Origin of the sequence: Gelidibacter salicanalis (assembly GCF_016469035.1) — a bacterium.
Taxonomy (GTDB): Bacteria; Bacteroidota; Bacteroidia; order Flavobacteriales; family Flavobacteriaceae; genus Gelidibacter; species Gelidibacter salicanalis_A.
Genome location: NZ_JAEHJZ010000033.1, coordinates 1 through 57671, shown reverse-complemented (window position 1 = coordinate 57671; position 57671 = coordinate 1). Strand labels below are relative to the sequence as shown.

General features: G+C 37.9%; 40 protein-coding genes and 1 pseudogene (1 of these 41 running past the window's edge). 19 read left to right on the top strand and 22 right to left on the bottom strand.

The window, feature by feature from the left end:
• Positions 1-820 carry the 5' portion of a mechanosensitive ion channel family protein gene (locus tag JEM65_RS13630; protein ID WP_199600525.1) on the bottom strand. Its footprint begins 104 nt before the window's first position, so only the first 820 of its 924 coding nucleotides appear in the window; it begins with the start codon at positions 818-820; its stop codon lies off the left edge, out of view.
• A gap of 231 nt (positions 821-1051) precedes the next feature.
• On the opposite strand from JEM65_RS13630, the gene JEM65_RS13625 reads away from it, so the two are divergent.
• The 9 genes from JEM65_RS13625 (at position 1052) to JEM65_RS13585 (ending at position 9412) form a co-directional block, all read left to right on the top strand.
• A complete protein-coding gene (locus JEM65_RS13625) occupies positions 1052-2104 on the top strand; it encodes a flavin monoamine oxidase family protein (protein WP_199600517.1) in 1053 nt (350 codons plus the stop codon).
• Positions 2105-2222: 118 nt separating this feature from the next.
• Positions 2223-3788, top strand: coding sequence for a sulfatase (locus tag JEM65_RS13620; protein WP_262895246.1), 1566 nt, complete (start codon positions 2223-2225; stop codon positions 3786-3788).
• Between the two features lie 91 nt (positions 3789-3879).
• Positions 3880-4440, top strand: a complete 561-nt coding sequence (locus tag JEM65_RS13615) for a GNAT family N-acetyltransferase (RefSeq protein WP_199600510.1) — start codon at positions 3880-3882, stop codon at positions 4438-4440.
• A gap of 198 nt (positions 4441-4638) precedes the next feature.
• Positions 4639-5430, top strand: a complete 792-nt coding sequence (locus JEM65_RS13610; protein ID WP_199600508.1) for a YoaK family protein — start codon at positions 4639-4641, stop codon at positions 5428-5430.
• A 158-nt stretch (positions 5431-5588) separates the two neighbouring features.
• Positions 5589-5921, top strand: coding sequence for an ArsR/SmtB family transcription factor (locus JEM65_RS13605; protein ID WP_199600506.1), 333 nt, complete (start codon positions 5589-5591; stop codon positions 5919-5921).
• A gap of 115 nt (positions 5922-6036) precedes the next feature.
• On the top strand, positions 6037-6924 hold the full coding sequence (locus JEM65_RS13600) for an arsenite methyltransferase (protein ID WP_199600504.1): 888 nt from the start codon (positions 6037-6039) through the stop codon (positions 6922-6924).
• A gap of 98 nt (positions 6925-7022) precedes the next feature.
• Positions 7023-7802, top strand: a complete 780-nt coding sequence (locus JEM65_RS13595) for a HipA family kinase (protein ID WP_199600502.1) — start codon at positions 7023-7025, stop codon at positions 7800-7802.
• Positions 7792-8175: a DUF3037 domain-containing protein gene (locus JEM65_RS13590; protein ID WP_199600500.1), complete on the top strand. Its 384-nt coding sequence runs from the start codon at positions 7792-7794 to the stop codon at positions 8173-8175. Before JEM65_RS13595 ends, JEM65_RS13590 begins: the two co-directional genes overlap by 11 nt.
• A 127-nt stretch (positions 8176-8302) precedes the next feature.
• Entirely contained in the window at positions 8303-9412 is a 1110-nt protein-coding gene (locus tag JEM65_RS13585) for a formylglycine-generating enzyme family protein (protein ID WP_199600498.1), read from the top strand.
• A 129-nt stretch (positions 9413-9541) separates the two neighbouring features.
• Here JEM65_RS13585 and JEM65_RS13580 read toward each other — a convergent pair whose 3' ends face one another.
• Genes JEM65_RS13580 through JEM65_RS13570 form a run of 3 tightly spaced genes read right to left on the bottom strand, consistent with a single transcriptional unit; the run spans position 9542 to position 13819 of the window.
• Positions 9542-11152 carry a beta-N-acetylhexosaminidase gene (locus JEM65_RS13580; RefSeq protein ID WP_199600496.1) on the bottom strand — a complete coding sequence of 537 codons (1611 nt, stop codon included), beginning with the start codon at positions 11150-11152 and terminating at the stop codon, positions 9542-9544.
• A gap of 33 nt (positions 11153-11185) precedes the next feature.
• Positions 11186-12337 carry an N-acetylglucosamine-6-phosphate deacetylase gene (locus tag JEM65_RS13575; RefSeq protein ID WP_199600494.1) on the bottom strand — a complete coding sequence of 384 codons (1152 nt, stop codon included), beginning with the start codon at positions 12335-12337 and terminating at the stop codon, positions 11186-11188.
• Between the two features lie 3 nt (positions 12338-12340).
• Entirely contained in the window at positions 12341-13819 is a 1479-nt protein-coding gene (locus tag JEM65_RS13570) for a sodium:solute symporter family protein (RefSeq protein WP_199600485.1), read from the bottom strand.
• Between the two features lie 399 nt (positions 13820-14218).
• Here JEM65_RS13570 and JEM65_RS13565 point away from each other — a divergent pair, with 399 nt between their 5' ends.
• The gene (locus JEM65_RS13565; protein ID WP_199600483.1) at positions 14219-15244 is read left to right on the top strand and encodes a LacI family DNA-binding transcriptional regulator; all 1026 of its coding nucleotides are present in this window, start codon (positions 14219-14221) and stop codon (positions 15242-15244) included.
• Between the two features lie 23 nt (positions 15245-15267).
• On the opposite strand, the gene JEM65_RS13560 is transcribed toward JEM65_RS13565, so the two are convergent.
• From JEM65_RS13560 to JEM65_RS22870, 13 genes are all read right to left on the bottom strand, one after another.
• Positions 15268-16830, bottom strand: a complete 1563-nt coding sequence (locus JEM65_RS13560) for a family 20 glycosylhydrolase (protein ID WP_199600481.1) — start codon at positions 16828-16830, stop codon at positions 15268-15270.
• Between the two features lie 86 nt (positions 16831-16916).
• Positions 16917-17681 (bottom strand): 6-phosphogluconolactonase, encoded by a 765-nt coding sequence (locus JEM65_RS13555; RefSeq protein ID WP_199600479.1) that lies wholly within the window; start codon positions 17679-17681, stop codon positions 16917-16919.
• 112 nt (positions 17682-17793) lie between these two features.
• Positions 17794-18549, bottom strand: a complete 756-nt coding sequence (locus tag JEM65_RS13550) for a glycoside hydrolase family 16 protein (protein ID WP_199600477.1) — start codon at positions 18547-18549, stop codon at positions 17794-17796.
• A gap of 10 nt (positions 18550-18559) precedes the next feature.
• The gene (locus tag JEM65_RS13545; protein ID WP_199600475.1) at positions 18560-20008 is read right to left on the bottom strand and encodes a CBM96 family carbohydrate-binding protein; all 1449 of its coding nucleotides are present in this window, start codon (positions 20006-20008) and stop codon (positions 18560-18562) included.
• A 31-nt stretch (positions 20009-20039) separates the two neighbouring features.
• Positions 20040-21416 carry a RagB/SusD family nutrient uptake outer membrane protein gene (locus JEM65_RS13540; protein WP_199600470.1) on the bottom strand — a complete coding sequence of 459 codons (1377 nt, stop codon included), beginning with the start codon at positions 21414-21416 and terminating at the stop codon, positions 20040-20042.
• Between the two features lie 11 nt (positions 21417-21427).
• Positions 21428-24463, bottom strand: coding sequence for a SusC/RagA family TonB-linked outer membrane protein (locus JEM65_RS13535; RefSeq protein WP_199600468.1), 3036 nt, complete (start codon positions 24461-24463; stop codon positions 21428-21430).
• Between the two features lie 719 nt (positions 24464-25182).
• The gene (locus tag JEM65_RS13530) at positions 25183-26784 is read right to left on the bottom strand and encodes an aryl-sulfate sulfotransferase (protein WP_199600466.1); all 1602 of its coding nucleotides are present in this window, start codon (positions 26782-26784) and stop codon (positions 25183-25185) included.
• A gap of 33 nt (positions 26785-26817) precedes the next feature.
• Positions 26818-28002 (bottom strand): mannonate dehydratase, encoded by a 1185-nt coding sequence (gene uxuA / locus JEM65_RS13525; RefSeq protein ID WP_199600464.1) that lies wholly within the window; start codon positions 28000-28002, stop codon positions 26818-26820.
• A 5-nt stretch (positions 28003-28007) separates the two neighbouring features.
• Positions 28008-28820, bottom strand: a complete 813-nt coding sequence (locus tag JEM65_RS13520) for an SDR family oxidoreductase (RefSeq protein WP_199600456.1) — start codon at positions 28818-28820, stop codon at positions 28008-28010.
• A 267-nt stretch (positions 28821-29087) separates the two neighbouring features.
• A complete protein-coding gene (locus JEM65_RS13515; RefSeq protein ID WP_199600454.1) occupies positions 29088-31031 on the bottom strand; it encodes an OmpA family protein in 1944 nt (647 codons plus the stop codon).
• 19 nt (positions 31032-31050) lie between these two features.
• Positions 31051-31980, bottom strand: a complete 930-nt coding sequence (locus JEM65_RS13510; protein WP_233530658.1) for a PorP/SprF family type IX secretion system membrane protein — start codon at positions 31978-31980, stop codon at positions 31051-31053.
• A gap of 16 nt (positions 31981-31996) precedes the next feature.
• Positions 31997-33241 (bottom strand): gliding motility-associated C-terminal domain-containing protein, encoded by a 1245-nt coding sequence (locus tag JEM65_RS13505; protein ID WP_199600450.1) that lies wholly within the window; start codon positions 33239-33241, stop codon positions 31997-31999.
• 219 nt (positions 33242-33460) lie between these two features.
• Positions 33461-35002 (bottom strand): collagen-like protein, encoded by a 1542-nt coding sequence (locus JEM65_RS22870; RefSeq protein ID WP_199600448.1) that lies wholly within the window; start codon positions 35000-35002, stop codon positions 33461-33463.
• Positions 35003-35476: 474 nt separating this feature from the next.
• Here JEM65_RS22870 and JEM65_RS13495 point away from each other — a divergent pair, with 474 nt between their 5' ends.
• Positions 35477-37333: a monovalent cation:proton antiporter-2 (CPA2) family protein gene (locus JEM65_RS13495; RefSeq protein WP_199600446.1), complete on the top strand. Its 1857-nt coding sequence runs from the start codon at positions 35477-35479 to the stop codon at positions 37331-37333.
• 141 nt (positions 37334-37474) lie between these two features.
• Here JEM65_RS13495 and JEM65_RS13490 read toward each other — a convergent pair whose 3' ends face one another.
• Together JEM65_RS13490 and JEM65_RS13485 are read right to left on the bottom strand one after the other, a co-directional pair.
• Entirely contained in the window at positions 37475-38890 is a 1416-nt protein-coding gene (locus tag JEM65_RS13490; RefSeq protein ID WP_199600436.1) for a Gfo/Idh/MocA family oxidoreductase, read from the bottom strand.
• A gap of 542 nt (positions 38891-39432) precedes the next feature.
• Positions 39433-41367: a M1 family metallopeptidase gene (locus JEM65_RS13485; protein WP_199600434.1), complete on the bottom strand. Its 1935-nt coding sequence runs from the start codon at positions 41365-41367 to the stop codon at positions 39433-39435.
• Positions 41368-42169: 802 nt separating this feature from the next.
• Between JEM65_RS13485 and JEM65_RS13480 the strand changes: the two genes are divergently transcribed.
• From JEM65_RS13480 to JEM65_RS13460, 5 genes and pseudogenes are all read left to right on the top strand, one after another.
• A complete protein-coding gene (locus tag JEM65_RS13480; protein WP_199600546.1) occupies positions 42170-42349 on the top strand; it encodes a hypothetical protein in 180 nt (59 codons plus the stop codon).
• 56 nt (positions 42350-42405) lie between these two features.
• Complete coding sequence (locus tag JEM65_RS13475) at positions 42406-42996, top strand: DUF3347 domain-containing protein (protein ID WP_199600432.1); 591 nt, start codon at positions 42406-42408, stop codon at positions 42994-42996.
• A pseudogene (locus tag JEM65_RS13470) lies at positions 42997-43274 on the top strand (heme-binding domain-containing protein); the annotation flags it as partial.
• A gap of 58 nt (positions 43275-43332) precedes the next feature.
• Entirely contained in the window at positions 43333-44334 is a 1002-nt protein-coding gene (locus JEM65_RS13465; RefSeq protein WP_199600430.1) for a potassium channel family protein, read from the top strand.
• A 48-nt stretch (positions 44335-44382) separates the two neighbouring features.
• Entirely contained in the window at positions 44383-47109 is a 2727-nt protein-coding gene (locus JEM65_RS13460; RefSeq protein ID WP_199600428.1) for a heavy metal translocating P-type ATPase, read from the top strand.
• 161 nt (positions 47110-47270) lie between these two features.
• Here the strand turns inward: JEM65_RS13460 and JEM65_RS13455 are convergent, their stop codons facing one another.
• Positions 47271-49370, bottom strand: coding sequence for an amino acid carrier protein (locus tag JEM65_RS13455; protein ID WP_199600426.1), 2100 nt, complete (start codon positions 49368-49370; stop codon positions 47271-47273).
• Between the two features lie 504 nt (positions 49371-49874).
• On the opposite strand from JEM65_RS13455, the gene JEM65_RS13450 reads away from it, so the two are divergent.
• A complete protein-coding gene (locus tag JEM65_RS13450; protein WP_199600424.1) occupies positions 49875-51323 on the top strand; it encodes an FAD-dependent oxidoreductase in 1449 nt (482 codons plus the stop codon).
• A gap of 481 nt (positions 51324-51804) precedes the next feature.
• Positions 51805-53070 carry a site-specific integrase gene (locus JEM65_RS13445; protein WP_199600421.1) on the top strand — a complete coding sequence of 422 codons (1266 nt, stop codon included), beginning with the start codon at positions 51805-51807 and terminating at the stop codon, positions 53068-53070.
• Positions 53071-53228: 158 nt separating this feature from the next.
• Here JEM65_RS13445 and JEM65_RS13440 read toward each other — a convergent pair whose 3' ends face one another.
• Together JEM65_RS13440 and JEM65_RS13435 are read right to left on the bottom strand one after the other, a co-directional pair.
• Positions 53229-54323, bottom strand: coding sequence for a Fic family protein (locus JEM65_RS13440; RefSeq protein ID WP_199600418.1), 1095 nt, complete (start codon positions 54321-54323; stop codon positions 53229-53231).
• A 1068-nt stretch (positions 54324-55391) separates the two neighbouring features.
• On the bottom strand, positions 55392-56009 hold the full coding sequence (locus tag JEM65_RS13435; RefSeq protein WP_199600416.1) for a TetR/AcrR family transcriptional regulator: 618 nt from the start codon (positions 56007-56009) through the stop codon (positions 55392-55394).
• A gap of 180 nt (positions 56010-56189) precedes the next feature.
• Between JEM65_RS13435 and JEM65_RS13430 the strand changes: the two genes are divergently transcribed.
• Positions 56190-57146 carry a hypothetical protein gene (locus JEM65_RS13430; protein WP_199600414.1) on the top strand — a complete coding sequence of 319 codons (957 nt, stop codon included), beginning with the start codon at positions 56190-56192 and terminating at the stop codon, positions 57144-57146.
• Positions 57147-57671 lie beyond the last annotated feature (525 nt).

The following is a 57671-nucleotide window of genomic DNA, read 5'->3' as shown; positions in this document are numbered from 1 at the left end:
GTTCTACGGGATAGGAAATAACCGCTTCCATCCAGGCAAATTCATTATTTCTAAAATATACGGCGGGTTTCCAATGTTCATAATTACGCTCTGCAATTTGGGGGTAACGTTTGTTGAAGTCTTCCTTAGACGCTTCTAATAAACAGGTTTCCACATACTGTAAATCAGAAGTATATGCCACTTGAATCGCAGTTTCATTCCATATAAAAGGAATTTGCGGACCAGAATAATTAATGACTTCCTCCCTTAAAATCATACTGTTGGGAAATCGGATGACGCGTCCACTCGACCTGTCATTCCCCAAATAATCACCACTACACTCCAAAATTGAGGTATCCAAATAACTAATTTCCACCACATCGCCACGAAAACCTTTAATTTGAATTCGATCGCCCACCAAATAAGAACGTCTCAAAATCAAATACATCCAAGCAATAAAAGAAGCTATAGGGGCTTGCAAGGCGAAACCTATAACTAAGGAAATCAATCCAAAACTTACCGCCGCCGCATATAAATTTTGAAACACGAATGAGGTGACCACGATTAAACTGAATACAATGGATAGAAATCTGATGATGCGCAGAAGATTGTAGCGGTCACCTTCAAGATAGTCTTGAGTGCTCACAAACTTGGCAATGATGCGACTCATCAAGAATATTAAAGCGATTAAGAACAAGCTCAAACTCAATTTTTTTATAATAGGGACGTATTCATCCCATCGGTCGAAAAATGTCAAATCCATCACATAATGTAGGGCAACCAACAAGGCCACTATAATTCCGTAAATCGCGATCCAACGATTGTTCTTTTGGCTTTTCATATAAAACTTCTACTTTGACTTGTGAAAATAACACTTCTGACGAACATAATGAAACACTTAGTATCTTTAAGATCTTTTAATACAGCAACTCGCCTTTTATTAAAACAATTGGAAATTATTCAGGCTATTTCTATAAAGCAGATTACCTTTACTTGTATATTTTTAAACACCTTATTTTACTCACTGAAGTGCCGTTTTTTTTCCAAATAACACTTCATTATTCTTTAATAAATGATCATTATAATTGGAGCAGGCCTATCGGGTCTTTTAACTGCTTATCGCTTAAAAATTGCTGGCATTCCGTTCAAAATACTCGAAGCAAGAGAACGCATCGGTGGCCGAATCCATACCGTTTTTGGAACAAAAAACACACCTGTTGAAATGGGCGCTACCTGGTTTGGCGCTTACCACACACATTTAATGGCACTATTGCAAGAATTAGATGTACACTATTACGAGCAATATATGGAAGGAACCGTTTTTTTTCAGCCTTTCTCCACCTCCCCTGCTCAATCGATGCAACTACCAAGTCAACAAGCGAGCTACAGAATCTCTAGTGGCACCTCCCACCTGATTGATATATTATACAAAAAGTTAGATCCGGAAGATGTCTTGTGCCATCAGTCGGTAAAAGCCATCACATTCCAAAACAATGCTGTCATAGTTAAAGCAACTGATGTTTTTGAACCCAGCCATGTAGTCCTAGCCATTCCTCCCAAATTGTGGTCAAAAAAGATTGTTTTTACGCCCACTTTACCAGATCAATTAAAGCATATCGCACAACATACGCATACCTGGATGGAAGATTCCATAAAAGTGGCAGTTACCTATGCTGAACCCTTTTGGCGACAAAAACAGATTTCAGGCACCTTATTCAGCAATACCGGACCTATAACAGAGTTTTATGACCATTGCAACCGGGGCGTTTCTACCTTTGCGCTTTGTGGATTTATCAATTCATCGTTTAAACATCTCAGCACTGTAGAACGGCGCGCCAAAGTTGTGACGCAGATCACGACTGTTTTCGGCAGGCAGGCAGAAGAATTCATGGATTATAAAGAATGTATTTGGAGTGAGGAAGCGGACACTTTTGAGGTGTCGGAGACTCCACTCTTTCCGCATCAGAACAATGGGCATCCAATATTTGGCAACTCGTTTTATGATGACCGATTATTTATTTCTAGCGCTGAAGCCTCTTCTGAATTTCCAGGCTATATGGATGGTGCGGTACATAGCGGGAATACGACCGCCAAAAAACTAATTGACCTTGTACAATCAGTTTAGTGGCGTCGGTAAACATGCAGCTCTCAAAAATCTTAATTAACCACTTGGCTATCAGAATAATTCTTATTTTAGCGTTTAATCAAATACATCTACGATTATTAGCGACATTCTCTTGAATATGACATTAAATTTTCCAAATCTAGCATCGAAAAATACACATCAAATCCCACTGAAAATTTTAATTATTGCAGTGTTCACGATATGTTGTGCAAACCCTTTACTATCTCAAGACAAAGATCATAGCGAGCCGAACATCATTGTCTTTCTAGTTGATGATATGGGATTAATGGATACTTCCGTTCCATTTTTGACGGATTATAATGGGAATTTGATAAAATATCCTCTAAATGATTATTACCAAACACCCAACATGGAGAAATTGGCCGCACAAGGCTCACGTTTCACTAATTTTTATGCACATTCCGTTTGTTCTCCTTCTCGAACTTCTATACTCACGGGGCAAAATTCCGCACGACATGGGGTTACCAATTGGGTCAATCCGGAAAGCAATAATCGTACGGCGCTTGGACCAACCAATTGGAATTGGAAAGGACTTGACAAATCATCGGTCACACTGCCACGGCTACTTCAGGAAAAAGGCTACAAAACAATACATGTGGGGAAGGCACATTTTGGACCTTTAAACAGTGATGGCCAGGATCCTACTAATATAGGATTTGATGTAAATATTGGCGGTAGCGCTATTGGTCAACCAGGAAGTTATCTTGGTACTGAGGCTTACGGACATACTGGTGGTGATAAACACAGAGCGGTACCAGGATTAGAAAAATATCATGGTAAAGAAGTTTTTTTAACTGAAGCCTTAACCCTAGAGGCTAATATGGCCATAACTCAGGCAACGGAAGAAGGCAAACCTTTTTATTTAAACATGTGGCATTATGCTGTACATGCCCCATTTTATTCAGATCCGCGTTTTAAAGATCATTATATAAATTCTGGGAAATCTGAAAGTGCCCAAGCTTATGCCACCCTAATTGAAGGAATAGATAAATCCTTGGGAGACATTATACAGCATGTAAAAGAGTTGGGCTTAGGAGAAAACACCTTAATCTTATTTTTGGGCGATAATGGTAGTGATGCACCTTTACCTATTATTGACAATTATAGCAGTGCTGCCCCTTTAAAAGGAAAAAAGGGAAATCATTGGGAAGGTGGAATGCGAGTGCCTTTTATCGCCTCGTGGATTACACCTAATGCCCATCAAAACTCACAAATGGCGCTTCCCATAGCTCAAAATGCAATTCAAGAACAACTAGGTTCAATTCTTGATATCTTTCCAACCTTAAGTAAAATTACCGGTATTAAGTCTCCGAAAGACCACATTCTAGACGGTTTTGATCTTCATGATCAGTTAAATGGCAAACCTAATCTAGAACGTGATGAACTATTTCTAAATCATTTTCCCCATGACCACCGCAGCAGCTATTTTACGAGTTTGGTAAAGTCAGATTGGAAAATCATCTACCATTATCAATCTGAAGAACAACCACTTTATGAACTCTTCAACTTAAAAAATGATCCGTTTGAAACGACAAATGTGGCTCGTGAGCATCCAGAACAACTCAAGTTAATGATGACCAGTTTGTCCAACGAATTGGCACAAAAGAATGCGCTTTACCCTGAAAAAGATAAAATACCGCTGAAACTGATCATGCCAAAATAATGATCGACATCATAGAGGCTGTGATTTTAATTGCTGGTTAATATTTGGTCATTGAATTAGTAGTTATCAATTCAGTCTAAAATGCTCAGTAATGATTATAAGAAAAGCCAATATCACCGATACTGTTTGCATAGCCAATTATCTCTTATTGGCCATGGAAGATATAATTTTTGAATTTATTGGTCAACATAATTCTGAAACCGCAAGACGTTTTTTACTGCATTTTGTTCAAACGGAAGACAATCAATATTCCTACAAAAACTGTTTTTTAGCCGAAGAGAATAATCAGGTAATTGCTGCCATCAATATCTATGACGGCGCAAAACTCAAACAGTTGAGAGCGCCTATTGTCCAATACATCAACATCCATTTTTCAAAAAATTTCAATCCAGAAGATGAAACTCAAGCTGGAGAGTATTATATAGACTCTTTTGGCGTGAACCCAGCACATCAAGGCAATGGTATTGGCACTATCATGTTAAAGCACGTTATTAATATCTACGTGCGTCAACGCAAACAGACTATTGGCCTATTGGTAGATGAAGACAACCCTAATGCTAGACGGTTGTATTTAAAACTAGGATTCCAACCCGTTGGGGTTAAAACATTGGTTGGCAAAAAGATGGTTCACCTGCAAATAAACCCAGACTAAATAGCATTTAATAAGAGAATGATTCCGTATAAAACATCCAAAATTTTTATTATTCCTTAAATTAGGAAACCTCTAACATATGTCCAAGATGAACATTGAAAGTGCTTTTAAAGTGACGCCAGAAAACCACTTCCTTAATCACACCACCCATTATAGAAACTTAAGTAATTAACTAATTCTTAACCAAAGAACACTTTCATGTTTAGACACCAAGGCAAAAGCAGAACCCTAAAACACAATTTACGCATTGCTACCATTTTATCGTTTGTTGCCGGCATTGTAAATGTTACAGGTTTCTTAGCATTCCAAGAATTGACTACGCATGTCACCGGGCATTTTGCCTTATTTATTAGAGATGTTGCGGACTTCAAACTGTGGCAAGGCACCATCTATTTTTTGTATATCTTCTCCTTCCTCTTCGGGTCTTTTTTTTCAAGTATCTTAATCGAACAGTATAAAGAGAATAAAAAATTAAATGTGTTTGTATTACCTACACTTGTGGAGTGTGCGATTTTAATTGGTGTGGCGGTCTTCAGTAATTTTGATCAAATGTTAGCGCCTCGTCTCACCGTATGCCTATTACTTTTTGCTATGGGATTGCAAAACTCCTTTGTCACTAAAATCTCCAATGCAGTGGTCAGAACCACCCACCTCACAGGATTATTTACAGATTTAGGCATTGAATTGTCCCAACTATTCTTTCCTAAATCCCATCCTAACAGGAAAAAATTAAAGGCTACCATAAAACTTCGGTTATTTATAATTTGCTTCTTTTTCATGGGTGGTATCATAGGAGGATTCATGTATTCAACACTTCATTTAAAACTGAATACCCTTCTTTTTGGAGCGTTAATTTTAATTGTGAGTCTCTTTTTTGACGATTTTAGACTCAAATTAATTACCATCAAAAGACGCTACAGACGTGAAAACAAATTGGCCACCGCCCCAAAAAGGAAGGTCAAACAACGGTTTTATAATAAAAAGTCATAACAATTTTCATCTGCGTCATACACCCATAATGACCGTACCCAATTAGATATCAATAATTAATCATCATTTGATGGCTTAACTTATGAGAATTAATAGAAAGATTATTTTGATATGTTTTTAATTCATCGTAATATTGCAATGAAACAATCAAACAGACTATGGGCATCTCTAAAACAGAAATCTTTACGGACCAACAAAACGAAATTTCAGTATTCGCTAAAGTTTTTGGTCATCCTGCCAGAGTGGCAATCTTGCAGCACTTATTCAAAATTGACACCTGTGTTTGTGGAGATTTAGTAAACGAAATTGGGCTAGCGCAACCTACCATTTCCCAGCACTTGAAAGAGTTAAAACATTTGGGACTAATTAAAGGAAGCATTGAAGGCACCCGTGTGTGTTACTGTATAGATGCCGACAATTGGACTAAGATGAAACACATCATGCAGGAATTCTTAGACCAAGATGTCTCTGCTAAAGCAGATTGCTGTTAAACGAAAGGTTAATGAACAACCTCGACCCAAGGGTACGAGGTATCAAGTAGAGGTTCCTTTTTTATTTCGACGCAGAGCGTNNGAGTTTCACTAATTTAATCAACATAAAATTAAAATGAAAAAAGCACAAGAATTAAAAGACATCGTCAAGGAACGTTACGCCAAAATTGCAGAACAAGGGAAAGCTGAAAATGCTGCATCTTGTTGTGGCGCGACTACGCCCTCAAATAAAATTTACAATATTATGATGGATGACTATTCTGAAACCAAAGGCTATAATGAAGATGCCGATTTGGGATTGGGATGCGGACTTCCAACGCAGTTTGCGAAAATTAAAAAAGGAGATACTGTTATCGACCTTGGTTCAGGGGCAGGTAATGACTGCTTTGTTGCACGTCATGAAACTGGTGTGGAAGGGAAAGTTATCGGTATAGATTTTACGCCGATAATGATTGAAAAGGCACGCATTAACGCAGAAAAATTGGGTTATAATAATATCGAATTTAGAGAGGGTGATATTGATGCCATGCCAGTAAGTGATGCTATTGCAGACGTGATTGTCAGTAATTGCGTCCTGAATCTTGTTCCTGATAAGGCCCTCGTAATTAAAGAAATTCACCGTGTATTAAAACCGGGTGGTCACTTTAGCATCTCTGATATTGTATTGGTGGGCGATCTTCCTGAAGCACTGAAAAATGATGCCGAAATGTATGCAGGTTGTGTAGCAGGCGCCATTCAGAGATCAGCTTATCTTAAAATGATCACAGATCAAGGTTTTCAAAATGTCACTATACAAAAAGAGAAACCTATTACGATTCCTGAGGATATTCTTAATAAATATCTTTCGGAAGACGGCATAAAGACCTTCAACACCGCAGCCACCGGCATTTTTAGCATTACAGTGTATGCCGAAAAAGAAGGTACGGCATTACATAAACCAAAACTGAAATTTTCTGAGCTTTCAGAAGGCTCAGCTTGCAAGCCAGAGACTGGTTGTTGCTAAAATAAAAAAATGATTGCTTTGGGCACTATAAAAAACTGATCTTATTTTATACCTTTTATGGTGCCTGAGCAATTGACATTTTTAGTACCTTCGTGCTTATGAATGCACTTGATATTCGCACCGTAGATGTGGTGCAATATGTTACCCCTTTACGCGAAGGCGGCTCTTTGCCCGCCATTGTTAAAGCCAACGACGGCTTTTTATATGTCCTAAAATTTCGGGGCGCCGGACAAGGCAAAAAAGCATTAATCGCCGAATTTATTGGAGGCGAATTAGCAAGGGCCATCGGACTAAAAGTTCCGGAAGTCGTTTTTATGAATCTGGATAATTCGTTCAGTAAAACAGAGCCCGACGAAGAAATTCAAGATTTATTAAAGTTTAGCGTGGGTCTTAATTTGGGATTACACTTTCTGTCTGGAGCCATCACCATAGATCCATTGGTCACAAAAATTGACGGTCTCATCGCTTCCAAAGTGGTATTATTAGACAGTATCATCAGTAATATTGACCGAACCCAAAAAAATCCGAACTTGCTCTTTTGGAACAAGGAGTTATGGATCATCGATAATGGCGCCAGTTTTTACTTTCATCATAATTGGCCAACGTGGGAAAATCATTTGATCAGGACCTTTCCACTTATAAAAGATCATGTGTTGTTGGCTCAAGCCACACAATTACCTGCAGCCGCCAAGAGTATTGAACTAACCCTAGACAGTACTACTATTGAGGGCATTATAGAAAGCATTCCTGAGGATTGGTTGATAAATGAAGCAGACACCATATCTCCTGAGGAGATCAGAACAGCTTACATGCGTTACCTGACCACGAAACTATCAATGATTGACATTTTAGCAAAAGAAGCGCAAGATGCAAGATAAAGTCACTTATGAATATGCCATTATTAGGGTTGTTCCCAAAGTAGAACGTGAAGAATTCTTTAATGTGGGCGTGCTCCTTTTTTCTAAGCGAAAAAATTATTTGGGGGTCAAATATAAAATTGACAAAAAAAAGCTGGAGGCTTTTTCGGAGGATTTAGATATTCAGATGTTAAAAGACCATTTGGAAGCTTGGCAAAACATATGTGAAGGCACTGCTGACAGCGGGACTATTGGGCAACTTGAAGTCTCTGACCGTTTTAGATGGTTGGCCGCATGTAGAAGTACAATCATTCAAAGCTCCAAAACACATTCAGGCTTATGTATGGATCCAGAACAAGAATTGGAATACCTATTTGAAACCTTCGTTTTATAATCTCACTTTTATCACCGACTACGTCTTTTAGGTTGGACGGTTCTAAGCACTTGAATTGAAAATTATTTAGGTAAATTTATCGTTCTAAATTTTACACGAATCAATTTATTTGCAGAAATCAAACGCTATGCACATCCCAATCCAAATCCTAACCCTATCTTTTACGCTCATACTCCTCTTTCTTGTCAGCTGTAAAAATCCTGCATCTGAAAAAAAAGATACTAGCATTAAAACTCCAACGCATGTGTTATTAAAGGAGAAGCCCGATACTATTAAAACGCCAAAAGGTATGGTTTGGGTAGAGGGAAAAACATTCACACAAGGTGCTAAACCGGGTGATGCTTATGCGATGCCAAGAGAACAGCCTGCACATGAAGTAACGGTAGATGGATTTTTTATGGATCTTACGGAAGTGACCAATACACAGTTCAAAGATTTTGTTGATGCTACAGGCTACATTACCATTGCTGAACGTCCAATAGATTGGGAAGTGATGAAACATGATCTTCCTGAGGGGACTCCTAAACCCGCAGATAGTATTTTACAACCGGGAAGTTTAATCTTTAATAAACATCTTGATGCGGTTGCAAACATGCACAACTACCAACAATGGTGGACCTGGAAAATTGGCGCCAATTGGAAACATCCAGAAGGACCCGAAAGTACAATTGAAGGTAAGGACAATTATCCTGTGGTGCATATTGCCTATGATGATGCCCTGGCGTATTGCAAATGGGCGAATAGGCGTTTACCTACGGAAGCCGAATGGGAATCTGCAGCACAAGGCACTAATACCAATTCAATTTACACTTGGGGCAGCGATGCCAGTCCACTTAATGCCTCGGCAAATACCTGGCAAGGCACCTTTCCTGTAAAAAATGAAAGTGAAGATGGTTTTGCACTTATCGCCCCGATAAAATCCTATCCGCCTAATAGCATAGGAATTTATGATATGCTCGGTAATGTTTGGGAATTAACTCAAGATTGGTTTAATGAAGGCTATTACAAGCAAATAGACACCAGTAAATTGATCATCAACCCCAGAGGAGCGAAAACTGCTCACAGCCCCAACAACCCCTACCAAAAGGAACACGTTATAAAAGGAGGCTCATTTTTATGTCATGACTCCTATTGCGCAAGTTTCAGAATTTCAGCACGTATGAGTACAAGTATAGATTCTGGGTCTGACCATGTCGGATTTAGGACGGTAATTACTGTGGAAATGCTTGATAAATAAAAAATGTATGGGCCTAAAAAAGGATTACAACTTAGAATTATAAAGTTGTAATCCCTTTATTCTTTTTTGGTGTTCCTAAGAAGGATATTTATACAGAATTATCCCAACTGGTAAAGACTGATAATAAAATTAATCAAATCCTTCATGATAATTTATTCCAGAAAGCTCCCATCGTTTTTCAAGTTTTACAAGAGCTTGAATAAAATTTTCGTAATTCTTATTTGATTTCATTGTCCAGCCTACCTCAGCATAAGCTGCTATTCTAGGATAAACTTGATTTTCCATTTGTTTCACCTCGGGGATCCATTCACTCCACATTTGACAGCCAAGTCCTAATATTTTATCATGATATTCTTCTTCTAATCCTTCTGGTATCGGATCAAAAGAGTACGCCTTAGATAACCGAAGAGACTTATAATCATAATCCAAATAGGTCATGGAGTGTAAAGAATTTACAACATCATGTCCATTGATAACGGCTTTTTTGATGAGGTCGAGACTTCCTTTCCAAAAATGAATAATAGCTGTTTCGGATAATTTCTCATTAACATTCATATTGGAACCTTCGTCCCATTCATGAACCTGATCACCAAGTACTTCATTCCAGCCCATCATCCGATGTCCATGAGATTCTACAAAATTGGATATTTGATTGGTAAAGAATATTTGAAGGTCAGCGGGAGATTTCAGTCCCTCTTTTTTGATTTTGTTTTGTATTTCTTTAGAGTTCTCCCAAGTTCCAAACCGTACTTCATCTCCACCTATATGTACAATTTTACTTGGAAAGAGTTCAAAGACTTCGCTGAGTACATCTGTCAGAAATTCATATACTTTATCATCTGAAATATTGAAAGAGTCGTCCAGTTTACCAAAAGTCACAGAAACGTCTTTTGTTGTCCCTAAAACTCCAAGCCATGGATATGAAGCAATGGCAGCTGTTGCATGACCCGGCATTTCAATTTCAGGGATGATTTGAATATGTCTTTCCTGAGCATATTGGATTATATCCTTAATTTGCTCTTGTGTATAAAAACCTTCGTGAGGCGCACCAACGCGCTCTGGGCTTTTTCTACTGGATTGGGTATCCAATCTATGACTTCCAATTTCAGTGAGTTTGGGATATTTTTTTATTTCTATTCGCCAACCTTGATCATCGGTGAGGTGCCAATGGAAGACGTTCATTTTAAGCAGCGCCATTTGATCCAATAAATCTTTAACGGCAGCAACACCTTTAAAATGGCGTGATTCATCCAGCATAAAAGCCCTCCAAGAAAACCGAGGTTTATCTTTTAATTCCACGCCAGGAATCTCTAGAGATTTATTTGAATAGATTTGAGTTTCAAAATCACTGGGCAATAGCTGTCGGAAGGATTGGATGCCATAAAACAAGCCAGTTTCTGTAGCAGCTTCAATCTTGACATTATTGGAAGTGGTCTTTAAGTGATAGCCCTCTTTCCCTAGTTCTGCTTTCAAGTTAGCGCTCAACACCAATTCAATACCGTTCCCTTTTTTTTTGTGCTTTGGTTTTCGATAAAATCCCTTTTCTAGAAAAGCAGATAAAAATTTTACAGAATTATCAGTTTTACCGCTGGCTATGATTGCAGTTTTATAATTCAGAGTAAATACATTTTCTCCTATGTTTATCTCCATCGGTTGCGGGATAATATCCACTTGCGCTTTTAGTGATGTCACAAAAATCATTATCACTACCCCTAAATATTTCGCTTTCAAATAATTCATATTTTGACGTTTTTTTGTTTCAAATGTTGGCGCTTAATCCAGCGCTGAATAAACCAGTTTCCCACTTTTAATAGTTTTAACGATTCTTAAATTATTATTTTCATTTTTAAAGATCACGAGATCGGCTCGGCGTCCAACCTCTAAATCATTGTGGACTTTTCCAAAAAGCGCAACCGTCGGTTTTATGGAGGCCATATTCCAGGCCTCAGATAATGGCAAGATATGCTTTGCGACCAATTGATTAACGCACCAAAGTAAGGATTGGGCAGAACCAGCAAGCACAGTAGGACTATCTTTCATGTATAATTTCCCTGAATGATCCAATACAACATCGCCACCAATGTGACCAGTATATGAACCGTTAGGCAGATCGGCATAAGAAGTTGCATCGCTCACCAAAATGCTCTTGTTCGGTTTTGTTCTTAAGAAAATCTTTAGCAACGCATCGGGCAAATGAAAGCCGTCCGCAATCAATGTGGACCAAAGCGCATCAGAAGCTAATTGTTCCCACAAATAATTCACATGCCGAGGGAGCATCGCATGTGATGCATTTCCTAAGTGGGTAGACATCGTAGCTCCCGCTTCAATGGCTTGATTAATTTGATGCGGACTTGCAGCAGTATGTCCAATAGAAACAATCACGCCAGTATCTGTGCAACGTTTAATAAAATCGGTCGCTTCTGGCCATTCGGGAGATAAAGTTATGATGCGTATTCTACCTCCAGCAGCTTTTTGCCATTTTTCAAATAACTCCCAATTAGGCTTTTTTATATATTGTTTCGGATGTGCACCTCTGGGTCCATCCTCGAGCGATAGAAAAGGCCCTTCAAGATGAATGCCCCCAATGCAGTCGTTGACTTCTGTATTACTCTCACAAGCCAAAGAAATGACTTTTATCAAGGAGACGGTAGCCTCGTCACTATTGGTTATAATTGTCGGAAAAAATGTAGTGATTCCCTTTCCAAATAGTGTTTGGGTGAGCTTATACACATCAGCAACCTCCAATCCTACTTTGTTAAAATCAATCCCTTTAAATCCATTAATTTGAAGATCAACTAAACCTGGAGCTATATAATAGTGTGTATCCTCAAATGCGATACATCCTGAAATATCATGAATGCAGTCTTCGTTTACTTCAACGCGAATAGGTTTACCTGTTCTATAATCCAATGCTTTCAGTATCATATCTTAACTCTTTATTTTATTCGATAAGTTAAAATGCAAGTCAGTAACTTTTTCTGGAACCGGCTTCTTGTTAAATAATCCTATGACTACAAAAAGAATCAAAGAAGCCATAATCGGTGCCCCCATTTCAAAAGCAAGTGATTTTTCCTCTACCAATTTAAGAATAATAAAAACCGATAAGCCACCAATTATTGATCCAATAGCCGCAGTACTTCCACTTTTTTTGAATATAGGAAGAAGTCCAAGGATCATAGGTACTGAGATTGGACCAAGTAAGGCAGCAAACCATGTTACAATCAAACCAAAAATACCCCCAAATTTGCTGGCATTTAACCCTACGAGGATGGTAATGAGCGTAAAGCAGAATGTGGTGATTCTTGCGAGTCTGAGTTCTTTCTTTCTGGACAGATTTTGAAATTTAGGGAAGAGTTTAGGCAAAATATCTCTACAGATAACCGCGGAAACCGTATTCGAATCTGACGCGGTCATAGATAGGGTATTAGCAAACATAGAGGCAAGGACGAGACCAAGCAATCCTGCAGGTAAAAACTTCCTCGCCATCATACCATATGACAACGTAGGATCCGCAAGTGAATCAAAAAACAGAGGTGCAGCAAACATTGGATAAAGCAACACCAAAGGCCATATCAGGTATAAAATGGACGATAAAACTCCAGCTTTTTTCGCAACTTTTGCAGAAGATGAAGAAATAAAACGAGTAGCCAGATTCCATGTACCCCCACTATAACTAAAGAAATTAATTAATAGCATGGTAAATGCAAAAGTGATAGTATAAGGATCATTGAAAAAACTTGAATTTCCTTCGGGAAGTTTCTCCCAGATTGTAAATATGTTTGCAACACCACCTTCCAAGTTCATAACAATGACTATGAACATGGTAATTCCTGCAATCAATTGGACTACAAATTGAGCAAAATCATTCCATACATCGGCCCAAAGCCCACCTATAGTAATGTAAATTAAGGATACCGCACCAACCAGTAAAATCCCAAAAGTGATTGAAGCACCACTAAACACATTTAATAAAACTGCAATTGCCGCAAGTTTTCCGCCCGTATCAAACACCTTAATAATTGATCCTGTCCACGCAATAAGTTGTTGCGTCTGAACATTGTATCTCACAAGTAGATATTCAGTAGGAGATTGAATGTTTGAAAACTTCCGCAAACGCGCCCATCTTGGAGCAATATAAAATGCCGCCAACAGAGTAGCAATAGAAACCGTAAATGCCCACCAAACATACAGTGTAAAGCCATGCGTATAGGCAATCCCTGCGTAGGCCACAAAAACAGCGCCGCTATAACCAGAAACGTGATGTGAAATTCCAGAAAGCCACCAGGGCAACTTCCCTCCCGCCGTATAAAAGTCAGCTGAATTTTTAACTCGTGAATATGCCCACAATCCAATGGATAAAAGCATGGTAAAATAGAGGACTAAAACGAACCAATCGAGTAATTGCATTGAAATCTATGTTTTTAAAATTATGGGTTTTTAATAACCTATAAATAAAATCGAAAGATAAAGTTCTAATTTTATTTCCAGATTATATCTTTCAACCGCTTTTTTACGCTGAGGAGACACTAACAATCGTGTTGTGAAATTAAAATAGATATAGCCAAACCACAATAAATTAAATTCAGGTTTAGTCAAATCTACTTTATTTTTATTTTTTATGCAAACGTTTGCATCTCTAATTTTATTGATAATCTGTTTTTATTCTGATATTTTTTATAATTTCGCTTTATTATTTTGATTACTTTGTTTGATAGGCAGCTCTTTATACGCCTTCCTTTGTTTGTGAAAGATTTACATTCGAGAATTGTGTAGTAAAAGAATGTGTAAACGCTTGACTAAGATACCATGAAAAATCGAAGGATTACTTTAAAAGATTTGGCTAAAGACCTGAACTTATCGGCTTCTACGATTTCAAGAGCCTTAGACAATCATCCTGCCATTAGCGAATCAACAAAAAAATTGGTTAAAAAGAAGGCCGAGAAATTAGGCTTTATCCCAAATTCCATTGCCTCGAGTTTTAGAACGAACAAAACTAAATCCATTGGAATTATTGTTCCTAGAATTGATATTCACTTTCATTCCCTGGTAATTAGTGGTATAGAAGATTATGCTTATAAAAATGAATATAATGTTACCATTTTTCAGTCTAAAGATTGTCTTAAAAGAGAAAAAGAAATCGTCAAAATCCTTCAAAACAGAATGGTGGATGGCGTTATTGCCTGCTTAAGTATTGAAACCAAAAAATGCGATCATTTTAAGAAATTTGAAAAATTAGGTGTGCCCCTAGTTTTTTATGATCGGGTGCCCACCGATTTCGATGCCAACAAAATAATTATCAATGATTTCGAATCTGCATTTACTGCAACAGAACATTTGATCGCCTCCGGATGTAAGCGGATTGGCCATATTGCAGGAAGCCAAAAAACCAACATTTTCAAAGCTCGTTTGGAAGGTTTTAAAGCAGCACTCGTGAAACATAACCTGCCCATACAGGAAGATTTCATTTTACACACAAAAAATCTTGGTTATGAGGAGGGTGTTACTTGTGCAAATAGGTTTTTAGAACTTCCAGAATTACCAGATGGTATTTTTTGCGCCAATGATTATACCGCAGTGAGTCTTATCCAAGTTTTTAGAAAGGCCGATATAAAAATCCCACAACAGGTGGCTATTGTGGGGTTTAGTAATTATCCGATATCCAAGATTATCGAGCCTCATTTAACGACCATTAATGACTGTGCTTTCCAAATGGGGGAATCATCCGCCAAACTGCTCATCCGTCAAATTGAAGATAAAGATGATTCTGTAAATTCAGAAACCATCACTATAAGAACTGAGTTAATTGTTCGAGAATCTACTAAAAGAGCTTAACTAGGTAACTGTTTTTTAAGCAATTATTTTAACTTCGCTAACCTATCATGGAGAACACGCATTTGCTGTACTCTCAATTCATTTTGTTCGTTTAATTCAGAATCGTAAAGAAACCCTTTGTTCAGTTCAGAAAACCTTACACCCAAGACCTCGGCATCATCTAATATTTTAGTCAATTTTTTAAGTAACTGAGGGATTTGAGATGTTGTAAAATCAACCGAATTATATTCCGATTCCACCGCTTTAAATTCTATGTAATGTATTCTTAAATCGGCCATCAGTTTAAAATGTTCAAATTCCTTTTTGTTTTTTGTTGGGTTTACCAAAACTAATTGACTTCTAATTTTACCGTAGTCATTTAGCATAGATTCTATGCTTGGACTTTTAGTAGGTATGCCATTGGCGATCAATTCCGGTGGGGCATATAAAAAATCATACAAGGTATGAGACTCATTGTTTTTTAATCCAAACCGCTTTTTTCCATAGTTTAAAATAAAAGCTTTAGGATCTATAGGATCTTTAGAAGCCAAGGCTTCAGCGTAACTTGCAACTAAAATACGGAAGCCAGATAACGGATACGTGTTTCTAATTTGTACCATATCGATGACATCATAACCTACATCCCACGTAAAACCGTACAGGCCGGTGGTAGACCAGGAGGTCATCACCATACCTTCATAATTGGCTTCGCGGGCATAAGGAATAAATTCCTTTTGATTCTTGAAATGCGTAGGCCAGTCCGTAACATACCAGTTGTCTGGGTGACATCTTATTGACGGTGCTCCCCAAAAAGAAAACCCCAAACCTTGAAGTTTAGAGACATCTCCGAAATGATTAACTTTCCAACCGTAGTTCCAATCTACAAAAATGGTTTCTTCTGGTAGTTCTGCAGCTGCTTCTGGATATTTTAAAATGATATCGGCCCACATGACAGGTTTCTTTCCTAAACCAATAACGATTTCAGCAATCATTTTCATGTGATCAACAAATAATTTTGATTTTCCTTCTTTCTCTACTTTTGCTTTACATTTTTCGTCATGTCCCAATAAATAGGTTTCATCACCTCCTATATGGATATAATTGGAATTGTGCATTTCCGCCAAATCAGTAAACAAATCAGTAAAAAGCGCCTTGTTACCCAAAACTTCCATAGGACACAATTGCGATATATCTTTCCTGTCCTCCTTTAAATCACTATATCTGGAATTTCGCAAAATGTATTCTACATGACCCAAGGTTTGTTGAAGCGGAATGACTTTGATGCCTAATTTTTCGCAGTGATCAATAAAATCTTTCACCTCCTCTCGCGAATAGGAGTATTTATTGGAGATCGTAGCGTGTTTTTCAAAAGGATAGGTACCTTCCCATTCCATCACAAGGGTGTTCATTCCAAAACCTGCAAGCTCAGTAGCAAATGCTTTTAGAGCTGCTGGAGTCATCACTTGTATCCGTAAATCCAAATGGAAACCTTTTACTTTAAAATCATGACTCTCAGTTCTTGCCTGCTTTTGTGCCGAAACATCCTCGATTCCTATGAGAACAAGGCTTGCAAAAAGTAAAAACTTAAAAATATATTTATAATTCATCTTCCTGTAATTTTGTTTAAAACATGGCCATCAACCATGCCAATTAAACTTTTTAATCATTATTAAATTGATGCCATCAACTGGCCTTATACGTTTTCAAGTCTCGTAGTTTCCTTATATGCATCTTCATCGATAAAAAAGTTGCAGTTGGTGTGTGTGGTCAGTATAGAGGCTGGGCAAGAGGTGCTTATCGGCCCCAATAGCGTGTTTTTAACAGCATTGCTTTTTTTTATGCCGATCACGACACAAAACAAATTTTTTCCTCTTAAAAGTGTCGGGATAGTTAATGTGATTGCTTTTGCAGGTACTTCCTTTAAGGAATCAAAACATCCATCATTTACTTGTTGCAAGCGACAGGTCTTGTCTAACTCGACCACTTTAATGATTTTTGGATCATTGAAATCTGCTACTGGTGGATCATTAAAAGCAATATGACCATTTTCTCCAATGCCTAAACATACAATGTCTATAGGCTCATCCGTTAATAGCTGTGCATACCTTTCAATTTCAGTTAAAACACCATTATCAACCTGGATTGTGTTTTTGTGTTTAATAGGCACTTTGGAAAACAGTGCATTCTCAAGGTATGATGAAAACAGCTCTGGAGCATTAGGTTTTAAACCTATATATTCATCCATATTGAATGCTACTATTCTATTCCAATCTATTAAGGTTGATTTCGTTAAATAATCGAGCATTGAATCTTGTGAAGGCGCTGCTGCAAAAATGATCCTTACAGTATCTTGGGTCTTTTGCAACTTTGCTATACAAGTTTCTACAGCTTTTCCTGCGGCAATTCCAGTCGTTTTTTTGTCAGGAAAAACATTAATATTTCGGTTAAGATCTGGCATTATTTATAGTTTTTATATTTTTAAACTTCTTTATTTGTTTCAATAGGAAATTTGGGAAATAGTAAAATTTTACCATCCCCCTAAATTTCGAGTTCTAAATTATCTTTATGCTTTACAGTATTTCAATCCGTTCGATAATCATTTCTGCAGGCTGCGAATTCGTAGGACTTTGACCTCTAAACAACCATAAATTTAATTTTAGGCGTTCATCGTTTAGGGGAGGGATATCACTTCCTGTATAAGTCCAAGCATTGATTATGGCATCATCTTCAGGATTTAAAGTATGACCTTCATAACTCCCAAATTCAATTTCTTTCGCTTTCCAATCAAAGAAATGAGTGGAGAGATTTGATGTTAAATCCATGTCATAGCGGTATTTATTTCCCGCATTGACTCCCGGTTGTATTGCATACTGCGTGTTCTGGTTGTCAAATTTTGACCATCGTGAAAATTCAATATCTATCTCTTCGTTATCGTTTTTATAGGTAAAAAGACCTCCAACAACGTTTTCATCCAATTCATCTATTCTGCTTGATAAATAAAAGACATATTTCTTATGACCTTGCGAATGCTTTAAAGTCACCCCTGCACAATACCAATGTCCATTGCGCTGAACGATTTTTAAGTGCAACCTACCATATTCATCTACCCAAACATTGTCAGCAGAATCCGAGAACAAATTCGGTCCAGGGCCTTGTTTCTTCTCATCTGAAGTTCTCACAATCCATTCAAAGCCAGAGAATTTAATAATTCTGGTGGTGAATGTTGGAGGATCATTAGTGTCACTTTCTGACGTCGAACAAGACGTTAATATGGCAACAGATACCCAAAATAAAAATATAATGACAGGTTTTATTAAAAATGACATTTGCCTCAAATTATTGTACGGTTACCACTATCTCAAAATTGTTTAGACTAGCACCTGCTTTATCTTCAGCAGAAACCACAATTTTATCTGAAGATCCTATACCATTGTGAATATAAAGCAAGTTCATCACATCAACATCTTCTTGCGTGAAGGAGTCACCAACTTTCAAAATACTGGCACCGCGAATCAACCATCCATATTGTGGCGCTTCTTTTATTATAAATTTCACATCACCCGCTGGCGAACCTGACACCTGAAGAATAGTATTACTAAATACATAAGCTTCTCCATTTTCTACTGAGAACCCTGTGTTTTTATCAATGCTCAATACCGTGTCTCCTGAGGCAAATCTTGCAATCAGCATTGGTGGATTGAATCCTCCTGTGTTTTCCTTTGAATGAAATTCGTCGGTTTCATCTCTACCTGCTTCTTGATCTATCATAAGAGAAATACGCCCATTGTAATCTAAGCTCTTATAGTAATCTGTCATGTCAAATTCAAAAGTGCTTATCTTTCTTGAAGTAATGCGAGATACAGGAGAAGTTGTTGGAAGGGTCGCATTATCAAAAGTTAAGCCTAGTTCGGTCCATAAAGTATCCTTTACATTATAAACGTCTAGGTCAATTCCTTTTGCGGCAGTAAATTTTACCGCAATTTCAAGTTTTAGATCTACTATAACCCCATCTTTGGTAAAATCATTCAAGTCGTACATTAAAAAAGACTTCCTGTCATATCCTCCATTGCCAGTTACATTTTTCAATTTCAAAAGTGGATCTGCGCCAAAATTTTGTGAAGATCTACTACCTCCATTAACGTAAGCATCAGCTATTGGAAAAATAGTATCTCTTACAACCGTTGGATCGGGTCCTTCTGAACCTGAAGAAAGTGCAGAAAAATAAACAATGGACGGAACCACATGGATGACACCATTTAAAGCTTTGAGGTTTGAGGTAACGATTTCCCATTGTTTACTTGTACCTTCATTGACCACACCTGTAAAGTTACTTCTGTGCGACAAAAATATAGTCTGTCCGTTTTGACTGGTGTAGGCTATGGGGTTATTACTTTCCATTAAATCGGGGTCATCAAAAGAAACGTAAGCGTTCACCACGTGATATTTTAGGGCATTACGCAAAATTGGTACTGGCACTTCTGATAAGCTTTGATAAGTGTTATTTTGAAGGTATTCCTTAAAAGCCTCATTTGTAGGAGCAATAAATGTTTTACCTGTGCTAGCCTCATATAAATCCTGAGTATTAGTCAGTTTTATAGCTTCCTGCAATAGGTTTAATGAGTCGTGTGTTTGAATATACTGCCATGCAGTTACACCCAAAGGTTTATTGGAATTGGATTCTTTATAGGAAAATCCATCTTGGATTTCACAACCGAAAAAGAGACTCATAGCGATTGTAAAAAAAACTCCAATTTTCGTGTATGGGGTTAATTTATAATTTTTCATTTTTTTTGGATTTATTTTCTTAAAACACATTCTATCTGTAAAAGTCATTTTGCTGTAGGCTAGGATTTCTATTTAAAGCATCCTCATGTATAGGCCAAACAAAATTGCCTTCATCACTCAAACCATTAATAGGACCCATAACAGAAATGGCTCTTCCGGTTCTTACCAAATCAAACCAACGATGTCCTTCAAAAGACAACTCGATCAGTCGCTCATGTAAAATAGCTGATTCTACACTGCCATACAAAGCAGTAGCTTGAGTTTCGTCCAATTCTGGAATCTCTGCTCTTTTTCTAATTAAATTTAATAATTTAATTGCCTCACTATTGTTGCCCAATTTATTATGCGCTTCTGCTTTTAAAAGAATGATGTCTGCTAAACGCAATAGAACGATATTGTTGGAGGAAGGATCTGGACTTTCATCACTAAAGCCTTCGCCAAAGAATTTCCAAATCTTTTTAGGTGTGGCGTTTGTTGTATCGTAAATTAAATTCTTTCTTAAATCTCCATCTTCAAAAGCGGCCTTAAATGACTCACTTGGGAAATAATCACTGTCGGAACCTAAAGCATAAAGTACTCTCAATGCATTGGTTTGCGTTTCATTATACCCCACTTCAAAAATACTTTCATTGGAATAACCAGAAGTAAATATTTTAGACCAATCATTCATGGATACTAACGAATATTGACTATTATCCAAGACTTTTTCGGCTGATTCAATAGCTTCATTATATTGTTTTCTCCACATATATACCTGTGTCAACAAGGCATTGGCACCGCCTTTGGTGAATAATATTCTTGTTTTATCGCCGGAGAAGTTGTCCTTACAGTTTTCGGAAGCAAAAATTAAATCTTCCACTATTTGATCTAACACCTTTTCCTTATCCGTTTTCGGAACAAAAAATTCTTGGTCTACACTTTCATAAGGCTCAGTAATTAAGGGCACATCTCCCCAAACTCTTACTGCAAAAAAATAGGATAATGCCCTAAGGGCTTTAGCTTGTGCTATGAGTTGAAGACTAAATTCACTTTCATTTTCAAAAACATCAGGAATATACTTAATAGCGTAGTTTGCGCGACTGACAGTTTCGTAAATATTGTTCCAACGTGCTGAACTTATAGATTGCGTAAGGTTATTTTGTATTAAGGCCACAGGATCACCCGCATGATTAGTGGCAACAGCATCTGCTCTTCCTTCGCCCCAATAGGCAAAATTCACCCTAAATGTCGATTGTAATGCGTCATATATACCATAGACTCCTGCTTGGGCATCACTTGAGGTTTTATAAAAGCCTTGGCCAGAAAAACTGCTCACGGGATCTTTATCCAATATACTATCTGAACAGGAAAATGCAAAAAAGGCTAGAATTCCAGTAATTATTATTTTATAATTTGTTATGTATCTCATGTTATTTCTATTTAAAATCCAATATTCAACCCAAGCATTATAGTTCGGCTTTGTGGGTAGGAGCCTTCATCAATTCCCTCTCTTAATCCGCTATATGAATTAACATCAGGATCAAACCCTGTATAATGTGTCCATGTCAACACATTGAGCGCTGATGCATAGACTTCTAATTTTCTCATGCCCAAATTGTCAACCATATTATCAGGAAATCGATATCTAATATTGATATTTTTCAATTTGATGTAAGAACCATCTTCTACCCAACGACTTTGGACTCTACTATCTGAACGTAGTGGGTCATCACTCACTGGTTTAGGAAAGTTTGTAACGTCACCTTGTTCTCTCCATCTGTCTAAGGCATCTGTAGAAAGGTTGTTATATCTCACCACCGAATTTCTTTGGTGATTAATTTCGCTATAAATATCATTACCATAAGAAAATTGAAGGAAAACACCTAAACTAAGACCTTTATAAGAAAACGTATTGTTTATACCTCCAAAAAAGTCAGGAGTGGCATCTCCAATAATCTGCTTATCATTTTCATCAATAATATTATCACCATTCACATCGTCCCAAATAGGATCACCACCCTTAAATTGTTGTCCTAATGCCCCATTGGTCACTTGGTTAACATTGTCTTCATCTCGTGAGTAGACGCCGTTAAATTTGTAGCCATAAAATGTTCCAATTGGTAAACCTTCTTTTAAAATGTGAAAGTCTCCATTTTGAATAAAGCCGTTTGTCAATAAGTTTTCTGGAAGCTCTTTTATTTGGTTGCGGTTTGCGCTAATATTGAAATTTGTTTCCCATTTAAAGTCTCCTACTAAATTTCTTGAATTCAAAGAAAGCTCAATACCTTTGTTTTCTATGCTACCAATATTTTGGGTCACATATGAGAAACCGGTTGTTCTTGGGATAGGAACGTTATAAAGCAGATCTTCGGTTATTTTTAAGTAAACATCGGCATTAAACGTCAATCTATTATTTAAGAAAGAAAGATCCAAACCACCATTATACTGCGTTGTTGTTTCCCAAGTCAAACCTGAATTTGGCATTACAGACGGAGCTGCTCCAGAATAGTCCAAATAATTTGCTCCTACCATAAATTCACCCCGCGAGGTGTAATTGCCAATAGACTCATTACCAGTCTGTCCAACGCTTAAACGTAACTTTGCGTCATTGAGGAGGTCGACATTCTTTAAAAATGCTTCATCTGAAAAACGCCATGCAACCGCTGCAGATGGAAAATAACCAAAACGTTGGTCTTCGCCGAATCGGGAAGACCCATCCGCTCTCAAATTGGCTTCAAACAAGTATTTTCCCTTATAATCATAGGAAACCCTTCCAAAATAAGAAAGCATGGAATGCTCTGTAGTGATGTTCACCTCTTGATTTGAAATTGTTCCTGCTCCATTTAATGTGGTTATATTATCACTTGAAAAGAACATCCCATCCAAACCAACTCTTTCGTATTTCCAATCCTGAAAACTAAGTCCTGCAAGAGCCGATAAATTGTGGGATTCTCCAAGTTGTTTATTAAAACTTAAAAAAGTTTCATTCCCCCATGTTAAGTTGTTTATTGAACGTACTGAACCTGAATTATAACCTTCACGATAGTCTAATGTAGAAGGTATAAACTCGTCTTCCTTGATGGACGTATAATCCAAATTTAAATTACTCCTTAATTTAAGACTCTCTAAGATATTATATTCAACATATTGATTGCCAATTACACGATTGCTCTTGTTCAGGTGTGTTGCCAATTCTGCAAGACCTATAGGATTTCTTCTTCCAAATTGGTATCCATTATAGGAGCCATCAGGTAAATACGCAGCAAAAATTGGTGGACGAACTAGCAGCTCTCGAATCACACTTAGGTTACCCGTACCACCTGCATTAATTCTATTATTAACACCGTTGGTATAAGATATACTTTGCCCGAAAGTAACTTTCTCCGAAACCTTAAAATCAACGTTTAACCTTGTAGTAACTCTTTTGTAATTTGAATTTAAGATGATCCCATCCTGATCCAAAAATGAAGAACTCCACGCATATTTTAAATCATCGGTTCCACCACGTACGGAAAGATCTATTTTATTTTGCGGTGCTATTCTTAATAATTCCTTTTGCCAATCAACATCACCATTGTTTTTGGGATTTAAGGAATCTAAAATAATTCCATTTGGAGTCACAGGATTGTCCATATTTCTATAGGAATCTAGAATAACCTGTCTATACTGACTGGCGTTTAAAACGCTAAGTCTTCTAGGAATCTCACTAACACCCGAGGATATATTTAGATCTACCTGAGCTTTCCCTGAAATACCTCTTTTTGTTGTAATCAGAACAACGCCATTGGCAGCACGTGAGCCATATATGGCTGTTGACGCAGCATCTTTCAAGATTTCTATGGATTGGATATCTCCAGGGTTAATATCAGCCAAAGGATTCAGACCAAAATTCTCACTTCCGTTTAAGGAGGACAATGAGCTTGATTCTATAGGAACACCATCAACGACATACAATGGCGAGTTGCCAGAATTTAAAGAAGAATTCCCTCTTACTTTAATACTCATGCCTCCACCTGGAGCACCAGAGTTAGAGGTGACCTGCACTCCAGCAGCACGTCCTTGCAAAATGGATATCGGATCCTGTAAATTCGATTTATCAATGTCCTCACTGCCCACTGAAACTATCGCACCTGTTAAGTTTCTTTTCTTTTTCGTACCATAACCAACAATGACCAATTCATCGAGCTGATCGACGGAAGGTATCAGGATCACATTAATTTCAGTAGTGTTGCCTATTCTAATTTCTTGGTCTGTAAACCCCATATATGAAAACATTAAAATATTTTCCGGAGTCACATTCTTAATGCTATAATTACCATTAAGATCAGAAGATACGCCATTGAGAGTTCCTTTAACAATGACATTAACCCCAAACAAAGGCTCTCCAGTAGCCTCATCTGTTATTCTTCCCGAAACTGATTGATTTTGGGAGTACCCATTGCTAAAAGCGCAACAAACGAGGAATAAAATGCCCAAAACTGTGCGTTTTGTCAGTTCTCGTTTGCACCGCGATAGAGGGTATGAGTGCATAGTTTTTTTCATAAATATCGAGTGATTATAGTGTTTGTGTACTCAAATATAGTAAAATATATGTTTAATGCAAACGTTTGCATTAAAAATGTTATTAAATTGCTAAAAGCCATTAATATTTACAAATCCACATTATTGACCTGAATTTGTTAAGATTTTAGTTTCTTAAACGCTTTGTATATGAAAAAAATGAAATTTTTGTAATTATAATTTTTCAACGATGACGCTACAAGAGCACCTTACCAGAATGAAAATTAGCGCTAAATATAGAATATGGAGATGCCAGTCAATCCTATTAAAAATTAAAGCTTTTTATAAAGTAGAGAATGGATTTAGCTTAGAAAGTTTCTACGAAAGATCTCTTTTTTTAGCACAGTTAAAACTCTGTAATAAAATAGAACAGCCGCTAGATAAGATGCATTATCGTCTGTTAATCTTCTTAGGTTTAAGATTAATCAAAACAAACTGCATATAAAGAATTACAACATACAGTATTGAGCGGACACAGATATTATATTTTGAATGAGAACTCCGTGATAATTTACAAACCTATAGAGGCATACGTTCCACTATAAAACAGCCTTCAAATTCATTAAAAAAAGAGACCAATTTAGTTTTAAATTATAATGCACAACGCGGGTTATGACACTATACTTATTAAGAATTCAGATGATTATAATTTTTATTCGTTTAATTACTTCTGCTTCTCGAAGTTCAATGAAATAAAAACCTGAATTTATGTCAACAACTATGTGGTCATTTAAAAAGTTTTTAGTCGTGAACACAGTCCTGCCATTAACATCAATTATTTTTATAGCATCTAGTTTTATCTCTTTGTTGAATTTTAGAATATTGTCATAAACTGGATTTAATATTTTGAGATTATCAACGTCAGAGGTAAATATGCTTAAAGTAGTACAAGTTTTTGAAAGGGAATTTTCATTTTCAATAACACCTTTTGGTGTTAAGTCTTTTCCCAAAAAACCGATATAATTACTGGGATATTTTTCAGCCCTAAAGATGGAATTGAAATTTGGTGAAACGTCATCAAATTGATTAAATATATCTTTTCCTGATGGATTTTTATACGTCCATATATGCTCGCCCGTTTTGGTTATTTCTGAAACTTGTCCTAGAGAAGTTTCACAAATTATAAAGTTACCATTTGGAAGACTGTGAGTTCCAGATTTTTTTGTTTCGTAAATAGTTCTTCCTAATATAGAGCCAGTCCATGACCAGTTAAAGTCTAATGGTTTAAATTTATTTTTCTCTTTTGTATACGTATTGCCAGAAATCTCTGAATCTAATAAGTGAACTGAGCTAAAGGACCTAATACCATCACCTCCATTGTTAAAAACAGATAGTTTGCCTTCATCCAAATACCCTGGTTCTACCCATTTTACATCATGTTGTAAAAACAGTTTTTGGTCTTCAACTCCTCCTTGTCTGTAAACCATAGGGTTACCCCATCTCCATAAAATATCTCCTCCACGATTTGAATTACCGCCGGTATGACCAGAAGCTTCAGCAGTTGTGGTGCTATGGTCAATAATATAAATTTCATTGAGATGTCTTGCAGAAATAATAATTTGGTCAAGTTGTGAATTATAATCAATACCATTTACATGAGTAAAACCTCTATCGAAATCCTCAAAATAGGGATCTATATAATTGATATCAATACGTTCAGGGTGATTCTCAACACTCCCATAATTTGCTTTTGTATCATCATAATCTTGAATGAGGTGATCTATAAATTTCCATTCCCAAACAATTTCAGCATCATTTGTTCCAATTGGTTTTAATTCCACTATTTTATCAAGGTCAATGGTTCCTCCTACTTTAAGAGGATCCTTTCCATTAGCAATGATCTCTATGTTAGAATAACTATCTCTAACTATACATAGAATATTCCCATTAGGAAGCGGTTCAATATCATGGTGTTGGTTTAATCCATTTGCACGCATCTCGTAGCTCCATAAAACATTATTATCCCAGTCTCTAATTTCAATAGCATTCTTCCCTGCTCGTAGTAATGTTCCATTTTCTAAAAGATAGCAGGTTGCTCCTGGCAACTCCTTAAACGTCCATTCATTTATTTTTTCACCACAGTTATTAATTAAATATACACTTTGGTTGACTTCAGGGGTAAACAGCGTGTAGCCCTCAGTAACCTGGCTATCTGAATAAAGTAAACCAACGGTCGGGGTCTGTGATCTTACAAATGAAACAGTTAAAAGGATTACAAACGTTATTTTTTTTATCATAACAATTTTTTTTAAAACAAAAAGAAAGTTGTGTTAATCTAAACTTTTTCGAATTCCCATTTCAAGCCCTCTCAATTCGGCAAGCCCGCGTAATCTGCCAATACATGAGTAACCAGGATTTGTCTCCTTAGATAAATCATCCAACATCTTATGGCCATGGTCTGGACGCATTGGAATATTAAAGTTGGTTTGTCCTTCAGACTTTCTTCTTTTTTGTTCCTTAATGATCGTCTTTAAGACTGCGAACATATCAGTATTGCCTTCAAGATGGTTTGCTTCATGGAAATTGCCATTTTCATCACTTTGAACATTGCGCAAGTGTAAAAAATGAATGCGTTCCCCAAGTTCGGCAATCATTGCTGGTAAATCATTGTCTGATCGGACACCAAATGACCCTGTGCAAAACGTCAATCCATTATGAATGCTTTCTACAGACTTGTATAAATATAAAATATCTGCTTTGGTACTCACCACTCTTGGTAAGCCTAAAATAGGATATGGTGGATCATCCGGATGGATGCACATAAACACATTAGCTTGTTCAGCAGTTGGAATGATGTGTTCTAAGAAATAAACCAAGTTTTCTCTTAATTGATCCGCGTCAATATTGTCATAAGTATTTAAGGCCAAATTGAATTGGCTCAGCGAATAGCCTTCTTCCGTACCTGGCAAACCCGCTATAATATTGTGAATTAGGGAATCTTGTTCATCCCGACTCATTTCGGAAAATCGAGTTTTGGCAAGCGAAATGATCTCTTGCGGGTAACGCTTTTCCGCATCGTGTCTTTTCAACAAAAACAATTCAAAAACAGCAAAATCAAGGGTGTCAAATCGCAATCCCGTTGAGCCATCTTCCAATTCGTAATCTAAATTGGTGCGCGTCCAGTCCAATATGGGCATAAAATTATAGCAGATGACATTGATATCGCATTGACTTAGGTTGATAAGTGTTTGCTTGTAGTTGTCAATATATTCTTTATAATTCCCAGTTCTTGTTTTGATGGCTTCATGAACAGGTACACTTTCTACCACAGACCATCTTAAACCTGCATTTTTAATTTCAGTTTTTCGTTTTTCAATTTCAGATATTGGCCAAACCTCACCATTCGGAATATGATGCAAAGCGGTCACAATACCTGTAGCTCCGGTCATTTTAATATCTGACAAGGAAACGGGGTCCTTTGGACCGTACCATCTAAATGTTTCTTCTAATTTCATATCTTCTAAACTCCTGAAAACGCACTAAATCCACCATCTATAGGTACCACAACACCTGTAATAAACCGAGAAGCATCGGAGCACAGCCACAAAGCAGTACTTATCAATTCTTCAGCTTCTCCAAAGCGTTTCATAGGTGTATTAGAGATGATGGTCTGTCCTCGAGATGTTAAGGATCCGTCAGTATTCAATAATAAATTTCTATTCTGTTCACCTATAAAAAAACCTGGTGCTATGGCATTGACTCTTAGATTAGTAGATAATTTTTGCGCCATTTCAACTGAGAGCCATTTGGTAAAATTTTCAACCGCAGCCTTTGAAGCAGAATAGCCTACCACTCGTGTTAGTACTTGTTGCGCGGCTAGTGATGAGATATTGATAATACAGCCTTGTTCTTGTTTTGAGATTTCTCGTCCAAAAATTAAACATGCCAATACCGTCCCTTTCAAATTGAGATTGGTAACGGTGTCAAAATCGTCCATTTCCATGTCAAAAAAATCTTCATCGGGCTGTATGGTTGCGCCTTTTACATTGCCCCCAGCGGCATTGATCAAAATATCAATTTTACCAAAAGTCTCAATGATTTTGGTTTTTGCACCTTCCAAAGATGTTTTGCTGAGCACATCTGCAGATATTCCTAAAGCAATGCCGCCAACATCTTCGATTTGCTTGACTTTAGAAGCAATGGTTTCTTGAGTTCTTCCCAAAATAACAACCTTTACACCTTCCAACGCCAATCCTTTGGCTATGGCAAATCCAATGACTCCTGAACCACCCGTAATGACGGCTACTTTATGATTATAATTGTGTTTTATCATAACTAAAACTAATAAATTGTGAAATCCAAATTTAATTGATTAACAATAAAGAATTAAAAATTATATCTAAAAAATATGAATACAACTGTGTCAATATTTTTTTGCTAAGATATTAATTTTAAGGAAAACCTTATTCTACTTTAAAATGCCATAAAACATATACCTAAACGTCGGCAATAGTTGTTTCAGCAATTTAAAGACAGAAAAAAGCCGAAGATAAATCTCCGGCTTCTGTTTCATATGAATTTAGAACTAGTGTCTAGGGTACTAGTCTTTAATAATAAATTCAGAACGTCTATTTTTCTGATGTTCGGCTCTAGAACATCTTACACCGTTAGTACACTTATTAACAGGATTGGTTTCTCCCATACCAATGGCACTCAAACGTGATTCAGACACACCGTTATCAACTAAATATTTTAAAGTTGCTGTGGCACGACGTTGGGATAACTTTTGGTTATAGGCATCATTTCCTCTACTGTCTGTATGCGCACGAATTTCAAGATTTAACTGTGGGTATTGATTCAGTGCAGCCAATACTTTTTCCAATTCAACTTTAGCATCTTGTCTAATGTTTGCCTTGTCAAAATCAAAATATATCATTGGGATGTTAAGCACTTTAGACAAATCTATGCCAGTTTCAATAGCAACTTCATTAGGTTGCAATTGGAAATTTATTTCTTGGCGTTCAACATTTGGTTTGGATAACACTTCATCAGCATCATATTTATCTTTAGTCACTCTTACCAAATAGGCATCAAACTTGTTGGTCTCAGCTATATAATAACCAGCACTGTCAGTTTTGACTTGTCTGAACATGTTGTCGTCAGGATCCGTTAAGGTTACAAGTGCGTTTTGTAATGGCAACTCTGTTTGTTTATCCGTAACCGTACCCTCAATAATCCCAGCATAGAGATCAACAATAGGAGCTGTTTCAAGAAATGTATAGACATTGTCATGAACAAATTCCCCTATTTTCTCTGACCGATTGGAACTTATAAAGCCACGTTTTGTTTTAAAATCAATTCCAAAGGCAAAATCGTCTGCATAAGAATTTACGGGTTGGCCAACATTATTCAAATTACCGTAACCGTAATCCGCAATTTTAACATAGAACACATCCAATCCTCCCAATCCAAAATGACCGTCAGATGAAAAATACAACTCATTTTCAGCAGACACAAATGGGAAGGTTTCCTTACCACGTGTGTTGATCTTATATCCTAAATTAACAGGCGCACCTACACTTCCATCACTATTTATGGCTGACACGTAAAGATCTGATTCTCCAAATCCGCCAGGTCTATCTGATGAAAAATATAACTTTTTACCATCAGGACTCAAAGCAGGATGTGCAGAAGAAAAATAATCGCTATTTATTGATAACTCTTCAGCATCTTGCCACATGTCATTACTCTTGACTGACTTATAAATTTTTAATTTTTGATCCTCATTCTCGGTTGCACTTGTAGTATTGCTTCTTGTAAAGTACATCGTGTTCCCATCAGCAGAAATAACTGGTGTAGATTCATGAAACTTACTTTGCAAATTAGCCTTAAGTCTTTTTGGACCTTCTTGAGCTTGGTTTAACGAGTCTAAGGTAATGGTATATAGCGACAAAAAGCTAAGACCATCCCACGCACTTCTTCTGTTGTAAAAGGTTTTGGTGTCATCAGTAGATGCAAAATACAGTGTACTTCCTTGCTTAAATTGACCAAACGTGATTTTCCCTTCATGATACAGACGTTCTAGAGTCTTCATGTCATACCTGCCAGAATTTTCCTGAATCAATTTTTCATAATCGACGGTGGTTCTCAAATGCATTTTAGTACCGTTCTTCACCACGTAAGTATCGTAAAACTTCGCCGCTTTTTCAGGTTGACCCGTCGCTTTTAAAGCTTGGGAGTAACGCAAGTAAACGATATCTTGATCAGGATTTGCATTAAAATCAAACAAACGCTCATACCATATGACAGCTTGGTCATATTCGGCATTAAAATAATAGCTGTTTGCCAGTTTTGTAAAAAGCTCTTCAGATTTATAGCCTTTTGCAGCAACATCCAAATAAATTTTTTGAGCATTGACATAATTCAATTGCTCATAATTTTCAGCGGCCTTTTTCATTTTGTTCTCTTGCCCATAAAGCAATGCTATATTTGAAAAGCAAAGGAGAAACAAGAAGAAACTATAGGTAGTAATTTTATTTTTCATCAAATCTTTTTTAAGATAGTTAAAAGAATCTCGGATTAACTTTTGCTCTTAATCTCGTTCCCAGTTCAAAGCGTAAAAATATTTCATGAGAACCGTTGTTATAATTACCAAACTCAGTGGTATCATAATCATACGCATAACCCATCATGATGTGGTCTGAAATTTGGAATCCTGCCATTGCACTCACAGCGGCGTCCACTCTATATCCTAAACCAAAGGTTACGGTATCATACATTAAGGCATTTGCAGAAACATCAATAGCTAAAGGAGCACCCACCACCGCTTTTGCCATAAAAGCTGGTTTTAGTTTTAAATTAGGATTGATATCAAAAACGTATCCACCAATTAAATAGATATGGGTCTTCTCGCTTGCGGTAGACACTTGAACATCATCATAATACTCTGTCTGTAAAATATTTGGTGAAGATAGCCCCATATACCATTTTTGTGTGTACAGATACAATCCCGTTCCTATGACAGGAGATGTGTTATTTTCGCGTCGTAAATTATAATCATTAGGATTATAAATGGTCAACTTATCAGGATTAAGATTCCAGATAGACACGCCACCTTTCATACCAAAAGATAGTTTTACATCTCGCGCCAGATCTAGCGTGTATGAAAAATCGGCAGTTACCATGCTTTCATCAGAGGGTCCAATTTTGTCACTGACAACCCCGAGTCCTAATCCAACACCTCTAACACCAATTGGAGAATGTAATGTGAAATTAAGAGTCTCTGGAGCGCCGTCTAAACCAGCCCATTGATTTCTGTAAATACCCATGATACTTAGCGAGCCTCTCGAGCCAGCATAGGCCGGGTTAACAGATACCGTATTATACATGTATTGCGTGTATTGAGAGTCTTGTTGCGCTTGGGTGGTGAACACACTGAAGAACAAACTCACAAAAAGTGCAAGTAGTAATAAATTTGTAGTTTTATAAGTCATTAGAAGTCGATTCATTTTAGTTGGAACTTAAATATAAATATCCAGCTTGTTTGTGAAAATTATTCTCTGCATCAGGTCCGTATTGATATTCAATAATGTAGAAGTAGGTTCCGGATGGTAAATACTCAGAGTCCTTAAGCGTTAATCTTCCTGAAGAATAACCACTAAAGACATTCCCATTAACACCATAGTTATTGGTTTCAAAAACCTTAACACCCCATCTATTGAAGACTTGCACATTTATATTTCTTGCGCAGTCATCATTATTGGATTGATCAATAAGGAAAAAGTCATTAAGACCATCCCCGTTTGGTGTGACAGAATTATAAATAACAAGACCACATGGCAAAATTAAGTCAGATTGCACACGACCCAATGTTACAACACCAAAATCATTTACAGCAGTAGTAACGGTATTGTTGGTAAGGTCTATAGCTCCACCTTCATCTACCCACATGTTGGTTGCTTCATCCCAACGCACAATAGTAAGTGCATTTTCGGCTGCAGCATCTAACATAGATTGTGGCGTGGTAGCCTCATCCCATGACAGGGTAATCATGATATCCTCGTCGGCTGTAGATTGCTTTTCAATAGTCCAATATTCTTGGTTGTCTATTTCTAAGATCACCCCAGCTCTCAAATCGTGGGAATACATGACATTACTATTTTCAAAAAAGTATTTTCCTTCAAAAATGGCGGTTGCATTCGCAGGTGATGAAATACCACCTAAGCGATAATACCCTGCATCTCCAATAGGAAACGTAAAGTCTTTATTACCAACTTTGATAACGGGACCATCAACATGGCTGTCATTTGAAGTATTGATATGATTGCCATCTGTATTGAAGGTAATTTCTCCTCCAAAATTGTCATTGTCTAGGATACCAGTAAATAAATTGGCTTGTCCGCTAATGTCTATACTACCGGAAATGTTAAAAGGAACACTGTTACTTCTATTGTCGAAAAACGCGTTGTAAAGAAAACTCGTTTTTGATCCGCTAATTTCTTGACTGGCAGTTCCGATAAAACGGGTAAGTCCCGTATTTTTGTAAAAATCTACAATACCTTCATTCTGAAAGTGGCTATAGATCAATACATCACCGTCATTATAAAATGTTCCAGAAGTAAGGTTGTTAAAACGTTCCAATGTAGATAATTGGGTGCCTTCACTTATGTAAAGCATCCCTTCATTGGTGGTCTGTGCCATCATACCCCCGGTAAATAGTAAAAAGGCACTTAAATGGAGTAAAGATTTTTTCATTAATCTATAATATTTTATGAGCATGGTGTTTTTTAAGTGGTAAAATTTAAATACAAACAGCTAAAATTTTGCCGTTTTAAACTTTCAATGATCACCCTGACAAGTTTATCAGTCACGTCTTTGCTTGCTAAATAATAGTAACCATGGACGTTTATATAACCAACTAAAGTCAGGATGATGATTGGGTTAATTTAAATTATATATAAAAAACACGCTTAGCTATGGTTTAACAGTCAGTACAATCGTCATTTCTGACGGGCTACTTGTATCTTCAGGAGCTGCAGTAGCTTTTACTGAATACGTTAATATTCCACTATCGCTTACAGCCACATTTTCGAATATTGTTGTATCATACCAGGTCACGGAATAGTCCAATTGACTACTTGGAAGTACAGGAATTGTAGTGGTGGCACCAGGATTAACAACTAATGGCGTACCAAATTGTTGTTGGTATTCAGCATACAGATCAATTGTGCCAAAGGTTTCACCTGCTGGAACCTGACTTGCTTCAGTATAAATCATTACTGGGGGCATATAGAAAAAAGTTGGCTGTCCAACGCCTGGCTCTCCCTGATCTCCTTTATCACCTTTATCTCCTTTTTCACCTTGAGCTCCAGTATCGCCTTTTAAACCTTGCAAACCTCTAGGACCTTGCAATCCTGTTGGTCCCACTGGACCTTCGGGTCCTGCTGCACCAGTTGCGCCTGTTATACCCTGATCACCTTGAGGACCTGCTGGACCAGTTGCACCTTGAGGGCCTTCTGGACCTCTAATACCATCTGGACCTATTGGACCTTGAGGGCCTGTAGAGCCTTGAGGACCCTCTGGACCTCTTATTCCTTGTGGCCCGGCTAAACCTGTCTCACCTCTTGGACCTACAGGACCTGCTGGACCCAGTGGGCCAGGAATGCCTTGTAAACCTTGGATACCTCTTGGGCCTTCATCACCTACTGGGCCTTCCGGACCTTCTGGACCTAAATCTCCTTGTGGACCTATCGGGCCTGCTGGGCCTTGAGGACCTGCTGGACCTGCAACACCTGGATCACCCTTATCTCCTTTAGGACCTGGTTCACCAAAATTAATGCCATCTTCCCCTTTTGGACCTACTGGTCCTAATGGACCTTGTGGCCCTTGAACACCTGGCTCACCTGGATCTCCCTTTGGACCTTGAATTCCCGTAGCAACGTCAATAACAACTTTATCGTTACTTTCATTAGTATAGGTAATCGTTCCATCTGTGTTGTCGACAAGCGAAGTTACAGTTTCAAAATTTTTAACAATCGCTCTTAAATCCACTTGGGACAGCGCGCCTTTTTCATCTGAATACTCTAAAGTAAATCCGTCTGCATTAAGACGCAAAAATGTCAGTGTTTCAGGATCTGCATCGCCAATGATTATAACATCTCCATCTTGATTGATACTTGTAAATTGATTATTTACAATATCGTAATAAACGATGTTATCTGGCACATCAATACCTGTAGACAATTTTTTCCAGCTGTCCTGACTCCAATAATAATAACCAGGAGTCATAGCATTCCCGTCAGTCGTGTTGTAAACAAGTAAACTTTCGACATTACCTGCTGTAATGGTCTCTTGATCTGTAGTACCCGTTAATGCTATTTGCGGGATCAAAACCCCTCTATTAGAAGATTTTATTTCTAATTGTGAGGAAGCATTTGGCACATCCGTACCAATGCCAACCTGTGCGAAAATAAAGTTACCTGTTAGTAAAGTAAGTAGTAGTAATAGTTTTTTCATAGTGAATTAAAGTGAGAAATGTTCTTATTATAATTTTTGTTGAAAGCACTTAAATTGAGTAATCCCTTGCTCAAAATTTAAAAAGACCATCTTGAAAGATTACGTATCAAAAATATACTGAATTTTATACCTATACAAGCTTTGTGTTAAATAAAATACAAAGTGTCAAACAAATATTCTAATTTTGTTTTGTAACAATTTATAAACTAGGTATTTATGTTAATTTTAATAAAATAATTTGTCAATATTTTCGATGAAATGCACGCCTATTTCTGAATAATTCCGTTAAAAAGACATCTTTTTTCGATGAAAAACTAAAATTTGTCAGGCAATAAAACGGATTAAAGTGCGTTGAACAGTGTTTTTAGGCTATAGATTGATGCCTTTATGGGGCTTCAATTTGGAATCTTTGGTGAGATGTGTAGTGTTTGTTCAATTTTCTTTTTAAAAAGATTAATTTTATAAAAAAAATTAATGAACGGAAATATTCTTCTAGAAGCTATCATTTTCCTGACTGGTGGAGTCATTTGTGTATCCATTGCAAAAAAAATTGGACTCAGCTCTATCATCGGTTATCTTTTGGCCGGAATGTTGATTGGACCTTTTCTTTTAGGATTTATAAAACATGAAGGTGAAGACATTCTGGCCTTTGCCGAATTTGGCGTCGTCATGATGCTTTTTTTAATTGGATTGGAAATAGAACCTCGGAGCTTCTGGAAAATGAGAAAATCCATTTTGGGTTTGGGAAGCATACAGGTCTTTGCTACCATGGCATTGACTTTTGCAATTAGTTATTTTTTTGGGCTGGAATGGAAAATGGCGCTAACCGCTGCAATGGCTGTGGCATTATCTTCTACTGCCATTACCCTTCAAACCAATAAAGAAAAAGGCCTGATGAACACCACTTACGGCGCTTCATCCTTTTCAATATTATTATTTCAGGATATCATGGTTATTTTCATGATTGCCGCACTCCCTCTCCTATCTACTGTTCCAGAAGTACAATTGACGGATGAAGGGGTTACTACCTCATCAGCCAACCTACTTGACAGTTTACCTATCGCGTTGCATGCTTTGGCAATTTTTGTGCCTATTGTACTCATTATTGTATCTGGACGCTATTTGATTGTTCCTATGTTGCGTTTGGTTTCTCGCACAGGAGTTCGCGAACTCTTAGTGGCTTCAGCATTATTAATTGTTTTTTCGATTTCCTTTTTAATGGAATTGGTAGGCTTGAGTCCTGCCCTAGGTGCCTTTCTTGGCGGCGTGGTTCTGGCCTCGAGCGAATTTAAGCATGAACTGGAAAGCTCTTTAGACCCCTTTAAAGGATTGCTCCTGGGATTGTTTTTTATGGCAGTAGGCGCCTCTATCAATTTTATAGTGATTGCCGAACAGCCAATTTTGATCATCTCTTTAGTACTTGGTGTGATTGTCGTTAAAGCCCTGGTGCTTTTTTTGGTAGGATGGATTTTTAAACTCAAAATAGACCAACGTATGCTACTGGTAGTGGGACTGTCTCAAATTGGAGAATTTGCGTTTGTCCTCCTATCCTTTGCTTTTCAACTCAATATTTTCAGCCAAGAAGAACATGATATCCTCTTGGTGGTTACGGCACTTACCATGACGCTCACTCCAATTTTATGGATGATGAATGAGCGCTTACTTTTACCAAGAATTGGAACTAAGGAAAAGGAGAAATCTATGGATAAAATTGAAAAACACCATAAGATTATTCTTTTAGGTTTTGGCCATTTTGGAAGTACCATCGGCCGATTTTTACGTGCCCATGGCATTGAGTCCACAGTTATCGACTCCAATTCTAACCGTGTCGATTATCTTAGAGAAATGGGTTTTGATGTTTTTTATGGCGATGTTTCACGACTTGACTTGTTGGAATCCGCAGGAATTGCAGATGCCGATTTTTTGATCTCTGCAATAGACGATCCGGAAGTGAGCATGAACTTAGTAAAGAAACTGAAGACCAAATATCCGAAATTGCAACTGATGGTGCGCGCAAAAAACAGATATGACGCGTACGAGTTTTATAATATGGGGGTACAGCATATTTATAGAGAATCTTTTTTAACCTCAGTAAAGCTGGCTAGCGATTTATTATACCATATGGGGTTCGATAAAAAAGCCACTGAAGAGCAAGCTCAGAAATTCATCAAATTGGATATGGAAAGTTTTGAACGTCTCGCCAAAACATCCTCTGACAGGAAGGATTATATTTTTAAGGCCCGTGAGGAAATGGCCATGCAAGAAAAAGTATTGGAAGGCGATCTTAACATCAGCAGCAGCGCCATTGACAGCCATAAATCAGAAGAATAAATTGTTTATTGACCAGGGCAAATTAATTAAATGACGTCAGGATCATCCACTACAATAAAAAAAAGCATCCTTCTTGTGTTAATAATTAAGAAGGACGCTACTCATATACAAATGCCATAACAAATGGTTCTTTTGCAAATCTTAATCAGCCAAAAGCACATTGGTAGTCCCACCACCGGTCAAGCTAATATCTACAGGAGCATTTGTTTTCCAATGGCCTCGGGTAAAATCTGGTACATCAATAGAATTTGAACGGTTGGCTACGGATTGCTCGCTCAAAGGCGTCACAGCACTCCACAATGCCGCGTCATACACGTCTTGGTCTAATGGAAGTCCGTTACGCAAGCAGTCAATTAATCGCCAATCCATAATAAAATCCATACCGCCATGACCGCCGACCCGTTTTGCCAGGTCGCCCACTTTTCTCACAATTTCTGGTGTATATTTTTCTTCTACCGCTTTATAGTCTTGTTCACTTAACCACGAGTGCCCTTTTGAAATTTTAGCTGGTTCTGGATATTTTTGAGCAAAACCTTCCGTACCACTCACCATATGAATTCGAGAATATGGTCTTGGCGAACTGACATCATGCTGCATCATCATACTTCTACCATTCTTTGTTTTAATGATGGTAGTGTTCATATTTCCGCGGTACTTAGCATTTTCAAATTCACTGAAAAACGGATCTTTAGCAGCTAATTGCGTCGCTTTTTTATGCATTGAAAAATCAGCGCTGGAAAGCGATGTTAAGTAATCCATTTGATCACCTCTATTTACATTCATAATCTGACAAATAGGGCCCAATCCGTGAGTGGCATAAAGATTGCCGTCACGTCCGATGTTTTCCTTTAAGCGCCACATATCTTCATAGCCGTTCTTATCAAAATTTAAATCCACAAGATCATGGATGTAGGCACCTTCACCATGTACAATATCTCCAAAATAACCTTGGCGCGCCATATTAAGTGTCAATAATTCGAAAAAGTCATAACAACAGTTTTCAAGCATCATACAATGCATTTTTGTTCTTTCTGAAGTCTCAACCAATTCCCAGCACTCATCTATAGTTTTTGCTGCAGGCACCTCAACAGCTACATGCCGTCCTGCATTCATTGCATATACCGCCATGGGCACGTGCAAATCCCACGGCGTAGCGATATAGATCAGGTCTAAATCTTCAGTATCGATCATCTGTTTCCAAGCATCTTCATTACCACTATACACCTTTGGGTCGTGCGGCGTTCCATCCAATAATTTTTTGGCAGTTTCTACCTGTTTAGGTCGCAAATCGCATAAGGCCTTTATTTCAACACCTTCTATATAACTCATCCTTTTCACTGCTCCGGGACCTCGCATTCCCAATCCGATAAAGCCAATCTTTACGGTTTCAATTTTAGGCGCAGCGTAGCCTGACATATTAAAACGAGAAGTCCCCATGTTTGGTGGGGCTATAATCCCCGAAGTGGAACTGCAACTCACAAATCCGCCCGTTGCAACACCAAGTCCTGCTAATCCAGTTAGCTTTAAAAAATTTCTTCTGTTATTTGAATTACTCATCGTGTAGGTATTAGTTGTATATAAATTTCTAACTTCAAAAATCATTAGAAAATAGAGACAAGTCAATAACCACAACGAGGATTATGAAGGTCAGACACTAATGACTTAACCTATAAAGATATTCCGTTTATTGAAAATGACAAAAGTTATTTAGAATAAAATCTCAGTTGCATCCCTAATTTGGAGGCATTGTACAGTGAAGTTATGAGTATCAAGTGCGTACTTCAATCACCTAAAAAAATATAAAAACAAAAAAATGCCTCTACATTCAAAAGATTATAGAGGCATTTTATTATTTATAATCATTTAGTGTCCAGTAAAAACAAATTATAAATTAACAAACCCATTTAAAGCAAGAGACATTATAACAATTTCGAAATGAGACCTTGCTTTTTAGAAACTATTTCTACGGAGATTGATTTGGTGATTGCAATTTAAACGATCGTTGTTTGTCAGTTAGTTGCAAGCACATCTTTATTCTTGATTCTAGAAGCGTAGCGGTCTTGATTCTTTATTGGACAACAATGATTTACAATTAAAACTTACAATTTATTCCAAGTGTCGTTCAATATATTGACGTCCGCCAACATTTTATTTGGGTCTAACACTACACGTTGCACTTGTTTGGTCGTTTTTAAGAGATGGCTCCAGCTATTCCCGCGTTGCCAAATTTCAACAGGAAGTCTTACATTTTCAGTAGAGTTATCTGAATAAATCACCTGAAGTTCTACTGGCATCGGAATTTCGCCATTATTTTCAACCGTTATCAAGTAATTACCTTGATACTCCTCCACTGAGGCAACTCCCATATCAATATTGCCATTCCCATAAAACCAGCCTTTCCAGAAATAGGACAGGTTTTCACCCGCTACATTTTCCATATGATTAAAGAAGTCGTTGGGTTGTGGGTGTTTATAGGCCCAATGGCGTATATAGCTATTAAAAGCATTGTCAAAACGCTCAGGTCCTAAGATGTATTCGCGAAGCATAAACAATCCAGACGCCGGTTTATAATAGGCCGTGTAAACTAAGTTTCTGGCATTGGCGACATCTGGAGCAGTCTCAATACCTTCGCGTTTATCATAAGTTAGATAATTAACCAAATTACGGGGTTTATCTATTGAGGTTGAGAATTCACCTTTATTGAATGCCGCCGTACTGTAATGATTGATAAAGGTGTTAAAACCTTCATCCATCCACGGGTAGAGACGCTCATTACTCCCTACAATCATCGGAAACCAATTGTGCCCAAATTCGTGATCTGTAACACCCCATAAATCTGCGCCTACACTTTGATAATGACAAAAACTAACGCCCGGATATTCCATCCCCCCTACACTTGCCGCTACATTAATAGCGTTGTGATATGGATAAGGAAAGTAGGTATTGGAATAAAATTCTACGGAAGCTTTAGTAAATTCAGTTGACCGTGTCCAAGCAGCCTTTCCCGCACTCTCTTTTGGATATACTGATTGAGCCAAACCGGTTTTGCCATCTCCAAGATTCATACGGCCGGCATCCCAGATAAATGCCTTTGAAGCAGCCCAAGCCACATCGCGGGTGTTTTCCATTTTATAATGCCAGGTCAGGGTGCCATTCGGTTTCGCTTGCCACCTAAGTTTGCCTACCTCATCAGGCTTAATAATATAAACGGTTTCATCACTTTTTTCTGCCTTCGCAAAACGCTCTTGTTGCGTTTTTGTAAGCACTTCTTTTGGATTTTGTAAAATCCCAGAACATACCACCGTCTGATTTGCCGCAGCGGTAATTTTGACATCAAAGGTTCCATACTCACAATAAAACTCTCCGGCTCCTAAATACGGTTCCGTATTCCAGCCCATAACATCATCAAATACCGCCACGCGTGGGTACCATTGTGCGAGTGCATAAATGGTTCCGGCTTCCGTTTCTAATCGTCCCATACGATCCATCCCTTCTACAGGAACTTTAAATTTGAAGTTCATACTTATAGTTACCTGGCCTCCTCTAGGTGCCAAAGGCTTGTCAAGAAAAAGTTGCATACGGGTATCAGTTACCAAATATTTTGAAGAAGTCCCCGATTCCGTTTTTGCAGAGACATTGGACAATTCAAATCCGCCTTCAACATCCCCTGCGTAACGGCTTCCTAAAACAGAAGTCGTTAAGGTCCCACGAGAGGTTTCAGTAAAACGATTCTGTTCCAAATAAAGCCAAATAAATTCTAAGGCTTCTGGGCTGTTGTTAGTATAATCAATTGTAACAGTACCGGAGACGGTATGATTTTTATCGTCTAATGCCACTTCCAAATTATAATCGGCTGAATTTTGCCAGTATTCTGGCCCAGGTTTGCCTGAAGCCGTACGATAGGTATTGCCTTGGCGATAGGACACATTATCAAATAAATGTTGATTATTCGTAGCTACCTCTTGAGCGTATACTGTAGAGAAAAAACCAAAAGCGAAAAGCCCTAAAGCAATTGTATGTCTAAAACACTTCATAATTTAAAAAATTTAAATAGGAATGCGAATATACTAATTAGAAGGGAAGAAAAAATACATGTGCAAAAGTTGATTCGGAAATCAGGACACCCCTATAATATCCCTTTTCCTTGTATGTCAAAACTTCAGTAAGGCACCTACAACTGATCCGTTTTCCAATCTCTCATCTATGATAATTATATCAAGATTAGAAACTATCCAGCAGCCCTATAAAAATTCATTAAACTCCAAAAAGTAAATTGTCAGTAGTGATTTGTCTATAAACTTAACAACTATGCACTAAAGTGCCATAGGTTTTTATATCTAACTAAAGTCTGCAGCACGTAATTAGTCAAGCTATAAAAACGTCCGTATCGTTATACGATTTTATGGAATGCTCCAACTCCTCATTCACCATTTTATCAGTAATATTCAGAACACTTCAACATCCAAACGTTATGGCCAAAAAATAAGGACCCCAATAGCGCTTGCTTAATTTAACACTCTTCAAAATATTAACGCCCGCTGCATCACAAACCTACACCAAAAGTTTCCGGCACCGCTTTTGGAGATCCACAACAAGAACGACATCTTGTTCTCCACAATATATCTACGGTCACCCCAGAAAACCGAATGACCGAATATCTTTTAATTCTATTATATAAAAAAGCAGGTAGTTTAAGAAGCTAAAACGAGATGAATTAAAGTGCATAGTTTTAACTATTTTTGAGATCAATAAATAGCGGCGACGTGAATAGAATAACATTTAATTAATAAAGCAAACCAATATTATGGATAGTCTTTTTTGGTTGTGCCATCGCATATGGCCGGGTTCAATTTTAAGAGATTTTGGCTGGGTTACCAACCTCCAACAGGAGAAGATATTGCCAATGAAGTCACTTGGAATACCGGTATAGAATATTACCTGTCACGGGATTTTTCACTTACAGCAAGTTATGACAACCGTTTCGGAGCTGGTGGTGGTCTAGCAGTGAGATTTTAGTCGCATTTTAAATAGTAATTACTTATAAATCAAAACAACCTTTAAACACTAATCAAATGAAAAGAATTAAAAGAAGTATTGGATCAGTAGCACTTGCAGCAACTTTAATGTTAGCCATGTCTTGCAAAGACGCTAGCAAAAGTGAAGCCTCTGTTACTACAGATAACATTACAACAGAAAATGCAGTAGACTCACAGGAAGCAGTGACTAAGACTGATAAACAAGATGCCAAAGCTGAGGATATTTTAAAAGATTATTTTAATTTAAAGGATGCATTGGTAGGAGATGATAATGACAAAGCTAAAGCGTTGGGAATTACTTTAACAAATTCTTTAAAGGCTTTTGAGGTCTCAAATTATACTGATAACGAGCAAACTGAGCTAAACGACCTTATTGAAGATGCTACCGAGCATGCAGAGCATATTGGAGAAAGCGACATCAAACATCAACGTGAGCATTTTAAAACCTTAAGTAAAGACATTGCTGATATGGTGGCCATAACAGGAACAGCAATGACCTTATACGAGCAGTTTTGCCCAATGTACGATCGTGGCTCAGCGTGGTTAAGCACTAAGGAAGAAATAAGAAATCCTTACTACGGAAGCGCGATGTTGAAATGCGGCTCAGTACAGCGTACAATTAACTAAATGAAGGTTTTTAAAATCATAGCAGGGTAGCCCTAATTTTATTTATACTAATTCAATTTTTCCCTACTGATAGAAATGAGAGCTACACTACACCTCAATCTGATTTTATGTTGGTAAATGACGTGCCAATTAATATTCAGAATACATTGACGGTGTCCTGTTATGATTGTCATAGTAACCAAACAGCGTACCCGTGGTACAATAAAATACAGCCCAATGTTTGGTATTTGGAAGACCATGTGAAGAAGGGCAAAGCAGAACTGAATTTTAATGAATGGGTAACTATTAGGAAATAGTAATTATTTAAAATAAACAAGCTATTCACAAAGTGTTATTATGAATTATATTTTGTTGAGCGTCGGAGCTCTATTATATTTTGGTGTCATTAGTGATATTATAATGACAACACTTACCGTAAAGGGAGGTGGATGGATGACGAGTAAAATTTCTCACTGGTTATGGAACGTATTTTTTGTGCTTTCGGGGAGAAATGGAAAATCTTCGCTGTTAACACACGCTGGTTATGTCTTATTAGTCACCGTTATGATGGTATGGGTGATAGCCCTAAATTCAAGTTTTATCCTAATTTTGATGTCAGAAACAGATGCTATTATAAATAGTACAACAAAATTACCCGCAGATATTTGGCAAAAAATTTACTATTCGGGTTTTGTTCTTTCTACACTTGGTTTAGGTGATTATATACCCTCGAGCAATTTTTGGAGAATCGTTACTATATTATTCTCATTTACGGGATTAATTTTTATAACAATGTCTATTACTTATTTTATACCCGTCCTAAGTGCAGTTATAAAAAAACGAAAGTTGGGTATAGAACTGAGCAGTTTAGGAGATAGTCCTCAAGATATAGTTATAAATGCTATGAGTGTTAATGATTTTGATCATTTTAAATTTCATATGCTCACCTTATCCAGTGATTTGGTAGAACACAGTGAAAACCATAAGGCCTATCCAGTTATTCATTTCTTTCATAATAACAATAAAGAAAACGCTATAATTCTCCAAATCGCTAAATTGAATGAAGCCATATATATCATTAAAAATTATGTTAACACAGATGTTGAGGCCAATATAAGACTCCTATCCAATATGGAATCCGCTATAAATAATTATATAGAAGTTGTTATAGAAGTGGGTAGCGCGCAACTGAAAGATTATAATGTGGATAAAATAAAAATGAATGAACTCAAAAGAAAAGGTCTGTTAAAACCTAATCTCCAAAATAAAAAACCCGATAAAAAAATGCAGCGCCGACAATCAGTACTTTATACTCTAATAAAGTATGATGGCTGGGAGTGGAATGATGTCATACAGTAAATCATTTTTTAACTCCTATTTTTGGTAAAACCCAATAAATTAAACATTATGAAACACACTTATATTATTCAAGGCATGACCTGCAACGGATGCCGCAGCCACGTAGAGCAAGTACTTTCTAAAGTGAACGGTGTATCTAATGCTGTAGTAAATTCAGAAAAATCCGAAGCGACTATGGAAATGGCTTCCCATATTCCTCTAGAAACTTTTCAAAAAGCACTAAAAGATGATGGGGGCACTTATAGTATCCATATGCCAAAGATGAATGAGAACGGTGAAATGACCCACACGTACCAGATTCAAGGTATGACCTGCAACGGTTGCCGTAACCACGTAGAGCAAGTACTTTCTAAGGTGGAGGGTGTATCCAATGCTATGGTCGATTTGGAAAAAGCCGAAGCTACCATTGTAATGGCATCCCACATTCCTCTTAAAACCTTGCAAAAAGCGCTAAAAGATGATGGGGATAGTTATAGTATTCATCCGCTAGGTACAAAACCAGTTGAAAAATCTCCTGCCACAGCAGCAGCAAAAGGAACCGGAACGTTTTACTGTCCGATGCATTGTGAAGGCGATAAAACCTACGATAAACCTGGCGATTGTCCCGTGTGTGGAATGGATTTGGTGGAAGAACAAAATTTATCGCCCACATCAGGCGAACAATGGACCTGCCCCATGCATCCGGAAATTATAAAAGACGAAGCTGGGGCCTGTCCTATTTGCGGGATGGATCTCGTGCCGATGGAACCAGATCTGTCGTCCGAAGAAAAGACTTATAAAAAATTAATAAAAAAGTTCTGGATAGCAGGAGCATTTACGCTACCCATTTTCTTTATCGCCATGAGCGAAATGATTCCTAACAATCCATTATATGAGATGATGGATCAGAAATGGTGGAACTGGATTCAATTCGGATTATCCATTCCTGTAGTGTTTTATGCCACGTGGATGTTCTTTGAACGTGCCTATCGCAGCATTAAAACCTGGAACCTCAACATGTTTACCCTGATTGGCATTGGTGCTGGTGTGGCGTGGATATTTAGTGTCTTTGGAATGGTGTTCCCTGATTTTTTTCCTGAACAATTTAAGACGCATTTTGGCGCCGTTCATGTATATTTTGAGGCGGCTACCGTTATTCTTACCTTAGTGTTGATGGGTCAAGTTTTAGAAGCTCGCGCTCATAGTAAAACCAATTCTGCCGTTAAAGAATTACTAAAACTCGCCCCTAACAAAGCAGTGCGGGTAGTTGACGGCGTCGAACAAGAAGTGTCTATTGGCCAAATTGAAAAAGGCGACATTTTACGTGTCAAACCCGGTGATAAAATCCCCGTGGATGGCGTTATCACAGAAGGTGAAACCACCGTTGATGAATCCATGATTTCCGGGGAGCCTATTCCTGTCAATAAAGTGTTAGATGACCAGGTCAGCAGCGGCACAATCAATGGGAATCAATCGTTCTTAATGAAAGCCGAAAAAGTGGGGAGTGATACCCTACTCTCCCAAATTATACAAATGGTCAACGACGCGAGTCGCAGTCGGGCACCCATTCAAAAATTAGCTGATACCGTCTCTGGATATTTTGTCCCGGTAGTCGTGATCATATCTGTAATTACGTTTGTCGTCTGGGTACTTTGGGGGCCAGAACCCGCGTATGTGTACGGTTTGGTCAACGCTATTGCCGTATTAATTATTGCCTGCCCATGTGCCCTAGGATTGGCTACACCAATGTCCGTTATGGTAGGTGTTGGTAAAGGCGCACAAAATGGGGTGTTGATTAAAAATGCTGAAGCTCTTGAAAAAATGGATAAGGTTGATACTTTAATTATCGACAAAACCGGTACCATTACTGAAGGCAAACCCACGGTGGAAAAGATGGGATCCTTTAATGAATCTCTATCTGAGACTGACATTACGCAACGCATCGCTTCGCTAAACAGTTCTAGCGAACATCCACTTGCGGAAGCTACTGTAAAATACGCTAAAGAACAAAAGGTCAGCATTTCAAAAACCGACAAGTTTAGCGCCGTCACGGGTAAAGGTGTGGAAGGCACGGTTAACGAAGAAAAATTGGATTTAGGCAATGCCAAAATGATGGCCCACGCGAATGCGACGATTTCTCCTGAAATGGAAGCTGAAGTACAGGCGTTCCAAAAACAGGGCAAAACAGTATCCTATTTAGCCATTGAGGGCAAGGTGTCTGGGTATGTCGTGATTAGTGATAAAATCAAAAAAACAAGCGCAAAAGCGATTAAGGAACTACAAGATAAGGGTATCGCGGTGATAATGCTTACAGGCGATAACCATGATACAGCCCAAGCGGTTGCAACCGAATTGAATCTCACCGAATTTAAAGCAGGAATGCTTCCGGAAGACAAGCTGAAAGAAGTCACAAAACTGCAGCAACAAGGCAAGGTGGTGGCTATGGCAGGCGACGGTATCAATGATGCCCCAGCCCTTGCCAAAAGTGATGTGGGGATTGCCATGGGCACAGGAACTGATGTTGCTATTGAAAGCGCCATGATTACCTTGGTAAAAGGCGATTTACACGGCATTGTCAAAGCGCGGAATTTGAGCCACGCCGTCATGCGAAATATCAAGCAGAATTTATTTTTTGCTTTAATCTATAACACACTCGGCGTCCCTATTGCGGCCGGGGTATTGTTTCCGTTTTTCGGAATCTTACTCTCACCAATGATCGCAGCACTTGCGATGAGCTTTAGTTCTGTATCCGTAATTGCAAATGCGCTGAGACTTAGAACAAAATCAATTAATTAATCATTACGTAAAATAAGTGTCAGTTTAATAAATTTACAAGCTTGACATTTATCTAAAGCTTGGAAGACCCAACAAATAGAAAACCCGACGGAAACAAACTACATGTTCTCGTCGGGTTTTCTATTTTTATTAATGCCAGTCCTCAAATTGAGAACGCTACATCAATCGTCAGCTTTGATAAACTTCGGATTGACATAGAGTTTTCCTTCTTTTAGTTTCTTCCAATACACCTTCATATCAGCGTTAATTTCAGGTGCCATAATATATAAACCTATAATGTTTGGAAAGGACATGGCCAGAATCATCATATCGGCGAAACTTAACACCGCGCCTAAACTTACTGAAGCCCCTAACACCACGAACAACAAATACAGGACTTTGTAAATTATCTCTAATTTTTTACTTCTCCCAAAAAGGTAGCTCCAAGAACGCATGCCGTAATAGGACCAAGATACCATGGTAGAGAACGCAAATAAAAACACGGCAACCGCCAACACTGAAGGAAACCACGATACCACACTACCAAAGGCATCAGCAGTAAGTTCTACACCGCCCAATCCGCTACTGGTTTCGTGCATACCGGTAAATATAAGCACCAAGGCCGTCATGGTACACACCAACATGGTGTCAATAAATGGTTCTACTAAAGACGTAAATCCGTCGGCAATTGGGTGGTTCGTTTTGGACGCACTATGGGCAATGGCAGCTGAACCAACACCAGCTTCACTGGAAAAGGCAGCACGTTGCAAACCTATAATTAGCACCCCAATAAATCCACCTTTTAAAGCTTCCGCAGAAAAAGCACCATCTACAATGGCCATAAAAGCACCTCCAATAAATTCAAAATGATACCCGATGACCACCAAACAACCCAACACATAAAAAATAGCCATAATAGGAACGACTTTGGCAGTTACTTTGGCAATACTTTTAATACCACCAATAATAACGGCACCCACCAATAACGCAAACCCAATCCCGAACCAAAAGCCGTGACCTTGTAAAAAAGGAAGTTCTTCTGACACTATTTTAAAAGCCTGATTGGACTGTAGCATGTTACCACCGCCAAACGATGCGCCTACACCAAGAACCGCAAAAAGTATGGCTAAGAATTTTCCTAATTTCTTTAGATTGCGTTTTTCCAGGCCATAGCGCAAATAATTCATGGGTCCGCCAAAAATCCTGCCGTCCTCATCAATAATACGGTATTTCACACCTAAGGTACATTCGGCAAACTTTAAAGACATTCCAAAAAATCCGGCAAGAAACATCCAAAAAGTAGCTCCTGCCCCACCTAAAGAAATCGCTACTGCAACTCCTGCAATATTACCCAATCCAACAGTAGCAGACACTGCTGTGGCCATGGCTTGAAAGTGCGTAATGGTTCCGGGCGCATTAGGGTCGTCATATTTTCCTCTTGCCAAATCTAACGAATGTTTAAATCCGCGGATGTTGACAAATTTTAATCGCAGCGTAAAGAATATACTTCCTAAAATAAGCCAAATGACAATAAACGGGATGTTTTTAGTTTTTACATCGCCATTGGGATGTAAAAGAGGTTGTGGTGTATCGAAATTAATTTTTGCCAAGAGCGGCGATTTAAAAGAACCAGTTTCAGGTTTTCTCGATACAATAGTACCTTCTTTAGTCACCTGTTCTAATGTACCTTCCGCCGTGGCATAAACCAAAATTTCTTGGTTAGCCTTAGTTTCTAAAATTGCAATTTGGTCACCTACCTTAACACGACTACCTTCAGCAACTACCCATTTTTTAAATGTATATTTCTGATCAGAGGTGATATCTTTTGCCGACAGCGGTAAATTTCTATGAGAGGCGTATACTACAGGATCATAAAGCCCGAGCGTTGCAAAAGCATCCCAAAAAAGCACGGCACCCAGCACATCAACTGCGGGTTGCACTTTACTGTTGAAAATTTCAGTTATTGATTTTGCCGAAATTTTAAACGTTTCTGAAATGGTGTTTCCATTGGCATCACTTACCGATACTGAGTGTTTCATCCCCTCAATTAACCCCACAGATTCTGCGTCATCCAAAGAGGTGTTTACATTACTCCACTTGTATTGATAAGGCGCTAAGCCACCTTTTACGACAACTTTTGCAACACCATCATTAATTTCGGTAGAGGGGTTATGCAGCTCTAGGGTAACGGCCATAGTGCCGGAAGATTGACCTTGAGCTATAGAATTATTAAAAGTAATGAACAACAGCGCCACAAGGGCAAATAGCCTAGATTTTATCATCAAATAATTTAAGGGTTTTGGATTTATATACGGATAATCACAATATTAGTGATAAATAGAAGCCTTCCCAAGTTAATCAAAGACTTTTTTGAAATTGAAGAATGACCTTGAGCTAATATATCGCAAGATAACAACTCGCATTATGATCTCTATTAAAACGGTTTTTATACAAAAATCGTAGGGATGCCATGCTGGCCTCCATTAGTTTTACGATTTCTAATGAACAACCTCGACCCAAGGGCACGAGGTATCAAGTAGAAGTTCCNNATCCCGCTAAAAAGCGGGATTAGTTCAACTAACAATTTTTAATTCATTGCTGCGCAACTTTTAAAAATTGAGTTTCACTAATTTAAATCCATAGCTTTGTACGCGCTAAACAATTACTTAGGCCGATCTCCTATGAAACTCATGAAGAATTATGCTTGACTGGAGACCTATTAAGGTCGATAAGCCAATGTTATCAGGAAATTCCACATCAGAATAAATAACGAAAAATTAAAAAAGTTGGAAAATGAAAAGGCTAACTGGACTATTTGTCCTGAATGTCAGGGACAGGGCAAAAAAAGTAGGAGACTTCGCAAGAAAGTACGACTGAGCTACCAAGCCGCACTTGATACATTTGAAAAATCGAAGGGCGACGGTGTTGCCCCAGTCCGTCCCAAACGTCATCTATCTACCTGCGTGGCTTGTAGCGGATCTGGGCTCATTGCTTCTGAAAGCCACCCAATTCCGAATAAAGAAAACTACCCCCACGTTGCTATTATCGGTGGTGGGATAGGCGGCGTGGCTCTGGCTGTGGCGTGTTTGCATCGCGGCATTCCCTTTACCCTTTATGAGCGCGATAGCGGTTTCGATGTGCGATCTCAAGGTTATGGACTCACTTTACAACAAGCCAGTAGAGCCATTGAAGGGTTTGGTCTTTTTTCGTTAAAAAACGGAGTGGTGTCAACACGGCATTTGGTCCATACTACTGAAGGAAAAGTTGTAGGCGAATGGGGAATGAGAAAGTGGATGGATTCAGGACAAAAAACGTTTCCAAAGCGTACCAATATACATATTGCACGTCAGTCTTTACGCTTGGCCTTGCTCGAGCAAATGGGCGGAGAAGATGCGGTGCAGTGGGGGCACCAGCTGATTGCTATTAAGGAATGTCAAGATGCTGGCATTGCTGTAAGCTTTCAAGTAAACGGAGTGATAAAGAGCACTAAGGCAGATGTGGTGGTTGGTGCTGACGGTATTCGCAGTGCTGTACGACGGTTACTGATTGGCGAGGACCTCTCACCTTTACGTTACCTCAATTGTATGGTGATATTGGGCATTTGTCCTTTGGAAGCTCTTAAAGGAATGGAGAGCCCCTTACTGGACTCGGCCACCGTATTTCAAACGGCCAATGGTCATGAGCGGATTTATATGATGCCCTATACTGCAGATGCGGTGATGTGGCAACTGAGCTTTCCCATGTCAGAAATAGAGGCGCAAGCCTTGAGCGATCAAGGTCCTAAGGCACTCAAGCAAGAAGCCTGTAACAGGACACAATGGCATGACCCGATTCCCCAAATTTTAGCAGCGACCAAAGAAGGTCAGATTTCGGGTTACCCGGTGTATGACCGAGCATTACTGGATGTAGAATTGTTAGAAAACTTAGGACCAATAACGCTAATTGGAGATGCGGCACATCCCATGAGTCCCTTCAAAGGACAAGGAGCCAATCAGGCATTGTTGGATGCTTTAGCGCTGGCCCGAGGCATTGCCAAAGGATGCCAGCCTCAGTCTCAATGGAGGGAAGCGGGAATTAGGAAAAGCGTCTTGACCGCCTTTGAATCTGCAATGTTAGAGCGTAGTAACACAAAAGTTAAAGATTCAGCGGAGGCGGCGCAGTTTCTACATTCTGATATTGTGCTCCATGAGGGCAATGAGCCCAGAGGACGGTGTGTAAAGCGAAAAAACGACTAATTGGCCCCTAATAATCTACCTTTATGACCATGAAAAAATGTATATGGAGATTGACCAAAGAGCAAGGCGATTGATTTGGACTGTGCACTTAGCAGAAGGAAAAATTCCTGACTTGGCTATTATTGTACCGAAACTGTAGAAATGGGAAGAATTTAACAATTACGAACCCCTTGTAAACAGAAATGTCAGCACCGTTTATAGAGTGATGGTAGGTTGAAAAACCATTTTTGAAAATGATGATTTTGTTTCTGATTCTGCCACCCCGACAAACCTAGCAATAGGACAAACTAAAACACTGTTAATCGTATGATTATCAGTGTTTTTTGTTTTTAGAGGTATCACTTGATATCAATTAATTACAACTAAAAGGTGTGCAATTCGGTGTGCACTTTCTTACCAAAATTGTCGTAGATTTAAAGGACTTTAAAAACGATTTGACTTTTGTCTTTAAAACATTTTTGTTTAACCAAAGACATCAACAATGCAGACAAACACTACCTTTGCCGTGATTTTCTACACAAGGAAACCCAGAGGCAACACGAGCGAATTATCCATCTTCGCCCGTATCACAGTCAACCAAAAACGTTCAGAAATCAGTTTAAAAAGGTGTACACTTTTAAGGGATTGGGACAGCAACAGGAACAGGGCACGTGGAAGCTCCTACAGAACAAAAGTCCTCAATACCTACCTAGACCAAGTATACAGCCATTTATTGGACTGCCATAAGCAATTATTGGAAGAAGGAAAGATCATTACCGCCAACGCCGTAAAATCGCGTTATTTGGGTCTGGACGAGAACCATAAGACATTGACCGAACTCATGGCCTACCATAATACCAACATGGTCAGCATCCTGAAATATGGCACCATGAAGAATTATTATACTACAGAAAGGTATCTGCTGAAGTTTTTACGCAAGCATTTAAAAGTTGACGACATCTACCTGAAACAATTGAACTATCGGTTCATTTGTGATTTTGAGCAGTTCCTGAGAGCCTATAGAAATCCAAAAAAGGAATTGGTGCTGTCCAACAATGGTGTTATGAAACATATGGAGCGCTTTAAAAAGATGGTCAACCTGGCCGTTAAGTTGGAATGGATCCCAAAAAATCCGTTCAACCAGTTCCAGCTTAAGTTCGATAAATTTGACAGACAGTTCCTTACAGAGCGTGAACTCGAACTGATTGAGAATACGCATTATACCAATGCGCGGTTGGAACGTGTAAAGGATTGTTTTATATTCTCATGTTACACGGGACTTTCCTATGTAGATGTCAGGGAACTGACCCTGGACCATATTACCCGGGGCATCGATAACAACTATTGGATCTTTACCAAACGTGAAAAAACAAATGAAACGGTCAAAATTCCCATTTTGCCCAAGGCCTTGGCAATTATTGAAAAATATAGGGATGAAGCCGAAAAAACAGACAAAGGAACCATCCTACCGCTCAGCTCAAACCAGAAGACCAATAAATACCTAAAGGAAATAGCAGGGGACTGCGGAATCCATAAGAGCATCACGTTCCATGTTGCCAGACATACTTTTGCTACAACGGTAATGCTCTCCAATGGGGTTCCCATTGAGACCGTATCAAAGCTCTTGGGGCACAACAAGCTATCGACCACACAGATTTACGCCCGGGTGGTAGAGTCAAAGATAAGCGAGGACATTGGCAATCTGCTGTTAAGGTTTGAAACTAAAAAGTCAGTGCCAGGACCACAGACCAAACAAACATTTTTTTAGACTTAAAATGAATTTCCTTTCAATGCGCTCCTCAAAAGGCCACGGGAGTGTATTGAAAGGAAATTTCAGCTAAAATTAAATTTCAAAATCTCTCTCTACCTTTTAATTTATAAATAACATACCCTGTTGATGGATAGTTTTTGCTCAATATGACATTTCTATCCTTTCAGAACCTCCAAAAGTCTAAAATTCAAGTACAGTTTTTCCTTGCCCACCTGCTCGCTCCTTAAAAATCCTTCTTTTTCCAAGTCCTTAAGATAATTTCCAACAGTTTTTAAGTTGCCCAGTCCTGCCTCTTCCAAATGGCTTCTTTTGGTATATGGCAACCTAAACAATTGCTCCATCAAGTCCTTTGAATATATTCTAGGTAGTATTTTCTGGATTTCAGTTCCCATGGTATTCATGAGCTTTTCAATTTCAGCAATTTGCTGTCTTCCCCTTGAGGCTGTTTGTTCAACCATATCGAGCATGTACAATATCCAAGCTTCCCAATTGCCTTCCTCTGTGACGTTACGAAGATTAGTGTAATAGTCGTTCTTATGTTCAATTATATAACTACTCAGATACAACGCTCGCAAATCCATGAGCCCTGCCAATTTTAGATATAGCAACAGAATAATTCGTCCTGTACGGCCATTCCCATCAAAAAAAGGATGGATGGCCTCAAACTGATAGTGGATGATTGCCATCTTTATCAAAGGGTCCAGATCATCTTCAGAATGGATGAAACCCTCTAGGTTCTTTAATTTTTCCCTGATAATATTTTCACCTTCTGGTGGTGTATAGATTACTTTATTCGTCACAGGATTTTTCAACTGTGTGCCGGGAGCGTTTCTTATACCGGAATTATTCTTCTTGATTATCCGCATGATGGCGATGAAAAGATTGGTGGTGAGCATAGGCCTTCTCCTTATTTCTTCCATCCCATACCACAGCGCGTCCTTATAGTGCATTACTTCCTTGGTCGCTGGGTTCTCATTTTTTTTCTCTGCAATTGAGGCCTTGAACAATTCATCCTGCGTGGTTATTATATTCTCAATGGCAGAACTTGCCCTTGCTTCCTGTAAATTGATGGTGTCAATGAACAATATAGGGTTTGGCAGGTTGGTTATTGCTCCCTTCAGTTCAGATAATGCCCTACTTGCCGTAATGGTTTTTTTGAGAATGGTTATGCTTTCAATTTCTTTTTGTGGTGGCAGAAGTGGTAGGCTATTATATGGTATACTTGGATTATATGAGGTCTTATTTTCCATACTTTGGTTGTTTTTACGAGGGCGCAGAACACCTTCGATATTAATACAGGTGTAAATATAGTTAAAAATCGCCCTCGTTTTTGAATTAAGGGTAATTATTGCCTCTGATAATATTCTTGCCAAACCTCTTGCAATAACTTGATTGTATCGCCTGGTTCTGTCGGGAGGGCAATGTAGGTGATCAGCACAGCGATAACTATGATTATTCCAGTCTGCCAACATGTAGAATTGATTTTGATTTCCTCGATTTTAAATTACAGAATCACAATTTTAGCTTTAAAGACTCGTACTGCTCAGATGTCAATTTTAATTAAACGGCTTTGGCCAAAAGGGCTTCTGCTGGCTTTATGTTTTAAAATTATTTCTATTAGATTTTGTAGTAATTTGGAGTTCATAAATGAAATTGAAAACTCCATAAAAACAAAATTCTATAAAATCATTCTTGTCTTTCTTTTTAGTTTTGCATGTTTCCAATTTGTCCCTTAATGATATTTGCTATTGAAAAAAAAAAGATTATGGCCATTACTGCAATATATGAATTGAATAGTTTTCTGAAAATTCTTAAACACTATTGGACATTATTAAACTTCCCAATAAAGACTCGATAATTCATCAATTGACGCAAATTCTTCCCTGTTTACAGGCGGTTTGAGACCATTTGACGCAAATCGATGAAATTGAAAAATATAACATATTTATAAATTACTGATAATCAGCAAATTAGTTTAGGATAGGAATATGTAACGTGGCTTTGCCCGTTACCCTCTTGCTATTCCCCCTTTGATTAAATTTCGACATTGAAATGCTTTTCCTCCAAATCTAAAAAGCAATTATGCTATCAAGATCTAAGATGGTTTTATAGGAGTATTTTTTATTTTCTTATCATATAAGGATCAAAAAGACAAATTTTATACAAGCCAATTAATTGTCCTGAAAAGAGAAAGATTATATTCTCACCAATCTAATCTTGATGCTATTCTGAAAAACAATATGTTTAACATAAAAAAACATAAGTGCAACTGATTACCTGCTTACAAGGAACGGCAACAATTTGAATACCTTAATTCGCTATGTGTTTTCTACTATTAAACTAATTGCATTTTTGATTCTTTTCATCCCTTCTGGTTGATTGATATCAATCTCACAAAACAATGTGTCGGTCGATTTCGCATGAAGTACCATATAATAAATACCGGCTACTAATATGGCTGATATGGCCCTTATATCTATACCCTCAAACTCTTTATCAACTAAATTGAAAACTTGGGAACCAAGACGTTCTCTCTCCTCAGAAACATCATACATGACTTTGGTCTTTTCACTAATTTCCCATAAAATCAGCTTTTGCATTTCAGGATTATTATAAAAATAATCGAGTTGATTCTGCAGTATATAATCAATCATTTTTTTACCGCCGACACCTTTATTTTCATTCGTCATTTCTTCAACTTTTCTGAAAGCCGTTGTCCAATAATCTTTGTTTCTAACATAAGTTTCTACCAAATCATCAACAGAGTCGAAATAAATGGTTATCAGGCGGCGACTTAAACCAGCTGCTTCCGCAATATTCGTTGCTGATAAACCAATATAGCCTTTGGTTTTAAGAACTTCACCGACGGCATTTATAAGTTTTTGTTTTGATCGTTCCTTATCATTGATTTCTCCCTTGTACTCCTTTCTAGCCATGGCATCTCTTATTGTAATAGATGTAAAATATGTTGTTTGTAAATATAAAGATTGACAGGATGAAAAACATACTATAAATCGAATAAAAAACTTCTTAATTTAAATTCTCCCTATAACGGGATAATTAATATATTTGTATACCTTCCGAAAAGACCTTGGAACCATCTAAATAAACCAGCAATGAAAAAAACAAAACTTGCCAGAACATTTATTGGATTATTTTTATCCATTGGATTTATCTCGTGCAGTAGCGATGATGATGAAATGTCTACGATACAACCCTCAACCAACTTGATAGAGATGGAAGCAGAAGGTGGTGAAACAGTAATATCCTTTACCAGTGGACAGTGGGATATAGCGGAGGTTATAAACCAGAATGGCGATGTTAATATTCACGGAGACATCTATTCGCATGACGGGGAAATAATAAAGAAGAATTCAATTTTGTCATTGAAAGACCAAGGAAAAATCGAAGCTTTGTGGAAGAATAAAGGTTTTATAATTACCAGAGATATACCATCTTCGCTTGAAATTTGGTTAAAGGAGAACAGTACTGGCGAAAAATTTGGTTTTACTGTAGTGTTAAAATCAGGAGAGGAAGTCAAAGAGATTAAGGTAATTCAGAAAAAATCGCAGGGATACCAATTTGATAGTATGGAATTCAGTTTAAAAAAAGAAGATGGAGACTCTCTTTTCGTAAAAAAGGGAACAACTTTTAATTTTAATTTTAATGTTCCGGAATCCCGGAAGTTTACCTTCTCTCCCTATGGAGGAATTGATGTTCATAACCAATCGAATTTTGTTAGTTCCGAAAATGATGCATTTGTATGGATAGAGAATGACTCTATAATGGTTGAAGTTCCCACTGATATTTATGACAATGAAATTTATTTTAGCGGGGAACAAAGGTTATATAGCAAATATTCTTCAAAAAAACCTCATGGTTTTGAAGAAATGGAAACAGTTTCTGTTCCCTCTGGCCAGTCTTCATTTTTCACTAAGCAAGAATGGCGGAGGCGTCAGGTTTCCTTTAAGCTTAGCTTAACCAATAATAGAACAGGAGAAGAAAAAATCATAGAAGGTAAGTGGTATGAAATTGCACCAACGGGAGAATATTCCATTGAATGGCAAGATTAAGAACCAAGAAATGCCAACAAAGTATTATGGTAAAAATAATCAACTTCAATTTGATTTAGAAACAATGCATTTATTTCTAACGGACTACTTTTTAAAATCACAAAGGCTCACCTTAACAAATTAATATTTTATTTTCATACCATTTAATACAATTTGTATCTTTACAAAACCTAAGACAAATAAAATTTGTTTTTAAACCGTTCTTTTTGACTTTAGTGTACAATCAGGTGAACAACTACAGTTAATAGTGTTTTAAAAGTTTGACATACAGGGTGTTATGATTACTTAATTAGTCCTGCCACCCCGACGAACCTTTGGACGGTTTTCAGAAAAGGTTAAAATGGTATCTCATAGAAGACCCGGTAAACTGATAATTTGATCGTGATAATCTACCCAGCGCGTCAGAGGAAAACGATAACATAAAATGAACAACCTCGACCCAAGGGTATGAGGTATCGAGTAGAAGTTCCTTTTTTATTTTGACGCAGAGCGTCGGGGAGTAAAACCCAAGGATCCCGCTAAAAA

Bases quoted from the DNA above. Each gene is read 5' to 3' on its own strand.
- JEM65_RS13625 (WP_199600517.1), top strand. From the start codon at position 1,052: ATGATCATTATAATTGGAGCAGGCCTATCGGGTCTTTTAACTGCTTAT.
- JEM65_RS13620 (WP_262895246.1), top strand. From the start codon at position 2,223: ATGACATTAAATTTTCCAAATCTAGCATCGAAAAATACACATCAAATC.
- JEM65_RS13615 (WP_199600510.1), top strand. From the start codon at position 3,880: ATGATTATAAGAAAAGCCAATATCACCGATACTGTTTGCATAGCCAAT.
- JEM65_RS13610 (WP_199600508.1), top strand. From the start codon at position 4,639: ATGTTTAGACACCAAGGCAAAAGCAGAACCCTAAAACACAATTTACGC.
- JEM65_RS13605 (WP_199600506.1), top strand. From the start codon at position 5,589: ATGGGCATCTCTAAAACAGAAATCTTTACGGACCAACAAAACGAAATT.
- JEM65_RS13600 (WP_199600504.1), top strand. From the start codon at position 6,037: ATGAAAAAAGCACAAGAATTAAAAGACATCGTCAAGGAACGTTACGCC.
- JEM65_RS13595 (WP_199600502.1), top strand. From the start codon at position 7,023: ATGAATGCACTTGATATTCGCACCGTAGATGTGGTGCAATATGTTACC.
- JEM65_RS13590 (WP_199600500.1), top strand. From the start codon at position 7,792: ATGCAAGATAAAGTCACTTATGAATATGCCATTATTAGGGTTGTTCCC.
- JEM65_RS13585 (WP_199600498.1), top strand. From the start codon at position 8,303: ATGCACATCCCAATCCAAATCCTAACCCTATCTTTTACGCTCATACTC.
- JEM65_RS13580 (WP_199600496.1), bottom strand. From the start codon at position 11,152: ATGAATTATTTGAAAGCGAAATATTTAGGGGTAGTGATAATGATTTTT.
- JEM65_RS13575 (WP_199600494.1), bottom strand. From the start codon at position 12,337: ATGATACTGAAAGCATTGGATTATAGAACAGGTAAACCTATTCGCGTT.
- JEM65_RS13570 (WP_199600485.1), bottom strand. From the start codon at position 13,819: ATGCAATTACTCGATTGGTTCGTTTTAGTCCTCTATTTTACCATGCTT.
- JEM65_RS13565 (WP_199600483.1), top strand. From the start codon at position 14,219: ATGAAAAATCGAAGGATTACTTTAAAAGATTTGGCTAAAGACCTGAAC.
- JEM65_RS13560 (WP_199600481.1), bottom strand. From the start codon at position 16,830: ATGAATTATAAATATATTTTTAAGTTTTTACTTTTTGCAAGCCTTGTT.
- JEM65_RS13555 (WP_199600479.1), bottom strand. From the start codon at position 17,681: ATGCCAGATCTTAACCGAAATATTAATGTTTTTCCTGACAAAAAAACG.
- JEM65_RS13550 (WP_199600477.1), bottom strand. From the start codon at position 18,549: ATGTCATTTTTAATAAAACCTGTCATTATATTTTTATTTTGGGTATCT.
- JEM65_RS13545 (WP_199600475.1), bottom strand. From the start codon at position 20,008: ATGAAAAATTATAAATTAACCCCATACACGAAAATTGGAGTTTTTTTT.
- JEM65_RS13540 (WP_199600470.1), bottom strand. From the start codon at position 21,416: ATGAGATACATAACAAATTATAAAATAATAATTACTGGAATTCTAGCC.
- JEM65_RS13530 (WP_199600466.1), bottom strand. From the start codon at position 26,784: ATGATAAAAAAAATAACGTTTGTAATCCTTTTAACTGTTTCATTTGTA.
- uxuA (WP_199600464.1), bottom strand. From the start codon at position 28,002: ATGAAATTAGAAGAAACATTTAGATGGTACGGTCCAAAGGACCCCGTT.
- JEM65_RS13520 (WP_199600456.1), bottom strand. From the start codon at position 28,820: ATGATAAAACACAATTATAATCATAAAGTAGCCGTCATTACGGGTGGT.
- JEM65_RS13515 (WP_199600454.1), bottom strand. From the start codon at position 31,031: ATGAAAAATAAAATTACTACCTATAGTTTCTTCTTGTTTCTCCTTTGC.
- JEM65_RS13510 (WP_233530658.1), bottom strand. From the start codon at position 31,980: ATGACTTATAAAACTACAAATTTATTACTACTTGCACTTTTTGTGAGT.
- JEM65_RS13505 (WP_199600450.1), bottom strand. From the start codon at position 33,241: ATGAAAAAATCTTTACTCCATTTAAGTGCCTTTTTACTATTTACCGGG.
- JEM65_RS22870 (WP_199600448.1), bottom strand. From the start codon at position 35,002: ATGAAAAAACTATTACTACTACTTACTTTACTAACAGGTAACTTTATT.
- JEM65_RS13495 (WP_199600446.1), top strand. From the start codon at position 35,477: ATGAACGGAAATATTCTTCTAGAAGCTATCATTTTCCTGACTGGTGGA.
- JEM65_RS13490 (WP_199600436.1), bottom strand. From the start codon at position 38,890: ATGAGTAATTCAAATAACAGAAGAAATTTTTTAAAGCTAACTGGATTA.
- JEM65_RS13485 (WP_199600434.1), bottom strand. From the start codon at position 41,367: ATGAAGTGTTTTAGACATACAATTGCTTTAGGGCTTTTCGCTTTTGGT.
- JEM65_RS13480 (WP_199600546.1), top strand. From the start codon at position 42,170: ATGGCCGGGTTCAATTTTAAGAGATTTTGGCTGGGTTACCAACCTCCA.
- JEM65_RS13475 (WP_199600432.1), top strand. From the start codon at position 42,406: ATGAAAAGAATTAAAAGAAGTATTGGATCAGTAGCACTTGCAGCAACT.
- JEM65_RS13465 (WP_199600430.1), top strand. From the start codon at position 43,333: ATGAATTATATTTTGTTGAGCGTCGGAGCTCTATTATATTTTGGTGTC.
- JEM65_RS13460 (WP_199600428.1), top strand. From the start codon at position 44,383: ATGAAACACACTTATATTATTCAAGGCATGACCTGCAACGGATGCCGC.
- JEM65_RS13455 (WP_199600426.1), bottom strand. From the start codon at position 49,370: ATGATAAAATCTAGGCTATTTGCCCTTGTGGCGCTGTTGTTCATTACT.
- JEM65_RS13445 (WP_199600421.1), top strand. From the start codon at position 51,805: ATGCAGACAAACACTACCTTTGCCGTGATTTTCTACACAAGGAAACCC.
- JEM65_RS13440 (WP_199600418.1), bottom strand. From the start codon at position 54,323: ATGGAAAATAAGACCTCATATAATCCAAGTATACCATATAATAGCCTA.
- JEM65_RS13435 (WP_199600416.1), bottom strand. From the start codon at position 56,009: ATGGCTAGAAAGGAGTACAAGGGAGAAATCAATGATAAGGAACGATCA.
- JEM65_RS13430 (WP_199600414.1), top strand. From the start codon at position 56,190: ATGAAAAAAACAAAACTTGCCAGAACATTTATTGGATTATTTTTATCC.